At 55.6% G+C, this 56522-nt stretch carries 56 protein-coding genes, 1 tRNA gene and 1 pseudogene (2 of these 58 only partly in view); 28 read left to right on the top strand and 30 right to left on the bottom strand.

The features are described from left to right. From K1718_RS05140 to K1718_RS05120, 5 genes are all read left to right on the top strand, one after another. Window positions 1-364 carry the 3' end of a tetratricopeptide repeat protein gene (locus K1718_RS05140; RefSeq protein ID WP_209006831.1) on the top strand. 743 nt of this gene lie to the left of the window's left edge, so 364 of the gene's 1107 nt are visible here — the last part of the coding sequence; its start codon lies off the left edge, out of view; its stop codon occupies window positions 362-364. Between the two features lie 176 nt (window positions 365-540). Beyond that, entirely contained in the window at window positions 541-1104 is a 564-nt protein-coding gene (gene efp, locus K1718_RS05135) for an elongation factor P (protein WP_152499901.1), read from the top strand. Window positions 1105-1177: 73 nt separating this feature from the next. Further along, a complete protein-coding gene (locus K1718_RS05130) occupies window positions 1178-1984 on the top strand; it encodes an inositol monophosphatase family protein (protein WP_152499900.1) in 807 nt (268 codons plus the stop codon). A gap of 167 nt (window positions 1985-2151) precedes the next feature. Further along, window positions 2152-3141 (top strand): flagellar motor protein MotA, encoded by a 990-nt coding sequence (locus K1718_RS05125; protein ID WP_265682812.1) that lies wholly within the window; start codon window positions 2152-2154, stop codon window positions 3139-3141. Window positions 3142-3166: 25 nt separating this feature from the next. Continuing rightward, a complete protein-coding gene (locus K1718_RS05120; protein ID WP_265684667.1) occupies window positions 3167-4198 on the top strand; it encodes a peptidoglycan -binding protein in 1032 nt (343 codons plus the stop codon). Between the two features lie 18 nt (window positions 4199-4216). Here K1718_RS05120 and K1718_RS05115 read toward each other — a convergent pair whose 3' ends face one another. Together K1718_RS05115 and K1718_RS05110 are read right to left on the bottom strand one after the other, a co-directional pair. After that, a complete protein-coding gene (locus K1718_RS05115) occupies window positions 4217-5344 on the bottom strand; it encodes a DUF4240 domain-containing protein (RefSeq protein ID WP_265682810.1) in 1128 nt (375 codons plus the stop codon). Window positions 5345-5498: 154 nt separating this feature from the next. After that, entirely contained in the window at window positions 5499-5903 is a 405-nt protein-coding gene (locus tag K1718_RS05110) for a helix-turn-helix transcriptional regulator (protein WP_247649346.1), read from the bottom strand. A 13-nt stretch (window positions 5904-5916) separates the two neighbouring features. Between K1718_RS05110 and K1718_RS05105 the strand changes: the two genes are divergently transcribed. Genes K1718_RS05105 through K1718_RS05095 form a run of 3 tightly spaced genes read left to right on the top strand, consistent with a single transcriptional unit; the run spans window position 5917 to window position 7392 of the window. Continuing rightward, window positions 5917-6279 carry a nuclear transport factor 2 family protein gene (locus tag K1718_RS05105; RefSeq protein ID WP_152499895.1) on the top strand — a complete coding sequence of 121 codons (363 nt, stop codon included), beginning with the start codon at window positions 5917-5919 and terminating at the stop codon, window positions 6277-6279. 4 nt (window positions 6280-6283) lie between these two features. Next, a complete protein-coding gene (locus tag K1718_RS05100; protein ID WP_265682807.1) occupies window positions 6284-6643 on the top strand; it encodes a DUF1801 domain-containing protein in 360 nt (119 codons plus the stop codon). Between the two features lie 17 nt (window positions 6644-6660). Further along, window positions 6661-7392 (top strand): M50 family metallopeptidase, encoded by a 732-nt coding sequence (locus K1718_RS05095; RefSeq protein ID WP_265682806.1) that lies wholly within the window; start codon window positions 6661-6663, stop codon window positions 7390-7392. Between the two features lie 222 nt (window positions 7393-7614). Here K1718_RS05095 and K1718_RS05090 read toward each other — a convergent pair. Further along, a pseudogene (locus tag K1718_RS05090) lies at window positions 7615-8346 on the bottom strand (DUF1013 domain-containing protein); the annotation flags it as partial. Window positions 8347-8499: 153 nt separating this feature from the next. After that, window positions 8500-9504 carry an NAD(P)H-quinone oxidoreductase gene (locus K1718_RS05085; protein WP_152499893.1) on the bottom strand — a complete coding sequence of 335 codons (1005 nt, stop codon included), beginning with the start codon at window positions 9502-9504 and terminating at the stop codon, window positions 8500-8502. A gap of 149 nt (window positions 9505-9653) precedes the next feature. On the opposite strand from K1718_RS05085, the gene K1718_RS05080 reads away from it, so the two are divergent. Then, window positions 9654-9851, top strand: coding sequence for a DUF1192 domain-containing protein (locus K1718_RS05080; protein ID WP_265682803.1), 198 nt, complete (start codon window positions 9654-9656; stop codon window positions 9849-9851). A 417-nt stretch (window positions 9852-10268) separates the two neighbouring features. Then, entirely contained in the window at window positions 10269-10811 is a 543-nt protein-coding gene (gene rcdA / locus K1718_RS05075; RefSeq protein WP_152499891.1) for a protease adaptor protein RcdA, read from the top strand. Between the two features lie 141 nt (window positions 10812-10952). Here rcdA and K1718_RS05070 read toward each other — a convergent pair whose 3' ends face one another. Beyond that, entirely contained in the window at window positions 10953-11546 is a 594-nt protein-coding gene (locus K1718_RS05070; RefSeq protein WP_265682800.1) for a TetR/AcrR family transcriptional regulator, read from the bottom strand. Window positions 11547-11682: 136 nt separating this feature from the next. Here K1718_RS05070 and K1718_RS05065 point away from each other — a divergent pair, with 136 nt between their 5' ends. Then, window positions 11683-12597, top strand: coding sequence for a sterol desaturase family protein (locus K1718_RS05065; protein ID WP_265682798.1), 915 nt, complete (start codon window positions 11683-11685; stop codon window positions 12595-12597). A 194-nt stretch (window positions 12598-12791) separates the two neighbouring features. On the opposite strand, the gene rpmE is transcribed toward K1718_RS05065, so the two are convergent. Further along, the gene (gene rpmE, locus K1718_RS05060) at window positions 12792-13016 is read right to left on the bottom strand and encodes a 50S ribosomal protein L31 (RefSeq protein ID WP_152499888.1); all 225 of its coding nucleotides are present in this window, start codon (window positions 13014-13016) and stop codon (window positions 12792-12794) included. Between the two features lie 308 nt (window positions 13017-13324). On the opposite strand from rpmE, the gene K1718_RS05055 reads away from it, so the two are divergent. Continuing rightward, window positions 13325-15133, top strand: coding sequence for an ABC transporter transmembrane domain-containing protein (locus K1718_RS05055; RefSeq protein ID WP_265682797.1), 1809 nt, complete (start codon window positions 13325-13327; stop codon window positions 15131-15133). Window positions 15134-15161: 28 nt separating this feature from the next. Here the strand turns inward: K1718_RS05055 and K1718_RS05050 are convergent, their stop codons facing one another. Together K1718_RS05050 and K1718_RS05045 are read right to left on the bottom strand one after the other, a co-directional pair. Further along, window positions 15162-15953 carry an SDR family NAD(P)-dependent oxidoreductase gene (locus K1718_RS05050; protein ID WP_265682795.1) on the bottom strand — a complete coding sequence of 264 codons (792 nt, stop codon included), beginning with the start codon at window positions 15951-15953 and terminating at the stop codon, window positions 15162-15164. Between the two features lie 133 nt (window positions 15954-16086). Beyond that, the gene (locus K1718_RS05045) at window positions 16087-17994 is read right to left on the bottom strand and encodes a propionyl-CoA synthetase (RefSeq protein WP_265682794.1); all 1908 of its coding nucleotides are present in this window, start codon (window positions 17992-17994) and stop codon (window positions 16087-16089) included. Between the two features lie 183 nt (window positions 17995-18177). Between K1718_RS05045 and K1718_RS05040 the strand changes: the two genes are divergently transcribed. Both K1718_RS05040 and K1718_RS05035 read left to right on the top strand, forming a co-directional pair. Beyond that, window positions 18178-18942, top strand: coding sequence for a sulfite exporter TauE/SafE family protein (locus K1718_RS05040; RefSeq protein WP_152499884.1), 765 nt, complete (start codon window positions 18178-18180; stop codon window positions 18940-18942). Window positions 18943-19038: 96 nt separating this feature from the next. Then, on the top strand, window positions 19039-20673 hold the full coding sequence (locus K1718_RS05035) for an acyl-CoA synthetase (protein ID WP_265682792.1): 1635 nt from the start codon (window positions 19039-19041) through the stop codon (window positions 20671-20673). Window positions 20674-20790: 117 nt separating this feature from the next. Here the strand turns inward: K1718_RS05035 and K1718_RS05030 are convergent, their stop codons facing one another. Beyond that, window positions 20791-20970: a YdcH family protein gene (locus K1718_RS05030; RefSeq protein WP_152499882.1), complete on the bottom strand. Its 180-nt coding sequence runs from the start codon at window positions 20968-20970 to the stop codon at window positions 20791-20793. A 356-nt stretch (window positions 20971-21326) separates the two neighbouring features. Here K1718_RS05030 and K1718_RS05025 point away from each other — a divergent pair, with 356 nt between their 5' ends. The 3 genes from K1718_RS05025 (at window position 21327) to K1718_RS05015 (ending at window position 23310) form a co-directional block, all read left to right on the top strand. Next, entirely contained in the window at window positions 21327-21533 is a 207-nt protein-coding gene (locus K1718_RS05025; RefSeq protein ID WP_152499881.1) for a YdcH family protein, read from the top strand. 145 nt (window positions 21534-21678) lie between these two features. Next, the gene (gene purE / locus K1718_RS05020) at window positions 21679-22167 is read left to right on the top strand and encodes a 5-(carboxyamino)imidazole ribonucleotide mutase (RefSeq protein WP_152499880.1); all 489 of its coding nucleotides are present in this window, start codon (window positions 21679-21681) and stop codon (window positions 22165-22167) included. Window positions 22168-22215: 48 nt separating this feature from the next. Beyond that, window positions 22216-23310 (top strand): 5-(carboxyamino)imidazole ribonucleotide synthase, encoded by a 1095-nt coding sequence (locus tag K1718_RS05015; protein ID WP_265682790.1) that lies wholly within the window; start codon window positions 22216-22218, stop codon window positions 23308-23310. A gap of 5 nt (window positions 23311-23315) precedes the next feature. Here K1718_RS05015 and K1718_RS05010 read toward each other — a convergent pair whose 3' ends face one another. Beyond that, window positions 23316-24713, bottom strand: a complete 1398-nt coding sequence (locus tag K1718_RS05010; RefSeq protein ID WP_265682788.1) for an MATE family efflux transporter — start codon at window positions 24711-24713, stop codon at window positions 23316-23318. A gap of 389 nt (window positions 24714-25102) precedes the next feature. Between K1718_RS05010 and rpsU the strand changes: the two genes are divergently transcribed. Then, on the top strand, window positions 25103-25330 hold the full coding sequence (gene rpsU, locus K1718_RS05005; protein WP_008188883.1) for a 30S ribosomal protein S21: 228 nt from the start codon (window positions 25103-25105) through the stop codon (window positions 25328-25330). A 168-nt stretch (window positions 25331-25498) separates the two neighbouring features. Continuing rightward, window positions 25499-26350: a tetratricopeptide repeat protein gene (locus tag K1718_RS05000; protein ID WP_209006828.1), complete on the top strand. Its 852-nt coding sequence runs from the start codon at window positions 25499-25501 to the stop codon at window positions 26348-26350. A 16-nt stretch (window positions 26351-26366) separates the two neighbouring features. Here K1718_RS05000 and K1718_RS04995 read toward each other — a convergent pair whose 3' ends face one another. The 5 genes from K1718_RS04995 to K1718_RS04975 all read right to left on the bottom strand — a co-directional run bounded on the left by K1718_RS04995 (window position 26367) and on the right by K1718_RS04975 (window position 31775). Beyond that, entirely contained in the window at window positions 26367-27038 is a 672-nt protein-coding gene (locus K1718_RS04995; protein WP_265682777.1) for an RluA family pseudouridine synthase, read from the bottom strand. An 89-nt stretch (window positions 27039-27127) separates the two neighbouring features. Beyond that, window positions 27128-27409: an aa3-type cytochrome c oxidase subunit IV gene (locus tag K1718_RS04990; RefSeq protein ID WP_152499877.1), complete on the bottom strand. Its 282-nt coding sequence runs from the start codon at window positions 27407-27409 to the stop codon at window positions 27128-27130. Between the two features lie 149 nt (window positions 27410-27558). Beyond that, complete coding sequence (locus tag K1718_RS04985) at window positions 27559-28938, bottom strand: ABC1 kinase family protein (protein ID WP_265682775.1); 1380 nt, start codon at window positions 28936-28938, stop codon at window positions 27559-27561. 81 nt (window positions 28939-29019) lie between these two features. Further along, entirely contained in the window at window positions 29020-29937 is a 918-nt protein-coding gene (locus K1718_RS04980; protein ID WP_265682773.1) for a heme-dependent oxidative N-demethylase family protein, read from the bottom strand. Window positions 29938-29948: 11 nt separating this feature from the next. Further along, the gene (locus tag K1718_RS04975) at window positions 29949-31775 is read right to left on the bottom strand and encodes a M3 family oligoendopeptidase (RefSeq protein WP_265682770.1); all 1827 of its coding nucleotides are present in this window, start codon (window positions 31773-31775) and stop codon (window positions 29949-29951) included. Between the two features lie 188 nt (window positions 31776-31963). Between K1718_RS04975 and K1718_RS04970 the strand changes: the two genes are divergently transcribed. Beyond that, complete coding sequence (locus K1718_RS04970; protein WP_265682768.1) at window positions 31964-33511, top strand: sigma-54-dependent transcriptional regulator; 1548 nt, start codon at window positions 31964-31966, stop codon at window positions 33509-33511. A 291-nt stretch (window positions 33512-33802) separates the two neighbouring features. After that, entirely contained in the window at window positions 33803-35536 is a 1734-nt protein-coding gene (gene mepK, locus K1718_RS04965; protein WP_418068129.1) for a peptidoglycan L,D-endopeptidase MepK, read from the top strand. An 87-nt stretch (window positions 35537-35623) separates the two neighbouring features. On the opposite strand, the gene K1718_RS04960 is transcribed toward mepK, so the two are convergent. The 3 genes from K1718_RS04960 to K1718_RS04950 all read right to left on the bottom strand — a co-directional run bounded on the left by K1718_RS04960 (window position 35624) and on the right by K1718_RS04950 (window position 37204). Beyond that, window positions 35624-35896: a DUF2312 domain-containing protein gene (locus K1718_RS04960; protein ID WP_152499872.1), complete on the bottom strand. Its 273-nt coding sequence runs from the start codon at window positions 35894-35896 to the stop codon at window positions 35624-35626. A gap of 154 nt (window positions 35897-36050) precedes the next feature. After that, complete coding sequence (locus tag K1718_RS04955; RefSeq protein WP_265682764.1) at window positions 36051-36347, bottom strand: DUF1244 domain-containing protein; 297 nt, start codon at window positions 36345-36347, stop codon at window positions 36051-36053. A 47-nt stretch (window positions 36348-36394) separates the two neighbouring features. Further along, window positions 36395-37204: an N-formylglutamate amidohydrolase gene (locus tag K1718_RS04950; RefSeq protein ID WP_152499870.1), complete on the bottom strand. Its 810-nt coding sequence runs from the start codon at window positions 37202-37204 to the stop codon at window positions 36395-36397. A gap of 484 nt (window positions 37205-37688) precedes the next feature. Between K1718_RS04950 and K1718_RS04945 the strand changes: the two genes are divergently transcribed. Then, the gene (locus tag K1718_RS04945; RefSeq protein ID WP_209006970.1) at window positions 37689-38120 is read left to right on the top strand and encodes a DUF1036 domain-containing protein; all 432 of its coding nucleotides are present in this window, start codon (window positions 37689-37691) and stop codon (window positions 38118-38120) included. Further along, window positions 38117-39553, top strand: coding sequence for a pyruvate kinase (gene pyk / locus K1718_RS04940; protein ID WP_265682761.1), 1437 nt, complete (start codon window positions 38117-38119; stop codon window positions 39551-39553). The genes K1718_RS04945 and pyk overlap by 4 nt, the downstream gene beginning before the upstream one ends. A gap of 70 nt (window positions 39554-39623) precedes the next feature. Here the strand turns inward: pyk and K1718_RS04935 are convergent, their stop codons facing one another. The 5 genes from K1718_RS04935 to cpdR form a co-directional block, all read right to left on the bottom strand. Next, window positions 39624-40649 (bottom strand): alpha/beta fold hydrolase, encoded by a 1026-nt coding sequence (locus K1718_RS04935; RefSeq protein ID WP_265682760.1) that lies wholly within the window; start codon window positions 40647-40649, stop codon window positions 39624-39626. Between the two features lie 44 nt (window positions 40650-40693). Next, window positions 40694-41344, bottom strand: coding sequence for a tetratricopeptide repeat protein (locus tag K1718_RS04930; protein ID WP_209006826.1), 651 nt, complete (start codon window positions 41342-41344; stop codon window positions 40694-40696). A 172-nt stretch (window positions 41345-41516) separates the two neighbouring features. Continuing rightward, window positions 41517-41642: a type B 50S ribosomal protein L36 gene (ykgO, locus tag K1718_RS04925; protein WP_008551489.1), complete on the bottom strand. Its 126-nt coding sequence runs from the start codon at window positions 41640-41642 to the stop codon at window positions 41517-41519. A gap of 153 nt (window positions 41643-41795) precedes the next feature. Beyond that, a tRNA-Val gene (locus K1718_RS04920) sits at window positions 41796-41870 on the bottom strand. 138 nt (window positions 41871-42008) lie between these two features. Beyond that, window positions 42009-42368, bottom strand: coding sequence for a cell cycle two-component system response regulator CpdR (gene cpdR, locus K1718_RS04915; RefSeq protein ID WP_055677766.1), 360 nt, complete (start codon window positions 42366-42368; stop codon window positions 42009-42011). A gap of 198 nt (window positions 42369-42566) precedes the next feature. Here cpdR and K1718_RS04910 point away from each other — a divergent pair, with 198 nt between their 5' ends. Together K1718_RS04910 and hisN are read left to right on the top strand one after the other, a co-directional pair. After that, window positions 42567-43487 (top strand): N-formylglutamate amidohydrolase, encoded by a 921-nt coding sequence (locus K1718_RS04910; protein ID WP_371419569.1) that lies wholly within the window; start codon window positions 42567-42569, stop codon window positions 43485-43487. Window positions 43488-43751: 264 nt separating this feature from the next. Then, window positions 43752-44555, top strand: a complete 804-nt coding sequence (gene hisN, locus K1718_RS04905) for a histidinol-phosphatase (RefSeq protein WP_265682753.1) — start codon at window positions 43752-43754, stop codon at window positions 44553-44555. On the opposite strand, the gene K1718_RS04900 is transcribed toward hisN, so the two are convergent. Continuing rightward, window positions 44552-45625, bottom strand: a complete 1074-nt coding sequence (locus tag K1718_RS04900) for an alpha/beta fold hydrolase (RefSeq protein WP_265682751.1) — start codon at window positions 45623-45625, stop codon at window positions 44552-44554. The two genes, hisN and K1718_RS04900, sit on opposite strands and share 4 nt — an antisense overlap. A gap of 123 nt (window positions 45626-45748) precedes the next feature. Beyond that, window positions 45749-46180, bottom strand: coding sequence for a hypothetical protein (locus K1718_RS04895; protein WP_152499864.1), 432 nt, complete (start codon window positions 46178-46180; stop codon window positions 45749-45751). A gap of 276 nt (window positions 46181-46456) precedes the next feature. Between K1718_RS04895 and K1718_RS04890 the strand changes: the two genes are divergently transcribed. Beyond that, entirely contained in the window at window positions 46457-46903 is a 447-nt protein-coding gene (locus K1718_RS04890; protein ID WP_265682750.1) for an Hsp20 family protein, read from the top strand. A gap of 107 nt (window positions 46904-47010) precedes the next feature. Here K1718_RS04890 and K1718_RS04885 read toward each other — a convergent pair whose 3' ends face one another. The 5 genes from K1718_RS04885 to K1718_RS04865 all read right to left on the bottom strand — a co-directional run bounded on the left by K1718_RS04885 (window position 47011) and on the right by K1718_RS04865 (window position 50818). Beyond that, window positions 47011-48069 (bottom strand): threonine aldolase family protein, encoded by a 1059-nt coding sequence (locus K1718_RS04885; RefSeq protein WP_265682748.1) that lies wholly within the window; start codon window positions 48067-48069, stop codon window positions 47011-47013. A gap of 44 nt (window positions 48070-48113) precedes the next feature. After that, a complete protein-coding gene (locus K1718_RS04880; protein WP_152499861.1) occupies window positions 48114-48701 on the bottom strand; it encodes a DoxX family protein in 588 nt (195 codons plus the stop codon). Between the two features lie 38 nt (window positions 48702-48739). Continuing rightward, entirely contained in the window at window positions 48740-49522 is a 783-nt protein-coding gene (locus K1718_RS04875; protein WP_265682747.1) for an HvfC/BufC N-terminal domain-containing protein, read from the bottom strand. Between the two features lies 1 nt (window position 49523). Further along, on the bottom strand, window positions 49524-50420 hold the full coding sequence (bufB, locus tag K1718_RS04870) for an MNIO family bufferin maturase (RefSeq protein WP_265682745.1): 897 nt from the start codon (window positions 50418-50420) through the stop codon (window positions 49524-49526). A gap of 95 nt (window positions 50421-50515) precedes the next feature. After that, a complete protein-coding gene (locus tag K1718_RS04865) occupies window positions 50516-50818 on the bottom strand; it encodes a BufA1 family periplasmic bufferin-type metallophore (protein ID WP_265682744.1) in 303 nt (100 codons plus the stop codon). A 605-nt stretch (window positions 50819-51423) separates the two neighbouring features. Between K1718_RS04865 and gltB the strand changes: the two genes are divergently transcribed. Then, window positions 51424-56157 (top strand): glutamate synthase large subunit, encoded by a 4734-nt coding sequence (gene gltB / locus K1718_RS04860; RefSeq protein ID WP_152499857.1) that lies wholly within the window; start codon window positions 51424-51426, stop codon window positions 56155-56157. Window positions 56158-56244: 87 nt separating this feature from the next. After that, window positions 56245-56522: the 5' portion of a glutamate synthase subunit beta gene (locus K1718_RS04855; RefSeq protein ID WP_152499856.1), read on the top strand. It continues 1153 nt past the right edge of the window; only the first 278 of its 1431 coding nucleotides appear in the window; it begins with the start codon at window positions 56245-56247; the stop codon falls past the right edge of the window.

Below are 56522 nucleotides of genomic sequence, written 5' to 3'. Positions count from 1 at the left end.
AGCACGGCGTGGGCACACATCAGCGCAGGTCTATTACGGTATCCTGCGCTTTCAGGGAAAGGGCGTTGATCCGGACGAAGCAGAAGCTTCTGACTGGTTCGAACGCGCAGCCACGTCAGGCAACCCGGTCGCAATGAACAGGCTTGCACGCATCTACGCCTTCGGAAGAGGCCGGGAACAGGATTTCGCCGCGGCCGCTGGCTGGCACCTCATTGCCCGCACGCTTGGCGTTTCTGATCTCAATCTCGATCAGATCGTCGACAGTCTGGACGAAACAACCATGGAAAACGCTCGCAAGCTGGCAGAACAGTATTCAGCAACGTTGATGGCACCGTCCGAAGATCCGGCAGCCGAAACACCTTAACGCCTTTTGCCCTCGAAACTTCACGGTGCAAAGGCCCTCGCTGAACCAAAATTGCCTTTTTTCCTTGAAACCTGCGCACTTTTGTGGTGGACAGGCGCCAGCAATTTTCGGTGCCCCAGCGTCCGCTGTTCCATGCGCCGTTCCAGATCCAAACAAATCAACAAGTCGGTCGTTCCATGAAAATCAACGGAAACGAAATCAAGCCCGGTAACGTGCTGCAGCATCAAGATACGCTTTGGGCCGTTGTCAAGGTTCAGCACGTCAAGCCAGGCAAGGGCGGTGCTTTCGCCCAGGTCGAAATGAAAAACTTGCTCGATGGCCGGAAGCTGAACGAGCGTTTCCGCTCTGAAGACAAGGTCGAGCGCGTCCGTCTGGAACAAAAGGATTTCCAGTACCTTTATACCCAGGACGACATGCTGATCTTCATGGATACCGAAACCTACGAGCAGCTTGAACTGCAATCGGAATTCGTCGGAGATCGCGCAGCCTTCCTTCAGGACGGCATGATGGTCACCGTCGAACTGCATGAAGACCGTCCGATCGGTATCACTCTGCCGCAACATGTGACCCTGGAAATCAGCGAAGCCGATGCCGTCGTCAAGGGACAGACCCAGTCCTCGTCCTATAAACCGGCACTCATGGAAAACGGCGTCCGCGTCATGGTCCCGCCTTTCATTACGGCTGGTGAAAAAATCATCGTCGATACGGGCACGCTGGAATACGTCCGTCGCGCTGATTGAGCCACCTTATTTGGCAATTTCCTTTGGCGTGTCCGGACCCGTCCGGGCGGCGCCCAACAAAAAGTGATAATTCATGGCCCGCACAGCTCTCCTCAATGTCATGACCCAAGCCGCGATCAAGGCAGGGCGTTCCCTGGTCCGTGATTTCGGTGAAGTGGAAAACCTTCAGGTCTCCCGCAAAGGCCCGGGAGACTTTGTCTCTGCTGCAGATCGCCGTGCTGAGGAAATCGTTCGCGGAGAGCTGACAAAAGCCCGCCCGACTTTCGGCCTGGTGATGGAAGAAAGCGGCGAAGTTGACGGCTCGGACGGTCAGCATCGTTGGCACATTGACCCGCTCGACGGCACCACCAACTTTCTTCATGGCATTCCGATCTTCTCGACTTCTATTGCGCTTGAGCGCGCGGGAGAGATCGTCGCCGGGGTGATCTTCAACCCCGTCATGGACGAGCTTTACACAGCCGAACGCGGGCGGGGTGCCTTTCTGAACGATCGCCGACTGCGCGTTGCCGGTCGGACCGATCTGAATGACATGGTGTTCGGCACGGGATTGCCGTTCATCGGCATGGGCGACCACGGCCGCTCCCTGCGCGAACTCAGATATGTTATGCCGGAAGTGGCGGGCATCAGGCGTTTCGGTGCAGCATCGCTTGATCTGGCCTGGACTGCGTCCGGCCGCCTCGACGGTTACTGGGAGCGAAATCTCAATTCCTGGGACATTGCCGCGGGCATCCTCATGGTGCGCGAGGCCGGCGGTTTCGTCAGCGATCTGTCCGGCAAGCCGAAGATGCTGGAAAGCGGCGATATTGTTGTCGGCAACGAAGATGCCCACAAACAGCTGCTGCGTCTTTTGAAGAAGGCCGAAGCTCCTGCGCAGGACTGATCTTCCTGAAAACCAGCAACATGCTTCACCGGCGCACCTGTTTCAGAGCGCCGGTTTTTGAGCTTTCCAGACTTTATTAAGGTTTCAGTCACGATTCACGGTTCCCAAGCCCTTAAAAATCACGCTATCAATTAGTTACATCCAATTCAGGTATTTGATTGCGCAATATGGCCCGTGAATTTGATCCCTACAGCCTGTCCAGCCCAAGGGCCTATCTGACCTTCATGATCATCTTTCTGGTGATCGTTGCCTTCATCGCTTTCATCCTGTTTCCCCAGATATCAACCGCCTTCATGAGCAACCCCGGACTGAACGGGCTGATTGTTCTGGTTGGCGTCTTCGGCATCTTGCTCCTGTTCGGACGCGTCATTCGCCTTTTCCCGGAGATCTCGTGGGTCAACAGTTTTCGGATTGGCGATCCTGCCCTCGAGACACGCTCACCTGTGCTTCTGGCACCTATGGCAGCCCTTCTCGGCAACAAGGCCGGTGATATGGCGCTGACGCCGACAACGGCGCGGTCCATCCTGGACTCCATCGGCATGCGATTGGAAGAGTCGCGGGAAATGTCGCGCTACTTGACCGGGCTTCTGGTGTTTTTGGGTCTGCTTGGCACGTTCTGGGGCCTGCTCCAGACCGTGAGTTCGGTCGGCGCTACCATCCAATCGCTGGATGTCGGCTCAGGCGATGCCAATGTGATATTCGAAGACCTCAAGGCCGGGCTGGAAGCACCGCTCTCCGGCATGGGCACCGCGTTTTCATCATCCCTTTTCGGTTTGACCGGATCGCTGGTTCTCGGCTTTCTTGATCTTCAGGCCGGACAGGCACAGAACCGGTTCTACAACGAACTGGAAGACTGGCTCTCCACGGTCACCGATATCGACCCGGAAGAAGGGCTGTTCAACACAACCGATTCTCCAGGTGTTGAACAGATTCAGTCATCGATCACAGCACTCCAGAAAACTGTCGAGGATGGCGGCAGCAAGAATGCTGCGCAGGCGATGGCGAATTTAGCGGAAGGCATTCAGGGCCTTGTCAAACATGTGCGTTCCGAACAGCAGATGATGCGCGACTGGGCCGAGCAGCAGGGCGAACAGCAAAAGCGCATAGAGAGCCTCCTCTCGTCAATTGCCGCGGCCTTCGACCGCGCCAAGGAATAACGGGAGCACTTCGGAAATGGCCGGACTGGCAGGACTGAGAGCGCGCCGCCGGGCACAGTCTACGGACTACTGGCCGGGCTTCGTTGATGCCATGGCGACGCTTCTGCTTGTGATCATCTTCCTGTTGTCGATCTTCATGATCGCGCAGTTTTTCCTGTCGCAGCAACTGTCCGGACGGGACACTGTGCTGAACAGGCTCAATGCCCAAATCAGCGAATTGACCGAATTGTTGGCACTGGAACGCGCCAGCTCCGGTGAGCTTGAGGACACCATCCTCGGGCTGCAAGCCAGCCTTTCGGATGCTGAAGCTGAGCAGTCCCGACTGCTCGGCCTCCTGGAAAGCAGTTCGGGCGCAGCAGACGCTGCCGGTGGCCGCGCAACTCGTCTTGAAAACCTCCTCGACGATGAACGTCAGGTCAGTCAGGAAGCTTTGGCACAGGTCGAACTGCTGAACCAGCAAATTGCCGCCTTGCGCCGTCAGATTGCAGCTGCGAACGCAGCTCTTGAAGCCTCCGAGGCCAAGGAAGCCGACAGCCAGGCGAAGATCGCCAGCCTCGGCCGCCGGCTCAACGCGGCTCTTGTGCAACGCGTTCAGGAATTGTCGCGCTATCGCTCCGATTTCTTCGGTCGCCTGCGCGAGATCCTGTCGCAGCGCTCCGATATTTCGGTTGTCGGCGACCGTTTCGTGTTCCAGTCCGAAGTCTTGTTCGACAGTGGACAAGAAGACATCAACCCTGATGGTGAACAGGAGCTCGACAAGCTGGCAGAGGCGATCCAGGAACTGAGCGCGCAAATACCCGACGAAATCAATTGGGTTCTGCGTGTTGATGGCCACACCGATGCACGGCCACTTTCCGGAACCGGCAGGCTTCGCAATAACTGGGAACTCTCTGCTGCGCGTGCAATCTCCGTCGTGCGCTATCTCATCGAAAAGGGCGTTGATCCCAAACGGCTGGTCGCTGCCGGCTTCGGAGAATTCCAGCCATTGGAAGCGGGAGAGACACCAGACGCCCTTGCCAAGAACCGACGGATTGAGCTGAAGCTAACCGAACGCTAAGTGACCGGTTGCACCTGTTCATCGGATGCGAGCGAGTTCCGAGCTCACTCTCGGAAAGCGGTCGGCAAGTTCGGTATCATTGAATTCCACAAGATCCACATTGGGCACTTTGACTGCTTTGCGGGAAAGCGCTTTTCCCTGCCGCATCTCAAAGGCCTGCATTGGTGCCATCCGCAGATCCATCGCACTGCCGGCTTTTCCTTGAAAGCGGGAGACCGGAAAAGCATCGGGGTCGGTCAGGACGGCCTCGAATACATCACGGCCTTGCAGGAGCAACCAAGACCTGAAGCCTTCAAAGTCATCATCCGAGCAACCGTCATTCAAAAGGTAAGCAAGCGCCCAGACGTCTTCACGGTACGCCAGGGCACACTTTTCCTGTAGCAAAGTGTCGAAAGACTTGATCGACGTCGCCTTGAACCCGGCCAAGCGCTCTACGAGCTGTTCGACCTGTCCGCCCAGGCCGTCGGCGTCGGCAAGCCCGACGATTTCCCAGAAGACATCTTCATCGATTTTTCTTGGATCGACCTTGCCGCTTGGACCGCGGCGTTCTTCTGCCGCAACTTCGTCGCGCTCTGACGCAAGGCGTTCAAATTGGGCAGGACTTGCCCCTGCCCGCTCAAAACATTCCTTCGCCGTGTCCATCATGGCCAGAAGGTCGGCCTTGTATTCAGGAACTCGCCCTGTCCAACGGTCCCAGTCAACGCGTTGCTCAGCTTCACTTTCGTTCAGATGGGGCGCTTTCTTGAAGCCACGGTTTCGCGCAGCAATCAGCTCCCAATAGTGCTGCTTGATCAAAGCCAGATAGTGTCGCCAGATCCGAATTGCCCGCTGGCCCTGCCCGGCAGATATGAGCTTCTCCAGATCGGAACGCATATCCGCATGAGGCCAGCTGAATGCGATCTCAAATGTGTAACAGTAATGCGTTTCAATCTCTTCAAAGAGCTCACGTGCAAAAAATGCGTCGATCAAACGCCGCTCGGCGTCTTTGATATAAAGGTCAAAAAGAGACTTACCTTCTTGCCGCTGCAACTGTCCCTGATGGGTCAGTTCGACGACACGTTCCATAAGACGCTCGCAATCCCTCGACACGTTGTCGAAACGCGGACGAAACATCACGTCGCCTGCGATTACAATCTCGTTCGTCATTTGCGGGCCACTCTCGATCAACAGAAAGGCTGTTCTACTGGGCGGCAGATTGCATCCAGCTTTCTTAATTTGCCGTTGCGGTTCGTATCTGAGCCGGGGCAGTAGAGCGGATGACATCCATCTTCAGATGGATTGCTACCGACTTCCTTCCCGGCTAGCTTTTTTCAGGGGATCTCGCTGCAGCGATGACCGCTGCCCGTGAAGGCAGGTTTAAGTGCTTTAAAATGGCATGGACATGGTCTTTTACGGTGGCGGGGCTGATGGAGAGATTTCTCGCAATTTCTTTATTGGACTGACCACAAACCAATAGAGCGGCGACGTCACGCTGACGGGGTGTCAATGGAGCGAAGAGATCGCTCTCGGGCACCGAGTAACCGAGAGTGACAAGTGGCGCACCGATCTGGCGACTGGCCTCCAGGTCAATTTTAAGGTTGGTCCCTTCTCTGGCCAAGGGCGCAAGCGCTGCAATCACACTTGAGGGAACAGGACGCTGGGGATCCCGGTTCAAACTTTCAAGCGCCTCGGAAAGGGCGGCAAGCACATTCGGATCAACAGACATATGGGACACTTCCATGAATGACATGCCTCTAGAGATCACAAACTTTTTCCTGGCAATGCAAGCCGGTCCGTCCGGGCAGGCACAACTGGGAGAGCTTTTTGCCGATAATGCAGAATACTCCGAACCCTTTTCCGGCCAAGATGGACCTCATCGTGGACGCGAGGCGATCCTTGCCGCTTTTGCAGCAAGCAGGACCGACGACTTCGACGATGCCGTGATAAATTTGGGTGCGGTCGAAGTCTCCGGCTCAACCATTACAGTTAAATGGACCTGTTATTCCAAGGCCATTCCCGGAGGCAGCGGCAGCGGCACGAATGTCTTTGTTCTGCAGAACGGCAAGATCATCTCGCTGAAGACAACACTTGATTTGGGATGATGCCATGAAGAACCCGGATGTGGACGCATGGCTGAGAGCCTATGACAACCCGATGAAACCCGTTCTTGAGGCAACCCGTGAACTTATTCTGCGTGCGGATGCGCGGATTGGTGAAACCATAAAATGGCAAGCGCCGACATTTGAATACAAAGGCAACCTGGCAAGTTTCTTCCCGAAGGCGAAAAAACATGTGTCGCTTATGTTTCACAAAGGCGCCCTGATACCAGGTGCCTTTCCGAACCTGGAAGGCGATGGCAAAGAAGCCCGCTCCTTCAAGATCGCCAGTCTGGATGATCTTGCCCAGAAAGAAACAGAGCTACGGTCTATCGTGAAAGCCTGGTGCGATTTGCGGGATGAAGCATAGGCGGATTCTCAACCTGCTTGACTTTTGCTTATCGCCAAGGCCTTTCAGATGGCATGCAGATCCTGAAGAACCACTGGCAGCTGATATTGATCATGGTGGTGCTGTTCCTGCTGTGGAACACACCTCTCGTCATTCCGCTTAAAATCCTGATTGTGTTCCTGCACGAGCTGTCTCATGCCATTGCTGCCATCCTGACCGGAGGCACGGTGCTCGACCTCTCATTGTCGCCAAACCAGGGCGGGCATGTGATCTCGAGTGGCGGCAGCAGGCTCATAATCTTGTCTGCCGGATATCTTGGCTCGCTGATCCTGGGTGCCGGACTTTTGATGCTCGCGCTGCGCACCGATTTCGATCGTCAAATCCTGGCACTGTTCGGCGTCGTCATGCTTCTGGTCACATTGCTCTACATCCGTGACTGGTTCCCGTTGCTCTTTTGCACGGTCACGGGACTTGGAATGCTCGCAATCGCTCGATTTTTAAGCCTCGAAATCAACGACATGGTGCTTCGGGTCATCGGCTTGTCGAGCATCTTTTACGTCCCCTACGACATATTCGACGACACAATCCGAAGATCAGGATTGCGTTCAGATGCCTATATGCTGTCAGAGGAGTTCGGCCTGCCAACCGTGTTCTGGGGCGGTCTTTGGCTGGTTTTGAGCCTGGTTGTTATCTTCTATTGCATGCGATTTGCGATCGGCGAGAACAGCAACATCCAAATCGGCCGCGTCAAGCGCAACAAAGCCTCTTGAAACAGCACTCGTGGCTGGGGTAAGGGCAAAACCTACGGCAAGGTAGCGGCCTGATAACGGCGACAATGGTCGATTGCCAGGCAAAAAAAAACCGCCGGCTGCAAACAGCCGACGGTTCTGATCGAGCGAGCGAGGAACCGATTACTTGGTCTCTTCGCCTTCAGTTTCTTCGCCTTCAGCTACATCATCGTCAGTTTCAGCCGTCGCGTCTTCGCTTGCAGGCGCATCGCCCTCTTCGCCGACTTCACTCTCATCGCTCTTCAGTGAACCGAGATTCGCAAAGACGGCGTCCGCATCGATTTCTTCTTCTTCCTCACGTTTGACCGGTTGGCTCGGGTCAAAGGAGAATGCGGCAGCGATTGCGTCTTCATTGGTCGTTTCTTCGACCGGCATCAACCTTTCGACCGGCTCACCAGCCATCGGCTGCGGAGCATTCTTGGCTCCCTTCTCAACTTCCATATCCAGCTCCAGCTGGCTGCACAGGCCGAGTGTCACAGGATCAGACGGTGTCAGGTTGGCGGAATTCCAATGCGTCCGGTCGCGAATTGCGGCAATAGTCGGTTTGGTGGTGCCAACCAGGCGCATGATCTGCGCATCTTTCAGTTCCGGATGATTGCGCACAAGCCAGAGGATTGCATTCGGACGGTCCTGGCGCCGTGAAACAGGCGTATAACGTGGCCCTTTGCGCTTTGATTCCGGCACGACCACTTTCGACCCCTGAAGCTTCAGCTGGTAGTTCGGGTCGTTCTGGGCTTTTTCAACCTCTTCACGGCTCAACTGTCCGGTCAGGATCGGATCAAGGCCCTTGATGCCCTGGGCGGCTTCTCCGTCGGCAATCGCTTTCACTTCGAGCGGATGCAGTTTGCAGAAGGACGCAATCTGCGTGAAGCTCAACGCGGTGTTGTCCACGAGCCAGACGGCGGTTGCCTTTGGCATAAGCGGCGTGTTCGCCATCGGGTAAATTCCTCTCATCGGCTCCCTCGCCCGGCGGGGCGAAAAAGCAGTGTTCCATTTATCTTTAATGGGAAGTGGGCGGAATATAGTGAAAACGCGGGGGAAACGCAAATAGGAAGGCAATCTTTGCGTCTTCCCGATCCTGCGGGACTATCACACGTCCATCGTCAGAACGATTTTGCCAATGTGCCCAGAGCTTTCCATGCGCCGATGCGCATCGGCTGCCTGGTCAAGTGGAAACGTGGAATCCATAATCGGCTTGATATTTCCCGATTCGAGCATCGGCCAGACCCTCGTCTTGAGGTTCTCGGCAATCGCCGATTTAAAAGCATCGCTGCGAGGTCGCAAAGTTGATCCCGTGTGTGTCAACCGCTTGACCATCAGACGGGAGAAATTCACCTTCTCTGAAAGTCCATTCAATGTGGCGATCTGGCATATCCGTCCCTCGACTGCGGCGGCTTTCCAGTTTCTCTCAACATAGTCGCCGCCAACCATGTCGAGGATCACATTCACCCCCTCACCATTCGTGATCTCAAGGATCGCCTTTTCAAAGGCTTGCTCCCGATAGACGATTGCGTGGTCAGCGCCCAAAGCACGAACGGCTTCTGCCTTTTCTTCCGATCCGACAGTCGTGAAGACTTCGGCACCGAACGCCTTTGCCAATTGAATGGCGGTTGTTCCGATACCGGATGTTCCGCCATGGACAAGAAACCTTTCACCACTGGCCAATCCGCATCGATCGAACACGTTCGACCAAACAGTGAAGAAGGTTTCCGGAAGGGCCGCAGCTTCGATCATTGACAGTCCCCGGGGGACTGCAAGCGCGTGACCTGCAGGCACTTTGCAGTAGGCGGCATATCCACCTCCAGGCGCAAGCGCTGTTACCATATCGCCAATCTTGTGACCGTTAGCGCTTTCTCCGCACGCAACAATCTCTCCCGACACTTCAAGGCCAGGCAGATCCGAGGCCCCTTTAGGTGGTGGATAGGCCCCCACTCGCTGGAGGACATCGGGCCGATTCACGCCGGCAGCATGCACACGGATCAGAACTTCGCCGACACCCGGCTCCGGAACGGGACGCTCCTCAAGCTGCAATACGTCCGGACCGCCTGCTTCCGAAATTGCAACAACAGACATGCTAACCGGCAATTTTTGCATGAAGATCGTTCCTTCTGGTTCATTTTGGGACTGGTCCACTGCTCGATGGCCGGACTATGGTAACTTGGCAATCGGCCGATTTGAACGTATCCAACTTTTTTGAACCGGTCCTTGTCGTTCCTGCGTCTCACATTCCGGGGAAGGAAACAATGAGCCTATTTGACGAAGATGTCCCCAAAAAACCTGAGGCCGACCCCATCACCGTGGGCGAGGATATTTCACGTCATTCGGAAAACGATCTTAATGAGCGGATAGAGGCCTTACGGGAAGAAATTAACCGTACGCAGAAAGAACTCGAACAACGAGGTACTATTCGCGATGCGGCGAACTCGTTCTTTCAGAAATAGCCTTGGCATTTATTACAGTCTTTGAACTAAATCTGACAACTAGACGATTAACAAGGTAAATCAGCTAGGTAAAAATTTACTCGTTTACCTCTTATTAATCTTTCCAAAGTATAAATTTGTATATCCAGTCATCTGGATGTGAGTGGCTCCTGTCCACTCTGTTTGACGCCTCCCTGTTAAAGACTTCAGAGCCGCAACCGTGCGGCTCTTTTTTTTTAGGCCACGCTCATGGTATCCTCATACCGTTCTGGTTAAGGGCCACATTTGAGCGAGTTTGGCATGGGGATTGCTCAGTAGTTGGTACGAAGACCTGCATCGTTCCAAAAAGGGACACCTGCCCCGAAATGACATGTTTCGGGACAAGCAATGATAAAAATGCAAGTCGAACCGGAAGAGTAACTGAGGCGTAGCAATCCTATGACGGAAGACATCAAAACAGCCGAAGAAGCGATTGGCACCGTACACATCGCTCATCATCTTGCCAGTTCTGACAATTTCCAGACCCTGTTTCAGGAAGGCATGTCACTGGTTGAAGAGACCGCCATGTATTTGGATGGCTCCGGCCGCGAGGAAGCCAAGGAGTTGCCCCGTCCGGCATCATTGGCCTACGCAACGGAATCCATGCGCCTGACAACGCGTCTGATGCAGCTTGCATCCTGGCTTTTGCTCCAAAGAGCTGTGAACGAGGGCGAAATGTCTCGCGAACAGGCTGGCAGCGAAAAGAACAAGGTGCGGCTGGACAAGCTCAGCAGCGCAACCGGCGGACCGTCCTGGGACGAACTTCCCGAAACTTTGCGCGACCTGGTCGGTCGCTCGACACGCCTGCAGGAACGCGTTGTGCACCTGGACAAGATGCTCTACCGCGGCGGTGACGAACCGCAGACCGAGGAAGCCAACAACGACAACCCGGTCGCCTCGCAAATCAACCAGCTGCACGCGGCATTCGGAAATCTCGGCTAAGCGATCTTCGACCTATGAACACGAAGAGCCGCCAATTGGCGGCTTTTTTTGTCACCCGCTCGATCCATGGGGAGCGAAGCACACTCAGCAGCCGAAAGTTTGCTAGCGTCTTTTGCCAGAGACCTCAGCGCCGACCAGTAATCATGAGCGATCAATCAGACGTCCTATAACTTCCAGCAAGGCGGCCTTGATGTCGCTTTGCGACACATCGCTGGTTCCAACCGCACTTTGTCCCGCTCTTTCGATCAGATCGAGAACGAGGCCTGCTGTTGCGGTCCGTTTTGAATAATGGTCGGGTACATGTCCTTCAAGCGCATCGATCAATCGCTTTCTCGTGCCCGAAAACACTTTGCCGATATCCGGATTTCTGAAGATCTCCGCAACGATTTCCGCGCTCAGAGCTGCATTTGCCGGCGAGGAAGAGACTGCGAAATAGGCTTCCGCAAACTCGATCAAAGCAGCGCTATCGCTAACCGGGGCACTCTCCAGACGACTTAGCAGTGGTTCCATATCCGCAGCTTCTATCTCGGAGATGGCTGCAATGATTTCATGCTTTCCCTTGAAATGGTTGTAGAGGTTTCCAAGGCTTATCTCAGCCTGGCCAGCTATGTCGCGCATGCCCGTCTGATGGAACCCCTTGAGGATGAAAAGTGTCGCAGCTGCCTCGATGATCAGACGGCGTCGACGCGCTGTCTTTTCCTCGCGAGGGGACAGTTCCGGTTTCTTTTCCATCATCTGCACTACCGTGGACTGTTGATGTTTCTGCGTTGAAGCTACCTGCAGTTCTCATTTCAGGTTTTGAGCGCACTTGCAATTCAGGCAACATGATAATATTTAAACGAACGAACGTTCGTTTTTATAGAGGTTTGTGATGTTTGATAATATCGAGTTGCGATTGTCCGTTGTGGATCCGGTTTTCTCCGTCATCGAAATGATCGGTCTTGTCTTCCTCCTGATGCTGGTTTCCGAGGCAGCGTGGGATGTCTTTTCCGGATACAGAAAGTCCTTGAAAGAAACCGGCGCAAACATTTTCATTTCGATCGTCAACAGTGTTCTGGAGCGATTGGCGTTTGGCGCAATATTCGTTGTCGGCATCTTTGCGTCAGAGAAACTTGCCGTTTCGGAGGTGTCCCTGTCCTGGTGGTCCTGGCTTTTGGCAGTGCTACTGGCCGATCTGACATATTATTGGATGCACCGATTTGAACATCGCGTTCGCCTGCTGTGGACCTATCACAGCGTTCACCACTCTTCGCCTGAATTCAACTTCAGCACTGCGTTGCGTTTGGCCTGGGTCGAGGCCTTGTTCACCTGGATTTTCTTTGTTCCCATGGTAGTCATAGGATTTGATCCCGCGCAGGTGATTGGCGCTTTGGCTGTCGTGATTGCCTATCAATCCTGGATCCACACTGAAAAACTCGGAAAGGTTCGAATTCTCGACGCGGTGCTCAACACCCCCTCGAACCATCGCGTCCATCATGGCCGCAACCGGATCTATCTTGATAAGAACTTCGGCGGGATCCTGATCATCTGGGACAAGCTGTTCGGCACCTATGCACCAGAAACAGAAGAAGTCCTTTTCGGAATTACCAAACCTGTCGGCTCGTCAAATCCCTTTGTGATCAATTTCAGTGAAACTGCGCTTATGCTGAAGGAGGTTTTCCGACCAGGCCCGATGAAATTGCGGCTTGGAAGAATTTTCATGCCTCCTGGCTGGTCTGACAACGCCAAACCAAGGCGCAATAAAACCTCTGAAGATCAACAGGCAGCTCGTCGTAAACTCAATTGAGATCCGTGCGAATTGGGAGAACCAATTTGGCAGCGCGCGTGTTCCCGGTTCGACAGCACAATTAGCTGCAGACTTTCTTGCAGACAGAAACGGACCGCAAGACCAAACCGCCGGGCATCCGAAGAGATACCTTTTCAAGGCACAAAAAAACCCGGCAAGAGCCGGGTTTTTCTATCAAGGCTGTGGATCGGTGATTAGGAACCGAGGAAACCAGCAAACTTGTTTTTGAAGCGCGATACGCGTCCACCGCGGTCCATCAGCTGACGGTCACCACCGGTCCAAGCCGGGTGAGACGTCGGGTCGATGTCCAACTGCAGTGTATCGCCTTCCGATCCATAGGTGGAGCGGGTGGTGAATTCGGTACCATCGGTCATGACGACCTTGATGGTGTGGTAGTCGGGATGGATATCCGCTTTCATGGCCGGTCCTTTCAAACACCAGGATGGTCTTTCAGGGAAAGTCGTTATCTTGGCGTAAAACGTAGTAAAGGGCCGCCGATCCGGTTGCGGACGCCGCCCTCAGAAACATGAGGCGGGGATATACCCCAAGGTGGAGTGCAAAACAAGAGGCAAAATCGGGCAAATCCTCTCAATCTCAAACATCTGTTTCAAATAGCGATATCAAAATAAATTACCCAATCAGCGCAGTTTCCATAGAACTTGATCAATGCCATTGAGCCTTTTGCGGAACATGCTAAAGACGGCTTGAAAAGCATGAGGAGAGACTTGTGGCCGACGCCCCTGCATCACAAACGCAGCAAGACCGGAAATCTGTTCGCAGATCCCTGAAGCCTTTGACGCGATTGATCCCCTATCTTCGCAAACACAAGGGTATGGCCATCGGTGCGTTGGTTGCCCTGTTCTCTGCTGCCGTCATCACACTCATACTGCCCAACGCTGTTCGCCGCATGATCGATTTTGGTTTCGGAGCGGATGACCCGGCGTTGGTGAACTCCTATTTTGCGGTTCTGGTCGGTGTGGTCTGTGCCCTTGCGACTGCCAGCGCTGTGCGATACTTCCTGGTCATGTGGATCGGCGAACGTGTGGTCGCAGAACTCCGCTCGGACGTGTTCGCACACCTGACGCAACTCAGCCCTACCTTCTATGACACTGCAAAATCAGGCGAGATACTCTCGCGGCTGACTGCTGACACAACGCAAATAAAGTCTGCCTTCGGGGCAAGTGCATCGCAGGCGATGCGCAATTTCATTATGTTCGCCGGGGCTTCGGTCATGATGGTCGTCACCAGCCCGCGGCTGTCCGTCATCGTTCTGGCAGCCATTCCCGTAATCCTGGTCCCGATCCTGGGTTTCGGACGACAGGTTCGCAAACGGTCACGCTTTGCACAGGACACATTGGCTGATGCATCGGCCTATGCAGGCGAGATGCTTGGTTCCGTGAAAACCTTGCAGGCCTTCACTCATGAATCCAGAAGCGCGAACCGCTACGGCAGTGCCGTGGAAGCAGCTTTTCAGGCAGCGCGCAAAGCCATCATGGCGCGCGCCGCACTGACCGGTTTCGCAATCATGGTAATAGGTGCCAGCATCGTCGCCGTCTTGTGGATTGGTGCCAGCGACGTCTTTTCGGGGCGGATCACCGGCGGGGAGCTCAGCCAGTTCCTGCTCTATTCAATTCTTGCCGCCGGGTCACTCGCAACGCTTTCGGAAGTCTGGGGCGAGCTGTCGCAAGCTGCTGGCGCTGCAGAACGGCTGTCTGAACTCCTGGATATTGAATCGGAGATCAGTGCTCCGGCTAAACCGGCCATCCTCCCGGCCGAGCCACGCGGGTCCATTTCCTTCGATGATGTTTCCTTCGCCTATCGCAATGCGGAGCACATGCCGGTCGTGAAAGACCTGTCACTGAATATCGCTCCAGGTGAAACCGTTGCCGTTGTCGGCCCATCCGGTGCAGGCAAATCGACACTCTTTAATCTGCTGATGAGGTTCTACGATCCGGCAACGGGCATCATTCGGTTGAACGGTGTGGACCTGAAACAGCTCGATCCAAAGGGTCTGCGTAAACAGATTGCCCTTGTTCCGCAGGACACGGCGGTCTTCGGAGCAAGCATTGCAGAGAACATCGCCTATGGCCGTCCGGATGCCAGCAGAGAAGAAGTGATTGCTGCGGCGAAAGCTGCTTTGGCGGACCCGTTCATTGCAGCAATGAGCGACGGCTATGACACTCTGGTCGGCGAACGCGGCGTAACCCTCTCAGGAGGTCAGCGTCAGCGGATCGCAATTGCCCGAGCCGTCTTGAAAGATGCACCCGTTCTTTTGCTGGATGAAGCCACGAGCGCGCTAGATGCAGAAAGCGAGAGACTGGTTCAAAAAGCGCTAGACCAGTTGATGAAAGGCCGAACGACGCTCGTTATTGCGCACCGTCTCGCCACGGTTCTCAAGGCGGACCGCATTGTTGTCATGGACGAAGGGCGCATTGCAGAGACTGGTACGCACGCGGATCTGAGCGCGGCGGGCGGGCTATATGCCAAACTTGCACGCCTGCAATTCGATGCGGAAAGGCAGGCCGAGGCGGTCTAGAACACCTGCGATCGGGCTCAAGGTGCCCTTATTCCTCGTCCGGCACTTCCACCGTGTAGTTCAACGGCATGCGGCCACCATCGGCGATGATGGTCTGGCCGGTCACATAGCTTGCGTCTTCAGATGCCAGAAATGCGGCGACACCTGCAATTTCAGCCGGGTCGCCCACGCGCAGCATGGGCGTGCGCGACAACAGTCTTTGCTTGGCCTCCGGATCGTCATTCACGGAAGACAGCATGTCTGTCATGATTGATCCAGGTCCGATGGCGTTGACGCGAATACCATGTTTTGCCAGCGACAGAGCTGCTGTTTTTGTCAGCTGCGACACGCCCCCCTTTGAAACGCAATAGGCAAGCTGCGTGGGGATGGCCAACACCGCATTGATCGAGGACATGTTGATTATGCAGCCTGGTGCCCCGCCATTTTCCACCGTTTCGACCATATGCCGTGCAACGGCCTGCGAACACAGGAAGACACCTTTGAGATTAACCGACAGAACACGGTCGAATTCGTCTTCTTCGAAATCCAGAAAATCAGCACCGGAGACAATACCCGCGTTGTTGACCAGGATATCTATCTCACCATAGGCGTTCAGAGTTTCGGCAACCAGATTGCGAACATCCAGGCGTTCCGCCACATTTGCATGGATATAGGTGGCTTCGCCGAGCGTCTTGAGATCATCCGCTGCACTCTCGCCAGCATCGTCATCCACATCACAGATCACGACCTTTGCGCCGTCCATGACAAACCGCTTGGCTACGGCGAAGCCGATTCCTCGAGCTGCGCCGGTTACAATGGCAACCTTGTTTTCCAGAGACACGGAATCCTCACCGCTGTTGGTTTCGAACTGCGCTGTCTTGAGCGCGGGCCGCTACGCGGCGGCCCGACATTAGTTCGCAATTCACGCGGTGTCGATGGCGGTCACTTGCCTCCAGTAACGTCAGGCAAAGACGTCAGCTGGAAATCCCGTGTGTTTTCAAGGCGTCAGTGATTTCGTCCAAAATCGCAGGATCATCGATCGTGGCGGGCATCTTGTAACTCTCACCATCAGCGATCTGGCGCATGGTGCCTCGCAGGATCTTGCCGGAACGCGTTTTTGGCAGTCGTTCGACAGTGATCGCGATCTTGAAAGCCGCGACGGGCCCGATCTTTTCGCGAACGAGCCCGATCAATTCCTTTTCGATGACCGCATGGTCCCGATCAACACCGGCCTTGAGGACGACGAAACCGCAAGGCAGCTGCCCTTTGAGCTTGTCGGCAATGCCAATCACCGCACACTCGGCAACGTCTGCGTGGGTTGCCAGAACTTCTTCCATGCCGCCGGTGGAAAGCCGGTGACCGGCAACGTTGATGATGTCGTCGGTCCGCGCCATGATCGAAAGATAGCCGTCATCATCAATGACACCCGCGTCCGCAGTTTTGTAGTAGCCCGGAAACTCGGCAAGGTAAGCGTCGAAGAAACGCTGATCGGCATTCCACAGTGTCGGCAGGCACCCAGGCGGCATCGGCAGTTTTACGACAATGTTTCCCAGTGTGTTGGGCCCAAGCGGGTGGCCGGCATCATCCAGCACCTGCACGTCGTATCCCGGCATTGGAACGGTAGGAGAACCTGGCTTGACGGGTAGTTTTCCCAAACCCATCGGATTGCCGACGATGCACCATCCCGTTTCGGTTTGCCACCAATGATCGATCACTGGCACCTGAAGCTGATCGATGGCCCAATTGACCGTTTCCGGGTCCGCACGTTCACCAGCCAAAAACAGTGATCGAAACTGGGAGAGGTCGTATTTCTTGATCAGCTTGCCTTCCGGATCTTCCTTGCGGATCGCCCGGAACGCGGTCGGCGCCGTGAACAGTGACACCACATTATGATCCGAGATCACCCGCCAGAAAGTCCCGGCATCCGGTGTTCCCACCGGTTTGCCTTCGAACACGATGGTGGTGCAGCCGTGCAGCAGAGGCGCATAGCAGATGTAGGAATGACCAACCACCCAGCCGACGTCAGAGGCAGCCCAGAACACCTCACCCGGCTGAATGTCATAGAGATTGCTCATCGACCATTTCAACGCGACCATATGGCCGCCATTGTCGCGCACCACTCCTTTGGGCTGGCCAGTCGTGCCGGACGTATAAAGAATATAGAGCGGATCCGATGCTTTGACGGGAACCGGTGCAATCCTGCGGCCCTCGGCAACGGCCTGCGCCTGCAGCGCACCCAGGTCGAAGTCACGTCCGGAAACCATATCGGCGGGTTTCTCATCGCGTTGATAAATCAGACAGCACTCAGGCGAATGAGACGCCAACTCAATCGCGTTATCGATCAGCGGTTTATAGGCGATGACACGGCCCGGCTCGATGCCGCAAGAAGCCGCGATGATGGCTTTCGGTGTGGCATCATCGATACGTGTTGCCAACTCGTTGGCGGCAAAGCCCCCAAATACGACCGAATGGACGATGCCTAGCCGCGCACAGGCCAGCATGGCCATTACTGCTTGGGGTATCATCGGCATATAGATGATGGCCCGGTCACCCTTTTGCAGTCCGCGATCGGACAGCACGCAGGCCAGTGCTTCCACTTCCTCCAGAAGTTCAGCATAAGTGTAGGTCGCCGTCCTGCCGGTAATCGGGCTATCGTAGATCAGCGCCGGCTGGCCAGGGCGACCGCGTTCCACATGCCTGTCCAGGCAGTTGTAGCAGGTGTTGCATTCCCAGTCCGGGAACCAGCGACCGTATTGCCCCTGATCCGGATCAAAAACCGTATCGGATGTCGAATCCCAGTCGATTTCAGATGCCGCCGTTTTCCAAAATCCCAACGGATCGTTTTTCCAGCCTTGATAGACCTCGTGATACCGGCTTGCCATCGCTATGTCCTCCCAAACGCCGACCGGGTCAAAACCCCGCCTTTTGCCGGACAGAGTGCTGTAAGGGAAGGTCAAATTGCAAGCCTTCACGCGTAGGCAATTCGACGGTCGGGACTTTACGTAAACACTTTGGCATGCTTGTTTGCCGGTCCCTTCCCCTGTACCTCTCACGTTCTTTGGCCCATGACCCCGATCACAGACATCTGGTTTTACGCTGCGGCGATTCCGGCGATTTTTTTCGTTGGCCTGTCCAAAGGAGGTTTTGGTGGCACTTTCGCCATGCTTGGAGTTCCGATCATGTCGCTGGCCATCCCCCCGATCCAGGCAGCTGGCATCCTGTTACCGATCTTGATTGTAATGGATGTGATTGCGCTGCTTGCCTACCGGGGCCGGGCGGACTGGCGATCCCTGGCAATTCTGATGCCCGCGGCTGTCGCCGGCATCAGTATCGGATGGGCAACAGCGGCCTACGTCAATGATGCCTTTGTCATTTTCCTGATCGGGATCATGTCTCTGGCTTTCGTTGCCGACTATATCTTCAAGCAACGCAAAAACGATGCTGCCAAGAGCCACAGCGTTGCAAAGGGAACATTCTGGGGAACCGTTGCCGGCTTCACCAGCTTCATCAGCCATACGGGCGGGCCACCGTTTCAGATGTATATGCTGCCGCTGCGCCTCGCACCCGTCCTCTTTGCCGGAACAGGCGTCATTTTCTTCGCAACGGTCAATGCGATCAAGCTGGTTCCCTACTTTCTGCTTGGCCAATTCGATGCCACCAACCTGTCGACATCGGTCGCTCTATTTCCCGTGGCGCTGGTCGCAACTCTGGTCGGCGTCTGGCTGGTCAGGATCGTCAAGGCCGATACCTTCTATTCGGTTATCTACATTGTCATGGGCCTGATCGGGGTCAAACTCACCTATGACGGTCTGATCGCGTTACTTGCATGAACTCAGGTTCAGACGGTCGGTCCCTGCAATGATGAATTGCGCGGCCGGCTGTTTCCGGTTTTCATACCGCCAGATACCGATCAAGGGAGGATGATCATGGACACCGGCGTCAGTCCGTTTGCGCGGGGACTTGAGAAAAACGCGGCGAACTTCGCCGCTCTGTCACCGCTCAGTTTTCTGGCGCGCGCCGCTGATGTGTTTCCGGAAGTCACGGCGATCATACATGGCAGTCAGCGCACCGATTACCGGACGTTTTATCGCCGGTCCCGGCAACTTGCCTCAGCGCTCGCGGGTCTCGGTGTCGGCAAGGACGACACCGTCAGCGTGATGCTATCCAATGTCCCTCCGATGCTTGAGGCCCACTACGGTGTTCCAATGGCCAGGGCTGTTCTCCATTCCATGAATACGCGACTGGACGCAGCGATCATCGCTTTCCAGCTCGATCACGCCAACGCGAAAGTGCTCATCACCGATCGAGAATATGCATCGGTCGTCAAGGAAGCCCTCTCGATCGCGAGCGTCAACCCAATCGTTATCGACTATTCCGATCCGGAGTTTCCGCAGGAAGGCGAGCGCCTGGGATCGCTCGACTACGAGAACTTCATTCAAACGGGAGATCCCGAGTTCAACTGGTCGCTACCGGACGACGAATGGGACGCAATCACGCTCAACTATACTTCCGGCACGACCGGCAACCCGAAAGGTGTCGTCTATCACCATCGCGGCGCTTACCTTCTGGCCCAGGCCAACGTCATTACAGCCGCCATGGGAAAGCATCCGGTCTATCTTTGGACCTTGCCAATGTTTCACTGCAACGGCTGGTGCTTCCCCTGGTCGCTGTCAATTGTCGCCGGCACTCATGTGTGCCTGCGTTGGGTAAGACCGGACACGATGTGGGATCTGATAGCCGATGAGGGAGTGACCCATCTGTGCGGTGCTCCGATCATCATGTCCACGCTCCTGAATGCAGCCCCTGACCAAAAGCGCGAACTTGATCGGGAAGTCGAGTTTTTCACCGCGGCGGCCCCACCCCCCGAAAGCGTTCTGGCTGCCATGAAAACCGCAGGCTTCAATGTCACCCATCTTTACGGCCTGACAGAAGTGTATGGTCCGGCCGTCGTAAATGACTGGAAACGGGAATGGGACGCGCTTTCCATAGAAGAGCAGGCACAGAAAAAGGCGCGCCAGGGCGTGAGATATGTCGCGCTGGAGGATCTCACTGTGCTCGATCCGGAAACCCTAGATCCCGTTCCCTCAGACGGAGAAACGCTTGGGGAAGTCATGTTCCGCGGCAACGTGGTCATGAAAGGTTATCTGAAAAATCCCGAGGCGACCGACAAGGCCTTCAGGGGCGGCTGGTTCCATTCAGGCGACCTCGGCGTTCGGCATCCGGACGGCTACATTCAGCTCAAGGACCGTTCAAAGGACATCATCATTTCTGGAGGTGAAAACATCTCTTCGATAGAAGTGGAAGAGGTTCTTTACAAACATTCCGATGTTCAGGCCGCAGCCGTGGTTGCCAGACCGGACGAGAAGTGGGGCGAAACGCCCTGCGCCTTTGTGGAATTGAAACCCGGAGCGGATGTCCTTGAAACGGATCTGATCAGCTTTTGCAAAAACCATCTGGCAGGCTTCAAAGCACCGAAGACCGTGGTCTTTTGTGAACTGCCGAAAACGTCGACAGGCAAGATCCAGAAATTTGCGCTCAGAGAACAGGCCAAGGCCCTTTAGAAGTTGGATAGCAACTTCATTGGGCTGACCTGTGGCACCATCCACTAAGCTGAACCAAGATATAAAAAAAACGCCGCGCGAAGCACGGCGTTTCGATTTCTCTTTTCAAGGGGATCGCTAGTGCAGCGTGTCGTTACTGCGTAGTCGCTCGATCTCGTCCTTGATCTTGAGTTTCTGTCGCTTCATGTCAGCCAATTGCAGGGAGTCGGTACTCGGATGCATCAGAGCGTCTTCGATCTTGCGTTTCATTTCTGCGTGGCGGCGCTCAAGTTCTGCGAGATGTGACTGCATTGACATGGAATTTTTCTCCTGTCTGTTGGCTCAACCTTTTCATCGTGCCACACAATTTCCAGCCTTGTCGATTGCTGAATCTGCATATCTGAGGCGCTTCGCCGTCAAATAATGCATTCTTCCAACTAACCTTAGGAAATCCTGAAAAATCGGGTGCAAATAAGAGGCTCAAAACTCACAAAAAATTCTCATGCGTGCATCGCACGATGACATTTTCCACAGCATCAGGATTTCTACGTCTTTTTGTCCCATTTCGTGGGCAGCATGGCCCGGGAAGCGTGATTGTTGACTTGCCAAAGATGCTATCTTGCCCGACAGCTGCAAAATAGATTAGGACTCATGTCCGGCTTTAGGGGACATAGATGGCGCGAATAGATCAGGATGCTTTGCGGTTGGAGCTGGCGCAGCTTCGTCAGGAACACCGGGATCTTGACGTTGCCGTCGAAGCACTCGGAGCAACGTCGAACCATGACGCGCTTCAACTACAGCGACTGAAGAAAAAGAAGCTGATGATCAAGGATCGAATCTCGGCTCTGGAAGACCAGTTGTTTCCCGACATCATCGCCTGAAGAACCGAAAATCTCCACTTCGCTGGCCTGCCCAAAAACCCTTCGCTGCCGCAACGAAGGAATTCCATCGTTTGCGTCTTGCGATGTGCGGCGCGCTGCCTATACTCCGCGGCTCTTCTGAGCCCGCCGGATACTGGAGCATAAAATGGCACAAGCGGACGTCGCAATCATCATGGGCAGTCAATCTGACTGGCCGACAATGAAACACGCGGCGGACACGCTCGACCAACTGGGTGTCAGCTACGAGGCGCGTATTGTTTCCGCCCACCGCACGCCGGACCGCATGTACGACTTCGCCAAGGGTGCGAAAGACGAGGGCTTCAAGATTATCATTGCCGGAGCCGGGGGGGCAGCACATTTGCCCGGCATGACCGCATCCCTGACATCCCTTCCGGTTTTTGGTGTTCCAGTGGAAAGCAAGGCGCTCTCGGGCGAAGACAGCTTGCTTTCCATCGTTCAGATGCCGGCAGGAATCCCGGTTGGAACCCTGGCGATTGGCAAAGCGGGCGCTACCAACGCCGCCCTTCTGGCCGCCGCAGTCCTTGCGTTGCAAAGCAGCGCTATCGAAACCGCCTTGAATAAATTCAGAGCCGAACGCACCGCAGCAGTTGCCGAGACGCCATCGGACGACTAGGCCTTTCACGCAAGCCCGCTTGAAGTGTCCGCAGCAGGATTTCACGATATGACTGACAACACCCGTTTGAGCCCCGGCGACACGATCGGAATTCTCGGCGGCGGACAACTTGGCCGGATGCTGGCGCAGTCAGCTGCCAGCCTCGGATTGAAATCGCACATCTTTTGTCCCGATCCCAACAGTCCCGCTTTCGATGTCAGCTCCAACTTCACCGTTGCGCCCTATGAGGACGTCGACGCACTTGATCGATTCGCGGCCGCCGTTTCCGTTGTCACTTACGAGTTTGAGAACGTCCCGGGACCAACAGCCGCCCATCTTGACCGGAAGGTGGCGGTCCGCCCGGGCGCAAGAGCACTTTCTGTGTCTCAGGACCGACTGTCGGAAAAGCAGTTCCTCGCGGACACAGGTGTTGCGATTGCAGATTTCCGCGAGATCAATTCTCAAGAGGACGTCGAGCAGGCAGTTGCTGAGTTTGCCGGGAAAAGCGTTTTGAAGACGCGGCGCTTTGGCTATGACGGCAAGGGTCAGCTGATGATCCGCACTCCCAATGATGTCGCCAATGCTTATGAACGGCTTGGCAGTGTGCCAACCGTCCTCGAAGCCTTGATTGACTTTGAATGTGAAGTGTCCGTCATCGTGGCCAGAGATCTTGACGGCAATTGCGCCAGCTACGACATCGCCCGAAACCATCATGAAAATCACATTTTGAAGACATCCACTGTGCCGGCGGGCGTTGCGAAGGAAACGTTGGATGCGGCACGGAACATGGCCGAAAAAATCGTCACAGGCCTTAACTACGTCGGTGTGATGGGCGTGGAGATGTTTCTGGTGAAGAGCGGCGACAGCGAAGAACTGCTCGTCAACGAAATTGCACCGCGAGTTCACAATTCCGGTCACTGGACACAAGATGCGTGTCTCACCTCTCAATTCGACCAGCATATTCGTGCCGTCGCGGGTTGGCCGCTCGGCGCGGCAACGCGTCATTCTGACGTCGTCATGGAAAACCTTATTGGCCATGATGCTGATGACTGGAAGGCTGTTCTGGAAGAGCCTTCAGCCAAATTGCACCTCTATGGCAAGGCCGAAACCAGGGACGGGCGCAAGATGGGTCACGTCAACCGGATTTCGAGCAAAGCCACCTGACGGGGTCAGAAAGTCACAAGGCCGAGCCGTTCCCGCTTTGCAAAGCGCAGATTTGCGAGAATCGCGACTGAGGCCAGTCCGCCTGCCAACCCACACCAGACGCCAACACCACCCCAACCGGCGACAAAACCAAGGCCGAGGGACAGGCTGATACCAACGACCCAATAGCCGAAGAGTGCAAAAAACAGCGGGATTGTAGTATCGCCCAGTCCGCGCAAATTGTTGACGCCGATGATCTGTCCACCATCGGCCAACTGAAACAGCGCCGCCACCAGCAGGAACGAAACACCGTAGCGAAGGACCTCGTTGGCTTCCGGGTCGCTGAGATCCAGATAAAACCCGACCAGAATTTCGGGAATGGTCCAGAACGCGACAGCGAAGCAGCCCATGAAGGCGACTGTCGTACAAAGCGCTGTCCATCCGGCCCTGCCGACACCTGCATGATCGCCTCGACCGGCCGCAAGGCTGACGCGGGTCATGGCTGCGACCGACAGACCTACAGGAACCATGAAGGTTATTGAGGCAATTTGCAGCGCAATACCGTGTCCGGCCAGCGGAAGTGTACCCAGCCATCCGATCATGATCGACGATGCGGTAAACAGCGACCCTTCAGCGATGATCGTCAACGCGATTGGTGTACCCAGTCGAACGATCTGGAAAAAGACGGGCCAGTCCGAGCGCCAGATACGGCCCATGATGTTGTAGCGGCGCAATTTTGGATGCCAAACGGCATAGGCCAGCAGGAACAGGAAGGTTGTGGTCGCACTGAAGACGGAGGCAATGCCGGCGCCAACAAGCTCCAGTCGAGGAAAACCGAATTCACCGAAAATCAGAAGGTAATCGGCAATCGCATTGACGACGGCACCGGCAATTGTCGCCCAGAGCACAACCTGCGTGCGCTCCATGACGGTTAAAAACCCGCGCACGGCCATGATCAGCAAAGCAGGCAACATCGTCCATTGCAGATAGCGCATATAGTGCCCGGCCAGGTATGCCAGTTCCGGATCCTGCCCCAGAAGCAGCAGGATCGATTCCGTGAAAAACAGAATGCACCAGACCGGAATGCAAAAGAGCACCGAAATCCAGAAGCCCATGCGCACGGCCCGGCGCAGATCCCGCAATTTGCGCTGGCCGCGAGCGCGTGCAGCCAGTGGAATCACCGCCTGCAGCAGACCCATGCCGAAAAACCACAGCAACATGTAGAAATTGAAGGCAAGCACTGAGGCGGCAAGTTCTTGAGCGCCCAGTCTGCCAATCATCAACACATCCGTTGTGTTGATCGCCATCTGGGCAATCTGCGCTCCGGCCAATGGCAGGCCGAGCGCCAGCGTTGGCAGAATATCGCTGCGCCACAAAGACTGCTTTGTTGCCGAATCGGGGACCCCGGACGCTGGCCGCGCCATTGTTTCCTCCAAAAACAGGGCTGGATGGATGCTCTTCTGGAAAAGAGATCTTGAAAATGAGAGCCAATCAGCAGTAATCCTCAAATCAGAGACTGTCTACAATTCTTCGCAGCCTCTACCGGCGCAAAAGTCCGCCACGGAACCTGTTTCTTTTCGAATGACTGTGGACAGGCGCAGCGGGCTCTGGTATCAAGCGCACCAAAGTGAGCGACGCGTCAGCGGCGGTCAGGCTTCTTTGCACTTGTGAATGCTTAGTCCTGCAGGGCGTATATGAGCGTTACATGCGTGTGTTCAGCCCGAGCGCAAATCTTGTTGGCGAGACCTTGCTTAAATCATAGTCCATTCTTGCTGCGGAACGGCCGCGGCGCATCGAAAACGGGAAAAAACGCGTGCAGGTTCTGGTTCGCGACAACAATGTCGATCAAGCGCTGAAGGCGCTTAAGAAAAAGATGCAGCGCGAAGGCATCTTCCGTGAAATGAAACTTCGCGGTCATTTTGAAAAACCGTCTGAAAAGAAAGCGCGCGAAAAAGCTGAAGCTATCCGCCGCGCTCGCAAGCTGGCTCGTAAACGGGCACAGCGTGAAGGCTTGCTTCCGGGCAAGTCCGCTCGCCGCTAAACCGGCTTGAGCATATTTGGCAGCAGGCGCTGCCGATCTCAATAAACTGCCGTAAGGCCGGCCGATGTCACGGTCGGCTTTTTGGCGTTTATCGAGAGATTGCTCTGGACACCGGTCGCACGGAGATCGTTAGCCATACTCCCGCCCAATTGGAGGCAGAAGAACGGCATGGTTTATCGCTTGACTGTAAGAGATCATATGTGCCGCATGCGCAACTTTCTGCCACATGCCATTGTTCTGAGCCTGGCTACGTTTCTGGCCGCCTGCAACACGTCCAGTGTCTATAACAACGTTCCCGTGAACAAGTCTGCCGGATCGGCAACCAACATCGCGTCACTGACAGCGGTGATCGAGGCCAATCCGTCCGACGCCAGCGCATACAGCACGCGCGGCATCGCCTACGGCCAGGCTGGAAAGCTCGACAACGCTGTCGAAGACTTCAACCGGGCCCTGCAGCTTAATCCGCAGTCCTATCAGACATACGCGAACCGGGCACTTGTCTATCGTCGCATGGGCCGCAATCAGGAAGCTGTTTCCGATTATACGCGGGCCATCAATATCAAGCCGGACTACGATGTCGCTTATGTCGGTCGCGGCAACATCTATCGGCAGCAGGGTAATTTTTCCGCTGCCCTGTCAGATTTCAACTCCGTCATCACCCGCGACAGCAGCGATGCGCGTGCGTTTTATAACAGGGGTCTGATCTATCAGGCGCAGAACCAGCACCCTCAGGCCATCGAAGACTTCGCGACTGCAATCGGGCTGAACCCGAAGGCAAGTGCGCCTTATACCGCACGCGGCATTTCCTATATTGCCGTAAACGACCCGACCACGGCGTTTTCAGACCTTTCCATGGCCGTCAATCTTGACCGGGATTCTTCAATTGCCTGGGCCAATCGCGGCCTTGCGCAGGAAATGCTCGGCAAGCCAAAGGAAGCTCGGCGGAACTATACCCGCGCGATCACACTGGACAATTCGAACCAGGTTGCCCGCGAAGGCCTGGGCCGCGTCGGAAGCTGATTGTCGCAGCGTTTTCCTAAAATGGGCATTCGGCACGAAACGTGACCCGCTCGCCATTCGCCGGGTGATGCAAAGTCAGGCTTTCAGCGTGAAGCGCCAGACGGTCTGAGGCGTTCAAGGCTTCATCCGATGCATAGAACCTGTCTCCGATGATCGGGTGGCCGAGCGAGAGCATATGAACCCGCAACTGATGTGAGCGCCCCGTCAGGGGAAAGAGGCGCAGACGCGTTGTCTGCGCGTCGCGCTCAAGAACCTGCCATCGTGTCTGCGCCGGTTTTCCATGTTCGAAACTGACCATCTGTTTGGGTCTGTTGGGCCAGTCGCAAATTAGCGGCAGATCGACCTCTCCCGTGTCCTCAAGCACATGGCCCCACACCACCGCAACATAGGTCTTTTCGGTTTTCCGTCTCTCAAACTGCAAGCCGAGATGCCGATGGGACTTGCCATTCATGGCCAGAACCATCACCCCGGATGTATCCATGTCCAGCCTGTGCACGATACGGGACTGATCATGCGCCTCCCGCGCCCGCTTCTCGATGCAGTCCGAGTGCTCCGGCGCTTTTCCCGGAACACTGAGCAGACCGCTCGGCTTGTTCACGACAAGCAACTCCGCATCGACATGAAGCACCTCAAGATAAGGGCTCATCGGAGGCTTATAGTGAAACGCTGTCGGAGCAGGCAGATTCATGAGCTGTGCAATCAGGTCTCAACCAAAAACAAAAGGCGCGGCTGTGGCCGCGCCTTGAATACCGACACAGTGTCTGGGTCGACGATCCGTCAGACAGTCAGAATCGCGAGGATACCTGTCAGGACGAAAACCACGGTTGGTGGGATCCAACCTGAAGCACCCAGGGCCAGGCCAATTCCGGAGGAAACGATTGTCGCGATCAGCATCAACCAACCGAATACAACGGCAGTCGTGCCGCCAAAGCCGAAAAGGATCAGCAACAACACGACGTTCAGACATGCGATCGTGCCGACTTTCGAGAAGTTGATGAACCCCTCGTACGTCCGCTCGTGAGCATCGTAGTCCATTGCAGGTGCGTTTTCGTCAGACATGAAGTTCCCCAGAAAAAATCTTTAGTCGGCAGTCTACATACAATAAAGCCTGTGCACTCGGCAATGATCTGAATTGCATTATTCGCCTCTCAGACGCGACTCTTTGACCGGTTGGTCTTGCCGGAGCTTTCCATGCAAACACCGTCGGCTCAGGCAGCATGCGTTTCATTCGCAAGGCCTGCCGCACCCAGCACACGGTCCTGTCGAGCACGCACGGTTGCGGCCTCAAAACCATCGATCTGCTCATTGAACAACTCAAAGAAATTCAGTTCCGCTCGCAAATGCAGAAACACACCACCCAGTCCGATTGCGGCACGGTCCATGAAGACGAATTCCTGCGGTACGGTGACCGGTCCAAGTTCCTTGAGTGCGGAATGGACACGGAAAGCTTCCTTCCGGCCGTATTCCGCGGCAGAAACACCATCGGCAATCGAGCGCACGCGATCCGTCAAAAGCGGGCCGTAGATGAAACGAGCCCAAATGTTCAGAACTTCAATGACCTCCTTCTTGAGATTTGTGAAGCCCCACCGCTCGTACGCAGCGACCACGCGGTCATTGTTTTCCTCAAGCAGCCCACGGTAGAGCTCGACCACCCCTTCGACAAAGGCTTCCGGAAAGATACGGATGCAACCGTAGTCCAGGAGGTTGATGCCCGCAGGTGTGCTGTCCTGTTCAAAAACCGTGTAGTTACCCAGATGCGGATCGCCGTGAATGACACCAAAATGACTGAAGGGATGCCACCAAGCCTGGAACATTGTCCTGGCCAGATGATTGCGGTCTTCCAGGCTATGTTCCTTGAACTCAAGGAGCGGCTTGCCGGTCAACCAGCCCATCGTCAGCAGACGACTCGTCGACAGGTCGTCTACGACCTTCGGGACCCTGATATCTTCGCTTTCTGACAAAATGTCCTGGTACATCGCGATATGAGCAGCCTCGCGGCCATAGTCGAGTTCTTCTCGAACACGCGCGCTGATTTCCTTGGCGATTTCCCGCGTATCAATGGCCGGGCTCATGCGGCGATGCAACGAAAACAGCATCTGAAGTTGCTTGAGATCGGCTTCCACTGCCGAGGCCATATCCGGATACTGCAGTTTGCAGGCAAGTACGCGGCCGTCATGCGCGGTAGCACGATGAACCTGCCCAAGCGAAGCCGCGGCGGCAGGTTCACGGCCGAATTCGGCAAACCTGCTCTGCCAGTCCGCGCCAAGCTCGGCCCGCATCCGCCGTTTGACGAATGCCCAGCCCATCGGAGGCGCGCTTGCCTGGAGTTTGGCAAGTTCAGTTGTGTATTCCGGCGGCAATGCGTCGGGAATGGTGGACAACAGCTGCGCCACTTTCATCAACGGCCCTTTGAGGCCACCGAGCGCTTCAGCCAGCTCGGCCGCATTCTTGGCGTTGTCGAGCTCCATTCCGAACAATCGGGCACCCGCAACTTTGGCTGCAATCCCGCCCATATTCGTACCAACCTTGGCATAGCGCCCTACTCTGGCACTGAAGCGATTGCTTTCACGGTCTTTGGACGGCGGCATCTTGCAGGGCTCTCCCCGGTTGGCTCAACAAAGTGTATTCGGACTAAATATGTATCTCGCCGCCAATATCCAGCGGCAAGATCAGTCAGAATGCCGCAGACGTTCGGAGACATTGCGCAAGGCAGCGACAAGTGCATCTCGCGAAGTATGCAGTCCTTTGTAGCGCAATTGTTCGTTGCTCAATGCCAGTAGCTGCCTTGAGAGCCCACCGGCAACGTCTGAACAATTAGCATGGCTTTGGAGTGCAGCCATCGGGTCGTGATGGATCTTGATCGTAAAGAGGATATCGCCCGATCCAGGCAAGCGCCGAAGGGTCTGCCTTTCAACTCGCAGGAAAAGCGACGCCAGAACCCGCGCGGTATCTGCCACCTCAATATGATGCGCACCTGGATGATAGAGCTTCTCATCCGGATAGACTGACCAGTTGAACCTGCAAAGAAGTTGTCCCGGCTTAAGGTTGTCAAAAAGGCGCGCCACCATCTGGCCCATGCGCGCGCCGTTGAAATCGGGCACAGTCTCGTGGATATCAGCCATCGACAGTCCGAACTTTTGTCCCAGCGACCAGGAAGACGGGAAGCACAATGATGCCGCAACAAGGCGGTAGCCGTTCTCTCCCGGGCGCATGAGGACAAGATCCTCCTGAACCATCAAGGATGCTGTTTTCAATGCCGGAAGATCAGCGTGGTTTATCCGGCGTCCGGCGGCAGGAATCCTCACACCGCTTGAATGAACGTCATGTGTGCCGCTGTGAAAGCGCTTTAGATGGTCAAGTACGAGATCAAGCACCTCGGTCTGCGCAGCCTTCGTATCGGGCTCAGCCTGAAAAACATCATCGGGCCTTTCTGCGAACAATCTGTCCTTTTCGGCAAGGTGCGACGCCAGAAACGGATCGGTTTCGAGCCAATTCTTTTCTGAAACGGGCTTCAATCCAACCGTAAATGGCTGACTGGTCCCGTCATAAGGCCGGTGCTGAAAGTGGACAGATCGTTCTTCCGTCAATGCACTTTGCCTCAGGCCCTATCGAGGTCTTCCAGTTCATCGATGATCCGTTCTATGACGGACAGGCCTTTCTTCCAGAAGTCGGGATCAGCTGCGCTCAGTCCGAAAGGTTCCAACAATTCGGAATGATGCTTGGTGCCACCAGCTTTCAACAGATCAAAGTACTTTTCCTGGAAGCCCGTTTCCGCTTCTTCATAAACGGCATAGAGAGAGTTCACGAGGCAGTCGCCAAAGGCATAGGCGTAAACATAGAACGGCGAATGAATGAAATGAGGGATATAGGTCCAGTAGGTTTCATAGCCCTCGTTCAGTTTGATTGCCGGACCGAGGCTTTCCTCCTGCACGGAAAGCCACAACTCGCCGATCTTGTCTGAAGTCAGTTCGCCATTGCGCCGTTCGGAGTGCACCTTGCGCTCGAACGTGTAAAACGCGATCTGCCGCACCACGGTGTTGATCATGTCCTCCGCCTTGGACGCCAGCATCACTTTTCGCGTCTGCGGATCGGAAGCCTTTGCAAGCAAGGACTTGAACGTCAGCATTTCACCAAAGACACTTGCGGTTTCAGCAAGCGTCAATGGTGTCGGCGCCATGAGTGCACCGTTTGGCCCTGCCAGAACCTGGTGCACCCCGTGACCGAGTTCATGGGCAAGTGTCATGACATCGCGGATCTTGCCCTGATAGTTCAGCAGGACATAAGGATGCGCGCTTGGCACTGTCGGGTGTGCGAAAGCTCCCGGTGCTTTACCGGAGCGCGCAGGTGCATCAATCCAGTTCTTGTCGAAAAATCGACCGGCAATGTCTGCCATATCGGGCGAGAACGCGCTGTAAGCAGACAGTACGGTTTGTTTGGCCTCGTCCCAGGAAATCACACGTGTATCGGCGTCAGGCAGCGGCGCGTTGCGATCCCAGGTGTTCAACTGATCCATGCCGAGCCATTTGGCCTTCAGCTTGTAGTACCGATGCGACAGGCGCGGATAGGCATCGCGAACAGCAGCAACCATCGCCTCGACGACATCTCGCTCCACCCGGTTGGCCAGGTGCCGACTGTCGGCAATATCGGAAAAATTACGCCACCGATCTGAAATTTCCTTGTCCTTGGCCAAGGTGTTGGTGATCAAGGTGAAGGTTCCAAGATTTGCCTTGAAAGTGGCGGTCAGCGCTTCAGACGCTTTGCGACGCGTGTCCGCAGAGGGGTCCACCAGCATATTGAGTGTCGGCTCGATGGTGAGATCCTGATCGTCGACCTTGAACGTGAGAGACGCCATGGTCTCATCGAACAACCGGTTCCAGGCACTGCTCCCGGTGACAGATTTTTCGTGAAACAATTGCTCGACGCGATCTTCCAGCTGATACGGCTTGTCTTTGCGCAGATCCTCGATCCAGGGTCTGTAATGCGCAAGCTGTTGGTCCTGAAGAGCTGTTTCGACGACAGCGTCCTCAACCTGATTCAATTCAAGCGTGAAAAACAACAGATGCGAGCTGGCAGTCGTGATCTGTTCCTGCACATCACCATAGAATTTCTGTGAAACGGGATCGACGGTGTTACCGGCATAAACCAGGCCAGCGAACGAAATCAGCCTTCCCATCAAGTCTTGAAGATCTTCATAAGCTCGAATGGCAGTGACCAGCGCAGGCACATTGTTCTTGGCCATTTCCGCGAGCCGGCCTTTATAGGAAGCCTCAAAGGTTTTTGCGCGATCCAGGCTCTCTTTCAAATCCGCCGAGACTTCAGGTGCATCCACCGCTTGATAAAGATCGCTCAGGTTCCACTCCGGAAGGGGGCCAAGGTCAGCCGCTGCTGAAGACTGAGAGGCAAAAACGGGTGTCGGGAAAGGCATGAGTGTCTCCGGGAACGGTCGGCCAAAGATGCAGGCAATGAAAATGCCCTCCTGACTAATTAGGCGCGCCAGGCCCAACCCTGCAATCGGAAAAGGAAAACTTTTTCACCTTCACTTGGACGATTTGTTTACCCAATTGCGACCAGAATGGCTCGAAACGAGACAATTCAGGGCGATCAGAGCACGCAATGCAAGCAATCAGCGGCAAAATTCTTATCGTTGACGACGATCCCATTCAGCGCAGACTGCTACAGGAAGCCGTCAAGAAATTCGGTTACCGCTCGAAAACAGCGGAAAACGGTGCTGAGGCGGTTCGCATCATGACCGGTCCGGAAGCCGGTGAGATCGATTTGATCATTCTGGACATGGTCATGCCCGAACTGGATGGCCTGGGTGTGCTCGAACGCCTGCGAGGAGACAAGATCGCAACGCCGGTCATTGTCCAGACAGCACATGGCGGCATCGATACGGTTGTATCGGTCATGAATGCTGGTGCTCAGGATTTTGCTGTTAAGCCGGTTGCGCCGGAACGCCTGAATGTTTCCATTCGCAATCTCCTCAAGACATCTGCACTTGAGGGCGAGATCACCCGTTTCAGAAAGCAGGCCTCCGGAACGCTGACTTTCGCAGACATCGTCACACGATCAGCCGCGATGGAACGTGTCATCAATCTGGGCAAACGCGCTGCTGCTTCGAATATTCCCATTCTGATTGAGGGAGAAAGCGGCGTCGGCAAGGAGATGATTGCCAGCGCGATTCAAGGTTCCAGCGACCGCAAGTCAAAACCGCTGGTGACCGTCAACTGCGGCGCTATTCCGGACAATCTGGTGGAGTCCATTTTGTTCGGACATGAAAAAGGAGCCTTTACGGGTGCCGTCGACAAACATGTCGGCAAATTCCAGGAAGCGCATGGCGGCACGCTTTTCCTCGATGAGGTTGGTGAACTGCCGCAGGATGTGCAGGTGAAACTGCTTCGCGCAATCCAGGAAGGTGAAGTTGACCCCATTGGCGCCCGCAGACCCGTCAAAGTGGATTTCAGGCTGATATCAGCAACCAACCGACGCCTGGTCGACCAGGTCAAGGAAGGCGCTTTTCGGGAAGATCTTTACTACCGTTTGAATGTCTTTCCGATCTGGATACCCCCGCTGCGCGACAGACGTGAAGACATTCCAGCCCTGACACGGCATTTTCTCGCTCGATTTGCAGCTGAAGAAGGCAAACCTCAGGTCGCGGGCGTGACACCTGAAACTCTGGAGCTTCTTCAGGCCTATCACTGGCCGGGTAATATCCGGCAGCTGGAAAATGCTGTCTTCCGCGCCGTCGTCCTGTGCGACGGTGCCCAGCTCACCATAAATGACTTTCCGCAGGTCGCCTCTGCTGCAGACCAGCCATTGGCGCCGTCAGGAACCTTGATGGCACCTGCGCTCTCCGACATTCCGCCTGCAATATCCACCGCGCCGGTGAGTGCAGCTGCGGCAAACAGTTCAGCGCCTCCGCCCGCACAACCATCAGCATTCGAACAGGCTGCGCCGTTCGGCTTCATGCGCAACCTGGACAAGGAAGGTCATGTGCGAAAACTCACGGACATAGAGGAAGAGCTGATTCGCGCAGCCATCAATCACTATTCCGGACGCATGACGGAAGTCGCCAAAAGACTCGGAATTGGGCGCTCCACGCTTTATCGCAAGCTCAAGGAATACGGATTGGAAGAGGGCGGCAAAGATGCCGCAGCCTGACTTGAGGCAACTCAAGGACAACTGAATAGATTTGGACGATTTTTTGACGCATTCTCCGGTTATCCAGCGCGACCGGAGGATTTTACCCTCTTCACACTTGCATCGTTGCATTTCTGCCACGATTATCAAACAAGCGGATTTAGGGTAAAAACTTCTTAACCTGCAGCAGCTAATAATCCCTCCTGCTGGGGAGCACGGGATGGGCGCAAGCCCTCGAAAACGGCGAGATAGAGATTGCGTAAACGGTTAGTTGGTTTCAACGCCGCCGTATGGCTGAGACGTGCCGCGAAGATTGCAGGCGCGCTTGCTATTGCGTCTGCCTGCCTGGTGCCTGCTGCACAGGCCGAAACCCGCACACTTAAACTCTACAACACGCACACCAAAGAACGCGTTTCCATCACATTCAAGAAAAACGGCCGCTACCTTCCTGCTGGATTGCGTGAGGCAAACCGTTTCTTGCGCGATTGGCGGCGCAATGAAATCATCAAGATGGATCCGGAACTCCTCGACCTGGTCTGGGAAGTCTATCGGAAGGTCGGCGCGCGGGACCACATTTATGTCGTCTCGAGTTACCGTTCACCGGCGACCAACAACATGCTCCGCAAGCGTTCGTCGGGTGTAGCAAGAAACAGCCAGCACACGCTCGGCAAAGCGATGGATTTTTATATTCCAGGCGTCAATCTTGCCAAGCTGAGAGCAGCCGGTCTGCGCAAGGAAATCGGTGGCGTCGGGTATTATCCACGCTCCGGATCACCGTTTGTTCATATGGACACCGGCCGGGTTCGGCATTGGCCGAAGATGAGCCGGTCGCAACTGGCCAAAGTTTTCCCAAGCGGCAAGACGCTGCATATTCCCTCAGACGGCAAACCGCTGAAGGGTTACAAGATCGCACTTGCGGAAGCCAAATCCGGCAAGAAGAGACCGTCTCGGCCAACCATTGTCGCGTCCAACAACCGCTCCTCCTCCGGTCAGAGCCGGTCTAGCACAAGAGACCAGAACCTGACGAAACCTGGCGCTCCGATCCCGGCAGCCGGCCAGGAGCGCAACACGTCCGGGGGCGGCAATCTGTTCGCAAGTCTGTTCGGTGGCGACAATGACAACAGCAACAGGTCCGCACGTCCGGGAGCTGTTGGCAACCAGCGCAGCACACCGACACAGGCAACCGTTTCACCCGTGGTGAAAAACCCGCCGGTGCCGGCCAGAAAAGTGCTGGAAGAACAACAACCTGAACCGACTGCGCCAGTGCTCGTTGCAAGCGCCGCACCGACGTTCAAGCCCGGTATCGACGAACCTATACCACCGGCCGCAATTGGCACTGCAGCTCCCACTGCAAATACTTTGGACGCGCAACGCATTGCGATCGAAAATGGCCAGCCATTGCCGACCAACGCGGCAATCGACAGCCGTTTCCAGGTCGCGCGCGCGCCGTCTCAAAAACCTGATCAGGGCCTCAGTGAGGCCGCGCAGGTTGCCGCGGCAACTCTGGGAACAACCGGCTCAATTCCGGTTCCTGCCGCTGCTCCTGTAACCGACCCTGTTGCGGCTATCGCGGCCGCCACCGGAACCAGAGTTCCTTCGCCTTCGCCTGCACCACGACCTGAAACAACACTGGCTTATGCTTCGGCAACTGCGACACCGCCTGCATTGAGCCGATCCTTGAGACCATCTATCACCGGTCAACGCCAGGCTGAAGCGCGCCCTCAATCGTCCAATCCAGACCGGCCGGCGCCGGCACAGCCCTCGTTGTCAGGACGCATTCCACGCGATCAGATCGTGGATCCTCTGGCCGGGTTCGCCAGCCTGCCCGACAAATCGGGGTCTACACTTTTGTCAGGTGCAGGAACCACCCGTCACCAGGCCTTTGCGTCACTAAGCCATCCCAACCAGCGCGCCTTGAAAAACGTCATGATGCCGGGCAACCGTTTCGTCTCTTCGAGCTTTGATCGTGCGCCTTATGGTGGGCTTAGAACTGACCGCTTCGATGGTCCGGCAGTGGTTGTGCTTCCCGTGCGCTTTGCACGTTAGAACTTCAGACAGTTCTCAACCAATAAAAAAAGAGCGGCCCAAAGGCCGCTCATTTTCGTCGTGGCGGGCTATGCACCTGCCGTCAAATCAACCTTCAGATTCGGGCCCTGCCGGCCCGGCCATGCCAAGCGCATGCATATAGAGGTCCAGCACCGCTTCCTCTTCTTCACGCTCATGAGGTTGCTTCTTGCGAAGTGAGACAACCTTGCGCAGAATTTTCACATCGTATCCGTTACCCTTGGCTTCGGCGTAGACGTCCTTGATGTCATCAGAGATGACCTTTTTCTCTTCTTCCAACCGCTCGATACGCTCGACAAATGCGCGCAGCTGATCCGCTGCTACTCCACCCGGATCGGACATGAACTTGGTTCTCCTTCTTGATTTTTCTTCACAGTCTGTGTGTTCCCGGAAAGACGAAATTATATTGCCTGCCGGAGTTCATGAAAATTTCGTGTGCCCTGCCAGACTCGGTGATGTCCGTCAAGCGGTGAATGGCGGGCAATGACACCATCGATCAGTGCTGAGGTTTGCTTTTTTCAAAAGCCGCCTTCTGTTCAGCGCTTGCCTCGGTCTGATACTTGGACTTCCATTCGTCATAGGGCATGCCGTAAACAATCTCGCGCGCATCCGCCTTCTCCATCGGCAGTCCCTTCTCTGCCGCCGCATCCTGATACCAGTTGGAAAGGCAGTTCCGGCAAAAACCCGAAAGGTTCATCATATCGATATTCTGAACATCGGTTCTGCCGCGCAGATGATCGACGAGACGCCGGAACACAGCGGCTTCAAGCTCGAGTTTTGTCTGTTCGTCCATAATGCAAACCTCCCTTGATGTTCAAGTTCAAGCCAAATCCGCCACGCTTAGTCCGTGTCGCTGCGCGATTTGAAATGTTGAATCTTCCGGCAATCCGGCATTTGCGCGATTGCGCGCAACGTTGGCTCCAAACGACCGGCCCACTCCTTGGCGCCATTGTCGTCGGCGATCAAATCCTGCCGCAGTTCAAGCAACACATGGGCAAGACCGTTTCGCGTTGCGTGCCGATACATTGTGTCGTTTTTGAGAGCCCCGTCATAGGGTTCATTGTCGCCGACGACGAGGTCATCTTGAGCACGCAATCCGGCAAGCATGGGCTTGACCGCACGCGGATCACAGTCCCACAGAACCGTTGCATGCCACGGTCGCGGCACGCCGCGCCAGACGGGCGTGAAACTGTGGATCGACACCACCACCGGCGGAGGTGACACGGCTTTCATGGCATCGAGCGTGTCATCTATGAGGCTGTGATAGGGCTCATGGAATGCCTGGATGCGAAATGATCTTTCAGCCGCGTCAACGTCAGCGTTTCCCGGCACGACCGCGCCGTCTGATAGTCTCATGATCAGTGTCGGATCGTCTTCACCGCGATTTGGATCAATGAAGAGGCGTGAAAATGTCGTCAGGCAGGCAGGTGCTGCCAGACGTTTGGCAAGTTCCAGGGTAACGGCGCGTGCTCCGATGTCGTAGCCGATATGCCGCCGAAACTGTTCAGCGGGAACTCCAAGGTCGCCATAGCCCGGGGGCACTGTATTGCGCGCATGGTCACACAAGAGCAAAAGGCCGGAACTGAGGTCCCCAGGAATGTATTCTGTTGGCTGAAAAGCTTCGCCAGCCTCGGCTGCTGTTTCTATCATTTCTCGCGTCGTGGAAAATCTGAAGGCGTCTGCAGGCGCAGGCGGACAGGTTTAAGGCAATCTCGTTCCGGAACCAAGCCTGAATAATAATCTGTCCTCCGTCCGAATCGACAGAACCGTCACCCCTAGATCCAGCAAATGGATGTGTGACGGAAAACAGCTTTGTTTTCAGGAGCTTTCCTGAGGAAAGACCTGCTTTGTATACGGTTTATTGATGGCTAACCTCTATCAGGGTCGCAACGGCCATGTTCCCGCCCCATTTTTGACTTCATAGGTGGGGTAATCGTCCTTTCGGGCAATTTTCATGGGACGGTTGCGGGATTAAGTCTGGGCGAAAGCCATCCGTATCCTGTTAACGACGTTGACAAGACCCCCTTGTCCACGCAAAAAGCGAATGTCTGTAAAGCAGCAAAGTGAACGACTGCATATGTTTAAGGTTGGGGAACGGTACCAGGGTGGGTCTCGGGCACGTATTGGTGTGCCCATGAAAGCTGCCTTGACCGGGCTTTTGACCGTGCTGCTTTTTTCCGCATCTAGTGACGACGCCAGGGCCGATTTGCGCCTTTGCAACAAGACGGACAGTCAGGTTGGTGTAGCCATTGGCTACAAAGACAAGACCGACTGGGTTACCGAAGGCTGGTGGAACCTCGCATCCAATTCTTGCGAGACCCTGGTCCCCGGCTCGCTGGTGTCACGATACTATTACATCTACGCAGTTGACTACGACCAATTTGGCGAATGGGGCGGCCGGGCATTCATGTGCACCCGGGAGAAAGAATTCACCATTCGCGGGATTGAAGACTGTGTGGCTCGCGGATTTGAGCGGACAGGCTTTTTTGAAATCGACACGGGCGAACAGAGCAGCTGGACGGTCCAGCTGACCGAACCCGTGCAACAAGGAACAGGTGGGCGATGAGGCGAAACCGACGAGTCAAAATCTTAGCAACTCTCGGACCCTCTTCCTCAGAACAAGACATAATTGAAGAACTGTATCGCTCAGGTGCGGATGTGTTCCGCATCAACATGAGCCATACAGATCATGACCGTCTGAAAATGCTCGTTGAGCGTATCCGTTCTGTCGAAGAGAAAATCGGGAGGCCGATCGGAATTCTGGCTGACCTTCAGGGACCAAAGCTGCGTGTGGGAACATTCACCGGCGGCCCCGTCATGCTGGAGAACGGCGCAACGTTTACGCTGGACGCCGACCAATCCGGCGGCGACATCAACCGGGTCCATCTTCCGCATCCGGAAATTCTGGAGGCTCTCGAGCCGGGTCACCGCCTGCTGCTCGATGACGGCAAGATCCAGCTGAAAGTCGTTGAAGCCAAGGCCACCAAAGCCGTTACCGAAGTGATCGTTGGCGGCAAGCTTTCTGACCGCAAGGGCATCAGCGTTCCCGACACTGAAATCAAAACAAGTGCGATGACCGAGAAGGACCACAAGGACCTGATCGCTGCACTGGAACAAAATGTCGACTGGGTAGCGCTTTCATTTGTGCAGCGCCCTGACGACCTGGCCGAAGTCCGCAAGATCACACGTGGACGCGCTGGCGTTCTGGCCAAAATCGAAAAGCCGCAGGCTATCGGCCGTCTGGATGAAATCATTGAACTGTCCGATGCGATCATGGTCGCCCGCGGTGATCTTGGTGTCGAAATGCCGCTGGAACAGGTTCCGGGGCTGCAGAAGCAAATCACGCGTGCCTGCCGCCGTGCAGGTAAGCCGGTCGTGATCGCAACCCAGATGCTGGAATCCATGATTTCGGCGCCGGTGCCGACCCGCGCGGAAGTCTCTGACGTTGCCACTGCCGTTTTCGAAGGTGCGGATGCTGTCATGCTGTCAGCGGAATCGGCCGCCGGCGATTTCCCTGTTGAAGCGGTTTCCACCATGGACAAAATCGCCCAGCAGGTCGAACAGGACAACAATTACCGCAACATCATCTATGCACAACGCGCCGAGCCCGAGGCAACGGGTGCCGATGCGATCTCCGCGGCTGCGCGGCAGATTGCCGAGACACTCAATCTCGCGGCTGTTGTTTGTTACACGACATCCGGTGCAACCGGACTGCGTGCCTCTCGTGAGCGGCCCGCCTGCCCTGTAATCGTTCTGTCCCCGGTGCTGGCGACAGCGCGGCGACTGGCATTGGGATGGGGTCTCCACTGCGTTGTTAGTGAAGATGCGGCCAATGAAGAGGATATGATCGACCGTGCCTGTCGAATTTCCTACTCGGAACAGTTCGCAAAGCCAGGTCAGCGGATCATCGTGACAGCCGGCGTCCCGTTTGGGACACCAGGGTCCACGAACCTGTTGCGCATTGCTTTTGTCGGCAATGACGGTCAGGGCGGCATTTGACTGTCTAATCGGTTAAAAACCGAGACCAAGGCGTAACGGAACTGAGAAGGCGGCTACGTGCCGCCTTTTTTCATGCCGGTTCGCGCAATTGTGGTTTTCGCGCTGTGCCCTCGCCTTGGCCGGGCACGGCCATCACGCGTTCGATCAGAGTTTCCAGCGTTTCGATGACCTTTTCATTGTGCAAATGATGCGGCATGTGGCCGGCCTTTTCCAAGACAATCAGCTCAGCGTTCGGGAGGTCCCGTCGCAGACCTTCACTATGGATCGACGGCCAGACAATCGTGTCATCCGCACCAGTTACGACTACAGCTGGCTGCCTGATCTTGTGATAGGACTTGGCATGCTGCGTAACCTGCGGCTTCAACGTCGCGATATCGGTAGAATTCGCCCGGAAAGTCTGCGGCCTGTACAGGAGCGGTAGATTTATCCGTTCAGCGTAACGTTCCGGCGCTTGCCCAGGAGCGAAAACACGAAGTATGGCCGCCGGGGCAAGGCGTTCTGCAAGTGGAAGTGTCAAAGTTCTGGTGAAGAGTTCGCCAACAATCGGAAGGGCAGCCACCGAATAGTGCCAGTCCACGCCGCCTGGCCAGGGATGGCTGACGGGCGCGATAAATGCCAGTCCCGCGACACGCTCCGGATGTGTCAGCGCTAGCACCACGGTCACGGCAGCGCCAAAAGAATGCCCAACAACAATGGACTTTTTTATGTCGAGATGTTCAAGCAAACCGGCAATAGCTCCAGCTTGCCCCTCAAGTGAACTGTGCCGCTTAAAATCGCGCTCCGAGAACCCAAGCCCCGGTCGGTCGACAAAAAGCGTTGTGTACTTTCCGTCAAAGGCATCCTTGAAGGTGATCATCGGATCATAAGCGTTGCCGCTCGCTCCGTGAATGAACACAAGGACCGGTGCTTCGCTGTCCTGATTGTCCGCAGTAAACAGATGATAGTGGAGTTTCACGCCGTCGATTTCGGCAAAGCTGCCATCCGGCTGATGCGCCGACGAAATCTGACTGACACGCCAAGCTGTATAGGCTGCGGACAGGACAAGAATGATCGAGATCAGCAACAAGAAATACATGGTGAAACGAACAACAAACATTTCGACATACCGTCTTTTTGAATGGGAACGGTACGTGTGTCAGGTCAGGCTGGTTCACCCTCAGCGTCTTTTTCCAGGTCTTCGACCGCCTTGGTGGCATTCTCCAGACCCGGATTGACCTCTAGCGCACGCTTGAAGGTTTCAAGGGCGCTATCTTCAAAACCGAGGCGCCTTTGAATGATCGCCAATCCCGACAAGGCTCCCCAATGACGTGGTTCAAGCGCAAGCGTGCGCTCGATGTCGACCAGCGACTTGCCGAAGTCTTCCCGCATGTAATGCACGGTTGCCCGGCGGTTCCAACCTTCCGCAAAAGAAGGTTTCAAAACCACCACAACGTCCAACAGATCAAGTGCCAGTCCGTGGTCATCTGCCTGGATGGCCTTGCCTGCACGCGACATCAGCACGTCCACGGTGTCACTGCCAGAATCCATCCATATGCGCTGGATTTCGCGTGTGATGCGGCCCGCAGCATTCGCGTCTTCTGTATCAGCAAGCTCTGCATAAAGTTCGTCCAGCCTGGACTGTTCTTCTTCTGGATCCGCTTCCTCAACAACAACCTGCCCGCCGTCTTGCGGCAAGTCTTCAGGCATAGGGTTGAAGTCCTCAGCTGACGGAGGGTCCATGTCCGGTCCAAGATCCGGCACAGGTTGAGCACCGGCAATACCGGAGCTGACAACAAAAGCGATGGCAAACACAAAAATCCGCATCCAACGATTATGGGTCGTTAGATGCGGCGGTCAATCCGGGAAATTTACACATCTTGGTGCGTACGTCAGAAAATTCGCTGAACCGTCCTGAAAGCAGCCTGCTAAGCGCTTCTGGAAAAACGGCAAACAACGATCTCGACGCGCAATCGCACCGGCAAGATCAGCCCTGGCGTGCTTTGAAACGCGGGTTTTTCTTGTTGATGATGTAGACGCGGCCTTTGCGGCGAACCATGCGGTTGTCGCGGTGACGGCCCATCAGCGCTTTAAGCGAGTTCTTGATCTTCATGTCACTGTCCCCCTCTAAAGGGTCCTGCTTCTTTAAACCAAATGAGCGCCTGCGGCGCTCACATTCGATTGGGCTGTTCCTAAAGCAGCTGCAGCAAGTGCGCCTGTCTTCTGATCAACCCGCGCGTCTTGAAACCATCAATCAGCGCAACAATGGTGGGCGTGACAGGGATTGAACCTGTGACCCCTTCGATGTCAACGAAGTGCTCTCCCGCTGAGCTACACGCCCGAATATCTCGGTAGTCCGGCGCCCCAACGCCGTGGTGGAGTGCGATATAGCGGGGAACGCAGATCTGTGCAACCCCCCTTTTTCACCGAACCGGCAAATTATCACCAGTCCGGCAGCAGCCAATTCAGGCCCTAGCTATCAGGCCGCCAACATGCGCTCGACTTCCTGTACAAGATCCTTCAAATGGAAGGGCTTAGACAGGACTTTCGCATCTTTGGGCGCATCCGATTCAGGGTTCAGGGCCACCGCTGCAAAGCCGGTGATAAACATCACCTTCAGGTCCGGATCCAACTCCGTTGCGCGCCTTGCAAGCTCAATCCCGTCCATCTCCGGCATCACGATATCGGTCAACAGCAGAGAAAAGGGTTCCTCGCGCAAACGTTCGTAAGCGCTTTTGCCGTTATCGAAGGACACAACATCATGGCCGGCATTTTCCAGCGCTTTCGCCAAAAAGCGGCGCATGTCATTATCATCTTCGGCTAGCAGGATACGCGACATCGTTTATGACCATTTGCCTTCATTTTTGATACCCGGAGCGAAATCGAGAGCTCCTTCTGCCGGTTATAGCCCGAATTCCACAGAATGATAGCCAGAATTGGTTCTCCTAAGCTTTTGATATCAACACTGTGGACTGCGTGTTGATTCCTTGGCACCATGGGCCGACTTGTCATAGGGGCAATAATCGGAACCTGGCATTTGACGAATAAGAAACCGCCCTCCTCGCAAACGTCTCTTGAAGCCGACTTCAACGGCTATCCAGCGTTTGATGTACTTTGCCCTGCTGATCAGCGCCTGCCGTATGTTTTCAATTCACCGCATTCCGGCCGGCAGTATTCTCAAAGTTTCCTTGCGTCGTCACGTCTGGATGAAAAATCCATCAGGCGATCTGAAGATGCCTATGTGGACGATCTTTTCGCACACGTTGTACCCATGGGCGCACCGCTTCTGAGAGCTCATTTTCCTAGGGCATATCTGGATGTGAACAGAGAGCCATACGAGCTCGATCCAAAGATGTTTGACGGTCGATTGCCGTCCTATGCAAATGTCCGCTCCATTCGGGTGGCAGGAGGCCTTGGGACAGTTGCCCGGATCGTGAGTGAGAATCACGAGATTTATCGGCACAAGTTGCCTGTTGAAGAAGCCCTCAGACGGGTCGAGGAAATTTATAAGCCCTATCACTCGACGTTGCGACGGCTGCTCGCGCAGACTCATGTCACCTTCGGCTACGCAGTGTTGATCGACTGCCATTCAATGCCTTCAAGCATCAAATGCCAGACGACCGACAGTCGGCCCGATTTCATTCTTGGCGATCGCTATGGAACCAGCTGCAGTAGCGATTTGACGGAATATGCCTGCACGATCCTGCGAAACCTTGGCTACAGTGTCAGCCGGAACAAACCTTATGCCGGCGGTTTCATCACGGAACACTATGGCAGACCGGCAAGCGGGCTGCATGCGCTTCAGATAGAAATTAACCGTGGTCTCTATCTGAACGAGGCCACGCAGGAGCCTTCAGCCGGGTTCGGCCAGCTGTTCGACAACTTGAGGGCCTTCGCCCTAGAGCTGACAGCCATGCCGGATGCTGCCTTGCCCGCAGATTCGATCGCTGCCGAATAGCCCTGGACAAAAAAAGAGGCCGCACTCAAATGAGGCGGCCCGAGTCTAGGGAGGAAACGCCCAAGGAGGGCGATGCAATACAATGTATCGCACCGCAATAAAATCGCATTGCACCGCACAAAGGTCAAGCCCAATGCGGTTCGGAATCTGATCAAACAATATGCAACTAAACCGGTTTTGCTGAGGCAATTTTCAGCAGAAACGGTTATACAGGCGGCAAATTAGCACTTTTCAACCGATTTACCCCTCATCCGGGAGCCATGAATGTCAGACGGGTTCAAAGCCAGTACCAACACGTTTGCGCCATTTCTTGACAAGCTTGCGGACGCGGCAAGCAGTGCGATCATGCCGCATTTCCGGCAAGGGTTTGCTGTCGATAACAAATGGGACACAGGATTTGACCCGGTCACCATCGCCGACAAGAACGGCGAAACGGCAATGCGTGCCCTGATCAACGACGCATATCCCGATCACGGCATCCTGGGCGAGGAGCACGGACCTGAAAATCTCGATGCTGAAAATGTCTGGGTACTCGATCCGATCGACGGCACGAGGGCCTTCATCACCGGACTGCCGACTTGGGGTACCCTGATTGGTCTGAAGACAGCTGGCCGGCCCAGTCTCGGCATGATGGTCCAGCCTTATATCGGTGAACGTTTCGGGGGAGATGGCAGCATTGCCTGGTATCAGGGCCCGCTTGGTCAGATGTCTATCAGGACCCGAGCTTGCGACAGCCTGGAGGCGGCAACCCTTTTCACGACAACCCCTGCGCTCTTTACGGAGATCGAGCGACCCTTATTCGACCGCATTGAGGCGTCTGCGCAGCTCTCTCGCTATGGAACCGATTGCTACGCCTATTGCATGGTGGCTGCCGGTCACGGCGACGCAGTCATTGAAACGGGCCTTCAGGCCTATGACATAGTCGCATTGGTGCCGATCATCGAGGGTGCTGGTGGCGTTGTGACGACTTGGACCGGAGGTGCACCTGCCGATGGCGGCCAGATTGTCGCCTCCGGGGATCCACGCCTTCATGACATATTGCTGCGAGAGTTGGCAAAGGCCGCCTAAAGCCCGGACTTTTGAAGCTCCAGTTCCACTTCCAAACCCGGGACGAATGCATCGAACGCGGCCCAGAACTGGTCACGATAGACGTCCTGCTCCATCATCAGCTCATGTGCAGCACCTGCGACTTCGACATAGGCTGTCGCTTTCGCGCGTGAAACGAAGTCTTCGATTTGAGGTGTTGATACGATCCTGTCGGCCCCTGCGGCCAGGATCAGGCATGGCAGCTTTATGCCGGGACCTGCATCACGTTTGCGCAACGCCAGCATGGTGCGCGCCGCGGCCGCCAACCAGCCCATGGTCGGTGCACCGACGCCAAGTTCCGGTGCCACCTCAAGCACCTTGTTGAACCTCTCAAATCGCACTTTGTCGGAGGTTTGTCTGTTGGTTTCGTAGGGAACCAGGATCTTGCCGTTGCCGCCTGGAACAAAGAGACGTCCAAGCCCGACCATTGAAAAAATCCGTGCCATCGGAAACCCGACGTTTTCAATCAATCCAGAAGTTTTGGGCGACAGCGCTTTCAGGGGCGGTTTACCAAGCAGACCAAAGGTCAGTTTTCTGACAAGCCAACGGCGCGCGGCAGCAAGATCAGGCGCCCAGGCGCCGGATGGGATCCCAAGCAGGGGCGCTGTAATCACTGCCCGGTCAAGCATGGTTCGAAGCCGCTCTGAATCAGACAGAACAACCAACCCTCCCGTCGAATGCGCCAATGCGAAATGCGGTCCCGGATAAGTTGCCAACGAAACGTCTTTCAGAACCGTGCGAAGATCGAGCCGATATTTCTTGAAATTCGAGACGTGTCCCCGCCTCGGATTGCGGGTCACGCGCTGCGAACCGCCTTGACCGCGCCAATCAAATGAAACGACGTTGAAACCTCGGTCCCGTAGATCCTCGATAACTTCAAAATACTTTTCGATAAATTCCGCCCGCCCCTGCAACAGCGTAACAGTACCTTTGCGCGCCGATCCTCTTGCAGGCCAGTGGGCATACCGGATTTTGATACCGTCCGCTGTGTCGACAAATCCTGATTGTGTTCCCTCAGGGACTGGATTGTCAGGATGATTGAAAAGGCTCATGCGGCCCCTTTTGAAAAGCTAAGGCAACGAATGACTGTGATAGCGGTCTTCGCCGTGGCTCACAACATACTTCAGGCCGGCCCCGTGGGACCGGCCCTGAAAGCCAAAGATATTCACGGAACATTACCAGCGATGTTGCCAACCCCAGTGCGCACGGTGGCCTCCAACCGGGCGGCTCCGGACGATCTGCGCTGATCTTGAATCAACAACCAGACGGAACTTTTGACCACCCCAGGCACGGGCTTTGACAATATACATCGGGCCGCGGCGATCCAGGATCCGGATTTTGTGAAAGCCGCGATGACGCAAGCTGCGGCGAATCTGTCGAGGACCCATCTCGTGGTACCCCCAACCACGGCGGTCGTCCCAGCCACGCTGGCCGCGATGTTTCTTGTGCTTGCGGTGATCAACTTTCACAATCAGCTCGGATTGTGGTTGATGGATCTTTATGCCGCTGGCCAGAGGAGCCGCATTGGCAGAGGAAACAAGACCGGCGGATACAAGCAGAACGGCACCGGCGATCGGGGCAGAAAATTTCGAAAGAGTGGCAAGCATTTTTCATCTCTCCTGACTGAGCCGCCAGCGCCGTGCTGACGTTGAGCACAAGATGCACCCTGCCACTTGAACCCAATCGGAAGGCTCCGTTCATCCGCCATTCATCTGCAAAACGGGCCGCCGGCAAGCCTCTTGAAATGAAAAACCGGAATTCCCAGATTCCCTATTGCAGGCGCCACTAACGGGTCTGCAGCGCAATCCTGTCCCGCCAAGATGGGGGAAGATGGAAAGCACTATGAAGTGAAGTAACCGTTGCTCAAAGAGAGGACACTACACATGCGTCACTTGGATTTTTCTCCGCTATATCGGTCCACCGTCGGGTTCGACCGTTTGTTCTCAATGCTGGATTCTGCCGGCAGCGAAACCCCCAGCTATCCGCCCTATAACATTGAACGCACTGGCGAAAACACCTACCGCATCACCATGGCGGTCGCCGGATTTACCGAAGACGAACTCTCGGTTGAAGCCAAAGAGCACGTTCTGACAATCAAGGGTGAAAAGGCCGACGAAGACACTGACCGCGAAATTCTTTATCGCGGCATTGCATCTCGCACATTCGAGCGCCGTTTCCAGATCGCCGAACATGTCCGTGTCGATGGCGCAAGCCTCGAAAACGGGCTGCTGCATGTCGATCTCGTTCGTGAGATCCCTGAGGCAATGAAACCGCGCAAGATCGATATCACGAGCGGTTCTACCAAGCAGATCGAAACAACCGCTCACTAATCTGCTGAAATCGCTTGCGAAAGCCTGCTGCGAGGCGCCTGGAAACCCGGGCGCCTCTTTTGCTAGCGTCGCTTGACCACCAATGTTCTGAAAACCTCAACGACCGCTCAAACGGTGCCTGCAAGGACACTCAAGAACGCGTCTACATCAGCCTCAACGGTGGCAAAACTCGTCACCATGCGCAGACAAACTTCATCCTCGGAAGGATTGCCATCGCCTGGCAGATCATCGGCCGGCCATTCATAGAGTTTCGCACCAGCGGCCTCCAGCGCCTCAAACTGCCTGCGTTTGAGAATCGGAAAGACCTCGTTTGCTTCCACCGGACAAGCTGTGCGGCCGCCGATGTCCCGAATGCCTTCAGCGAGGCGCAACGCCATTGCATTGGCATGCGCGGCTGTCGCCATCCAGTTGCCGTTTTCGAAGTAACCCTCAAATTGCGCAGCCACGAACCTGTTCTTGGAAAAAAGGTGCCCGCCGCGTTTTCGGAAATACTCAAATCCCTTTGCCGCTTCCACATCGAAGAAGACGACGGCCTCCGCACACCAGCAACCGTTTTTCGTGGCCCCGAAGGAAAGTACGTCGACGCCTGCCTTCCATGTCATGTCAGCCGGTGAGCACCCGAGCGATACAAGCGCATTGGCAAACCGTGCGCCGTCCATATGCAACGGCACACCGCGTGAGCGGGCGACACTCTGGATCGCCGCAATCTCATCAAGCGTATAGACGGTTCCCCATTCGGTGGCCTGCGTCAATGAAACCGCCGCAACCTGGCCGTGGTGTACAACGCCGTCGGGATATGCCGCCATTGCATTTTCCAACGCATCGGGCGTCATTTTACCGAATGCGCCTGGAACGCCGACCAACTTGTTGCCGCCGGTCATGAATTCGGGACAGTTGCACTCGTCTACCTGGATATGCGCTGTTTGGTGGCAAAATATGACGCCGCCAGGTTTCGCATATGCGGCCAATGACAACGAGTTTGCAGCGCTCCCGGTAGCGACCTGATAGACGGCCACCTCCCGTTCGAAAATTTCACTGAATGTGTCGGAAACGCTTTCGGTGAGAGGATCGGTGGCATAGGCCGACGCGAACCCACTATTATGGCGGGTCAGTGCCGACATCACCGCCGGAGCTGCACCCGCCCAATTGTCGCTTGCAAAGTTCATGTGCCGGTTTAATCAGGTCGACTTCCAACCGGCAACATGAATTATCAGTCGTAGTACATTTCCCGCTTGCGGTAGTAGGAACCGAGCAGCCAGTCGAGCGAGATCACTCCAGGACCCTTGAGGGTCGGAACGAGCAGCAGGAAGATCCACAACAGCCGGTCGTCAGAGATGATCGAATAGGGTTCGCCATCAAAGAGCGCGCCGATTGTCTTGGCGTCTGCGCCGTGCCCAGTGATGTCCACGTAGGTCATGACGATGATGAAAACGATCATGCCAAGGCTTGCAAAGCGCGTGAACAAACCGACGACGACGAGCAAGGGCAGAATGAATTCGCCCCAGGTACCCAAAAGGACGATGAGCCCATACGGAAAGAAGGCAATCTGGCTGGTGTCGTAGCTGACCTGTTCCATCAACTGCGGCAGCATTTGCGCGTACGCGCCTGCAGTCGGTGTGAAAATATTGGCAACACTTCCACCGATCTTGGTCAGTGCTGAGTTCCAAAAGAACTGGAGCAGAACGGCAGCAAAAATGAACCTGGAGGCAAGTCCCAGAAACCAGCCGTTCGTCAGGCGCTCAATCGCGCCGAACACCATTGTGTACAATCGTACGAAGAAACCAATCAACGCACCCATAAATTCCCCCTTCCTGTATCGAACCTCGCCCCTGTTCCTCAGGCTACGTCGAGATCCGCAAATGCTCCAGTTGAAAGACAGTCCGAAAGACAATCAGACAGTGAAAAGTTTTCTGCGGCTGTTTGAGCGGCTTCAGCGCCCTCAGCCAACGTCGCTCCTTCGAAGAGCGAACCAACGAAAATATCTGCTCCAGGACGGAGCAGTAACATATCAACGCTCAATTCAGGTCGGGTGATCAGCACGGACTGAGCCAGTTTCAGGTCAATCTGAATTTCGGCATTCGGATCGAAGCGATTCGCGCGCGCCAGATCCCAGACAGGCCAACGTGAAGTAACGACATGTGCTGCCGGATGCTTTCTAAACCGGACGGCACCAACCGACTGAGCGTCCACAGAGCTCAATCTGGCTGGGTCAAGCGGAACCTGGTCAGCGGCATGATAGGCTTGCAACCAGGCCCATTCCAGGCGGGCTACGTTGGCAAGATAAGGGTAGGTTGCCAGAGGCGGAAAGCTTTCGACGAAGTCCGCGAATTCGGACCCATAGTGCAGCAACACCGGCGATTTGGGAGGGTGTGTAGTGACGAACGCACGCGCAAGTGCGTTAAAATAGTCTTCGCCGAGCAGGTTCTCAATTGCCGGAAAGGTTTCCCCGAGCGCGTCGCACAAACTGACAACCACATTGTTTCGATAAACGCTGAAGCGCTTGGGAGCTGTCTCGCCGTCGGGCCCGACAAGACCCACGGGCGTGCCACTCCCGGGATCGAATAGAGCTTCGCAGAAAGTCGTTTCATCGACTTTGTCGCTGATCGCCATCGCGCACATATCAGCCTGCACGCCGAATGCTGGCTTGGCTGTTGTTAGCAAGGATCCGGTCAGCTGCCTGCGCCTCGCACATCAAAACCGGCCAGACGGGAACATCATTGTCCCATTCGATCAGGGTTGGTATGGCTCCGGTGCGGGCAATCAGGTGCTCATAAAGTGTCCAGACAGCCTCATCGACTTCCCTGTCATGGGCATCGATCAACAACGGACGTCCTGCATCATCCTTATCGGGTGCATGACCACCGAGATGGATTTCGCCCACGGCGTCGATGGGAAATGCGTCAAGGTAGTCCAGCGCAGATCTCTCATGATTGGTGCAGGAGACATGGACATTGTTCACGTCAAGCAGGAGACCGCATCCGGTTCGGCGCGTAATTTCTTTTAGGAATTCCAGTTCGCTCATGGTGCTTTGCGCGAAGGCAACGTAGGTGGACGGGTTTTCCAGGAGCATGCGGCGCCCGACAGTTTCCTGAACCTCGTCGATATGGTCGCACACCCGATCAAGTGTTTCCTGATCATAGGGAACCGGCAACAGATCGTTCAGATAAGTGGTTTCGTGGGTCGACCAGGCCAAGTGTTCGGAAAAAAGACCTGGCTCGTAGCGTTTGTTCAAGATGGCCAGACGCTGAAGGTGATCACGATCGAGCGGCCCTTCGCCACCAATCGAAAGTCCGACCCCGTGAAGGGACAGAGGGTATTTCTCCCGAATTGCCTCCAGCTGGCGATGCGGCATGCCTCCATCGCCCATATAATTTTCCGCATGGACTTCAAAGAAACCGATATCTGCGGACGTCTCGAGTATCTCGGCAATATGTTCAGCCTTCAGGCCAGCTCCGGCTCTTGCCGGGACTGAAGCATCGATCCGTGTCAGGTTCTGGCTTGGGCTGTCTGGAAACATGATGAGCTCCATAGGGAGACTTGGTTGTCAGGCAGACGGACGGTGACCCGTCTGCCTGAAATTTCTGCCGAATATCGGCGCTGTCAGCCTGACAATCAGGCTTCAGGAAGGTCGCGGTTAAGCTCAGTCAGAGAGCCTTTTCGGTCGCCCGGCAGTTCCATGCTGACGCATGTGCCTTTTGGAACCAGCGTCCAGGCATTGCCTTGATAATCGACCGTTGAAGTGCCTGCGCAGGTCGTACCGGCACCGGCTTTACAGTCGTTCTGGCCTTTCAGGGAAACGCCATAGCATTTTTCTTTGGCCTGCGCATGAGCCGGGGTGGTCGTGGTGGACAGACCTGCAACAGCTGTTGCGACGGCACCTGCGACGATTGCAGCGGACATAGCCTTATGCTTCATTTCAAACTCCTCTGGTCGAACCTTATATCCAGTATTGGCCAACGCTTAGCGGCGAGCAGCGCGGCTCAACCTGTACATGAGCATATTGCTGATAAATAGGAAATCAAACGGCTGTGACTATTTTGCGAGCACATGCCCACAAAGATTACCAGACGCAAGAATCTTACACAAAACACCTCGCATTTGAGCTATCCGGACACATGGAACTTTTTGCGCGAAACAATTATAATGCGCGCAACAAGAAACACTCTTGCTCCTGACTGAGAAATCTGTCATGTTCGCGCCGCCTGAAATAGGACAGGGATACTGTCCCAATTGTTGCGGTAAATCCGGACCTGCGGTAATGAACGGGCTGGAGCAATGATCAGGATGACCATTCGTGGAATCCAAATGGATCTGCGAAAAGCGGAATGAAAATTTCCGGCAGCGGTAACGCCGCTGCGTCAATGCGGCGGTTTGTGTTAAGAAGCCGGCGCGGTAAATACAACGACAGAGCCGGGGCAGCTAAGCCAGGGTTCGCCGAGCCGCATTCTTGATGGAATGCGACCCGAACGAAACCGGACGCTTCAGCCACGGCGGCACTGGGGTAAACAGTGAGGGCGCACATGACGATTAAAGAGCTGACGACCAGCACAGCCATGCAAGCCGGGCGCGCGGACGAAAAAACCGCTGCGACCGCAACACTTGCCGAACGACTGGGCACGGCCGCCGACAAAGGGCTCTACAATCCGTCGCGCGAACACGATGCCTGTGGCGTGGGTTTCGTTTCCCACCTGAAGGGTGTGAAATCGCACAAGATCGTTTCCGATGGATTGCAGGTTCTTGAGAACCTGACCCACCGCGGTGCGGTTGGTGCAGATCCGCTCATGGGCGATGGCGCTGGCATGCTTGTGCAGATCCCGCACGCCTTTTTTGCAGAAGAGATGGCAAAGGCAGGCACGCCTTTGCCGGCCGAAGGCGAATACGGTGTGGGCTTCGTGTTCTTGCCGCAGGACGACGCCCTTCGCGCCAAATGCGAAGAAATTGTGGATCGTGCCATTGCCGAGGAAGGCCAGGACATGATCGGCTGGCGCGATGTGCCGGTTGACAATTCCTCGCTCTCAAAGGCTCCGGATATCGCCGCAACAGAACCAGTATCCCGGCAGCTTTTCATTCGCAAAGCGGCAAGCGACGATCAGAACGCCTTCGAACGTCGTCTTTATGTATTGCGCAAGGTGATTTCCAACACCGTACGCGCTGAGACCGATGCTGTCTCCAAGGGCTTCTATATCGTTTCCCTGTCGAGCCGCACGATCGTTTATAAAGGCATGTTCCTCGCCTACCAGCTCGGTGCCTATTATTCAGACCTGAAGGACGCGAGATTCACCTCCGCTCTCGCTCTAGTCCACCAGCGCTTCTCCACGAACACATTCCCGTCCTGGGATCTCTCCCATCCCTATCGGATGGTAGCCCATAACGGCGAAATCAACACGCTTCGAGGAAACGTCAACTGGATGGCCGCGCGCCAGGCATCAGTCTCCTCAACACTGCTCGGCGATGATATCTCCAAGCTCTGGCCGATCTCCTATGAAGGCCAGTCGGATACCGCCTGTTTCGATAACGCCCTGGAATTTCTCGTCATGGGCGGCTACTCGCTTGCACATGCGGCGATGATGCTGATCCCGGAAGCCTGGGCGGGCAACCCGTTGATGGACGACAACCGGCGGGCTTTTTACGAGTATCACGCAGCCATGATGGAGCCGTGGGACGGTCCGGCTGCTGTTGCCTTTACCGACGGTCGTCAGATCGGTGCGACACTGGACCGGAACGGCCTTCGCCCGGCCCGTTACATCGTCACCGACGATGACTTCGTCATCATGTCCTCTGAAGTTGGCGTGCTGCCTGTCGATGAAGAGCGTATCGTTCAGAAATGGCGTTTGCAGCCAGGCAAGATGCTGCTCATCGATCTTGAGGAAGGCCGCATCGTCTCCGACGACGAAATCAAGCGCCAACTGTCGACTGCCAATCCCTACAAGGACTGGCTGCATCGCACTCAAATCGTTCTGGAAGATCTGCCGGGCGTTCGCCAAAGAGCTCCGGTTGCCGGGGAAAGTCTGCTCGATCGTCAACAGGCCTTCGGCTATACGCAGGAAGATATCAAACTTCTGATGACGCCGATGGCGACCGTTGGCCAGGAAGCCATTGGTTCGATGGGCACGGACACGCCGATTTCGGCGCTCTCCGACAAGTCAAAGCTGCTGTATACCTATTTCAAGCAGAATTTTGCGCAGGTCACCAACCCACCGATCGACCCGATCCGTGAAGAACTGGTGATGAGCCTGGTGTCCTTCATCGGTCCGCGCCCGAACATCTTCGATCTCGAAGGCCAGTCGACATCAAAGCGTCTGGAAGTCCGTCAGCCGATCCTGACGAACGAGGATCTGGAAAAGATCCGTGCGATTGGCGACATCGCCGACAACCAGTTCTCCGCGAAGACGCTCGACACGACCTATAGTGCCGAGAAAGGCGCTGACGGCATGGAAGGCGCGCTCGATGAGCTTTGCCAACGCGCTGAAAAAGCGGTTCGAGACGGCTACAACATCATTATTCTGTCCGACCGACTGATCAGCCGGTCCAGGATTGCCATCCCGGCGCTCCTGGCAACGGCTGCTGTTCACCACCATCTGATCCGCAAAGGTCTGCGCACATCAGTTGGTCTGGTGGTGGAGACCGGTGAAGCGCGTGAGATTCATCACTTCTGCGTTCTGGCCGGCTTTGGGGCTGAAGCCATCAATCCTTACCTGGCCTTTGAAACTCTTCTTTCCATGCACATGGAAATGGACTTCCCTGAAGAAGTCGACCAGTTCGAGGTTGTTGAGCGCTACATCAAATCGATCGACAAGGGTATCTTGAAGGTCATGTCAAAGATGGGCATCTCGACCTATCAATCCTATTGCGGCGCGCAGATATTTGATGCTGTCGGCTTGTCCTCGGACTTCATCAAGAAATACTTCTTCGGCACCGCGACCATGATCGAGGGCATCGGCCTTGATGAAGTCGCGGAAGAAACGGTACTGCGTCACGCTGAAGCTTTCGGCGATGTTGCCATCTTGAGACGGTCGCTGGACGTGGGCGGTGAATATGCTTACCGCACACGCGGCGAAAGCCACATGTGGACGCCGGACTCCATCGCCACGTTGCAGCATGCAGTACGCTCAAACTTGCCGGACATGTACCGTTCTTTCGCAAAGCAGGTGAACGAGGAAAGCGGTCGCTATGCCATCCGGGGCCTTTTCCGCATCAAAGGCGCTTCGGAAATCGGTCAGCAGCCGATTGAGATCGAACAGGTCGAGCCGGCAGAAGCGATAGTCAAACGCTTTGTGACGGGCGCGATGTCCTTCGGTTCGATCTCCCGCGAAGCACATTCGACCCTCGCAGTCGCCATGAACCGGATTGGCGGCAAATCGAACACGGGCGAAGGTGGTGAGGAACCCGAGCGTTTCAATCCGCTGCCGGACGGTTCAAGCAATCCGCAGCGGTCCGCGATCAAACAGGTGGCATCGGGACGCTTCGGCGTCACCACAGAGTATCTCGTCAATTCCGACATGATCCAGATTAAGGTCGCTCAGGGTGCAAAGCCTGGCGAAGGTGGCCAGCTGCCGGGTCACAAGGTAGACGCGGTCATCGCGAAAGTGCGCCATTCCACACCTGGCGTTGGATTGATTTCACCGCCACCGCACCACGACATCTATTCGATCGAGGATCTGGCGCAGCTCATCTATGACCTGAAGAACGTCAATTCCGCAGCTGATATCTCCGTCAAGCTGGTATCGGAAGTGGGTGTCGGCACGGTTGCGGCAGGTGTTGCCAAGGCCCGCGCGGACCACATCACGATTTCCGGTTACGACGGCGGCACGGGTGCATCCCCGCTGACTTCCATCAAGCATGCCGGTTCTCCATGGGAAATCGGTCTTGCAGAGACACAGCAAACGCTGGTGTTGAACGGCCTGCGCTCGCGCATCGCGCTGCAGGTGGATGGCGGACTGCGCACCGGACGGGACGTTATTATCGGGGCATTGCTCGGAGCCGACGAATTCGGTTTCTCAACTGCACCTCTGATTGCGGCTGGTTGCCTGATGATGCGCAAGTGTCACCTCAACACCTGTCCGGTCGGGATCGCAACCCAGGATCCTGTGCTGCGCAAGCGCTTCAAGGGCACGCCTGAACATGTCATCAATTACTTCTTCTATGTTGCAGAAGAAGTCCGTGAATTGATGGCAAGCCTTGGCATTGCCAAACTGGACGATCTGATCGGTCGGTCCGACTTCCTCGACAAGGACGCAGCTCTCGAACACTGGAAGGCCAAGGGGCTCGATTTCTCGCGAATCTTCTTCCAGCCTGAAGCCGCTCCTGAAGAAACACGCTGGACCGAGCGCCAGGTGCACCCGATCGACGACATTCTCGACCGCCGCCTGATTGCGGCGGCAGCTCCCGCGCTGGAAAGCAAGGAGCCGACCGTCATCGATGAAACGATCTGCTCCGTCGACCGTTCTGTCGGTGCGATGCTGTCCGGCGAGATAGCCAAACGCTATGGCAACAAGGGTCTGAAAAAGCCTGACACCTTGAAGATCAACCTCAAAGGGACTGCCGGTCAGGCCTTTGGTGCGTTTGTCGCACGCGGTGTAACGATTGATCTTGTCGGCGATGCCAATGACTATGTGGGCAAGGGGCTTGCCGGAGGAAGGTTGATCGTCCGGCCACCGGAAAACACCCGTATTGTGGCCGAAAACTCGATCATCGTCGGGAACACGGTGCTTTACGGCGCAACGGAAGGTGAGTGCTATTTCCGTGGTGTTGCTGGTGAGCGGTTTGCCGTTCGCAATTCCGGCGCCATCGCCGTCGTTGAAGGCGTTGGCGACCACGGTTGTGAATACATGACCGGCGGTGTGGTTGTCGTTATCGGTCAGACTGGCCGTAACTTCGCGGCAGGAATGTCCGGTGGCATCGCTTACGTTCTGGATGAAGACGGTTCCTTCGGTACCCGCTGCAATCTGGCCATGGTTGATCTGGAGCCGGTGACAGAAGAGGACGACCTTCTCGAGAAGCTCCATCACCATGGCGGCGACATCGAGCATAAGGGGCGTGTTGACCTGTCCTGCGACATGACGCGCCATGATGACGAGCGACTGCGGCAAATGCTGACCAAGCATGTGGAGTATACCGGCTCGACCAAGGCGCAAACCATCCTGGACGACTGGGCCACCTACCGGCCGAAATTCGTCAAGGTCATGCCCGTTGAATACCGCCGCGCTCTCCGGGAGATGGAGGAGCAACGGCTTGGAATGGTCGCGGCTGAATAATCAGGCACTTGAACAAACAGGCTCTTGGCCAACTGAAGCGGTCAATCGAGCCGCCATGTGGAAGAGAAACGTTTTGAGGAGGTCGCCTTGGGTAAGGTAACCGGTTTTCTGGAAATCGATCGGCAGGAACAGAAGTATCAACCTGCTTCAGATCGTATCCGCCATTTCAAAGAGTTCACGATTCCGCTGAACGATCAGGAAGTCGCAAATCAGGCAGCACGCTGCATGGATTGCGGTATCCCGTTCTGTCACGGTCCGACCGGTTGCCCGGTCAACAACCAGATTCCGGACTGGAACGATCTGGTGTTTCAGGGCGACTGGGACATCGCGCTTCGGAACCTGCATTCGACAAACAACTTCCCGGA

Origin of the sequence: Roseibium porphyridii (assembly GCF_026191725.2) — a bacterium.
GTDB lineage: Bacteria > Pseudomonadota > Alphaproteobacteria > Rhizobiales > Stappiaceae > Roseibium > Roseibium porphyridii.
Note: the sequence above shows the minus strand (reverse complement) of the source record. Positions and strands in the feature narration are given on the sequence as shown.

Bases quoted from the DNA above. Each gene is read 5' to 3' on its own strand.
- efp (WP_152499901.1), top strand. From the start codon at position 541: ATGAAAATCAACGGAAACGAAATCAAGCCCGGTAACGTGCTGCAGCAT.
- K1718_RS05130 (WP_152499900.1), top strand. From the start codon at position 1,178: ATGGCCCGCACAGCTCTCCTCAATGTCATGACCCAAGCCGCGATCAAG.
- K1718_RS05125 (WP_265682812.1), top strand. From the start codon at position 2,152: ATGGCCCGTGAATTTGATCCCTACAGCCTGTCCAGCCCAAGGGCCTAT.
- K1718_RS05115 (WP_265682810.1), bottom strand. From the start codon at position 5,344: ATGACGAACGAGATTGTAATCGCAGGCGACGTGATGTTTCGTCCGCGT.
- K1718_RS05110 (WP_247649346.1), bottom strand. From the start codon at position 5,903: ATGTCTGTTGATCCGAATGTGCTTGCCGCCCTTTCCGAGGCGCTTGAA.
- K1718_RS05105 (WP_152499895.1), top strand. From the start codon at position 5,917: ATGAATGACATGCCTCTAGAGATCACAAACTTTTTCCTGGCAATGCAA.
- K1718_RS05100 (WP_265682807.1), top strand. From the start codon at position 6,284: ATGAAGAACCCGGATGTGGACGCATGGCTGAGAGCCTATGACAACCCG.
- K1718_RS05085 (WP_152499893.1), bottom strand. From the start codon at position 9,504: ATGCAAAAATTGCCGGTTAGCATGTCTGTTGTTGCAATTTCGGAAGCA.
- K1718_RS05080 (WP_265682803.1), top strand. From the start codon at position 9,654: ATGAGCCTATTTGACGAAGATGTCCCCAAAAAACCTGAGGCCGACCCC.
- rcdA (WP_152499891.1), top strand. From the start codon at position 10,269: ATGACGGAAGACATCAAAACAGCCGAAGAAGCGATTGGCACCGTACAC.
- K1718_RS05070 (WP_265682800.1), bottom strand. From the start codon at position 11,546: ATGATGGAAAAGAAACCGGAACTGTCCCCTCGCGAGGAAAAGACAGCG.
- K1718_RS05065 (WP_265682798.1), top strand. From the start codon at position 11,683: ATGTTTGATAATATCGAGTTGCGATTGTCCGTTGTGGATCCGGTTTTC.
- rpmE (WP_152499888.1), bottom strand. From the start codon at position 13,016: ATGAAAGCGGATATCCATCCCGACTACCACACCATCAAGGTCGTCATG.
- K1718_RS05045 (WP_265682794.1), bottom strand. From the start codon at position 17,994: ATGGCAAGCCGGTATCACGAGGTCTATCAAGGCTGGAAAAACGATCCG.
- K1718_RS05040 (WP_152499884.1), top strand. From the start codon at position 18,178: ATGACCCCGATCACAGACATCTGGTTTTACGCTGCGGCGATTCCGGCG.
- K1718_RS05035 (WP_265682792.1), top strand. From the start codon at position 19,039: ATGGACACCGGCGTCAGTCCGTTTGCGCGGGGACTTGAGAAAAACGCG.
- K1718_RS05030 (WP_152499882.1), bottom strand. From the start codon at position 20,970: ATGTCAATGCAGTCACATCTCGCAGAACTTGAGCGCCGCCACGCAGAA.
- K1718_RS05025 (WP_152499881.1), top strand. From the start codon at position 21,327: ATGGCGCGAATAGATCAGGATGCTTTGCGGTTGGAGCTGGCGCAGCTT.
- purE (WP_152499880.1), top strand. From the start codon at position 21,679: ATGGCACAAGCGGACGTCGCAATCATCATGGGCAGTCAATCTGACTGG.
- K1718_RS05015 (WP_265682790.1), top strand. From the start codon at position 22,216: ATGACTGACAACACCCGTTTGAGCCCCGGCGACACGATCGGAATTCTC.
- K1718_RS05010 (WP_265682788.1), bottom strand. From the start codon at position 24,713: ATGGCGCGGCCAGCGTCCGGGGTCCCCGATTCGGCAACAAAGCAGTCT.
- K1718_RS05000 (WP_209006828.1), top strand. From the start codon at position 25,499: ATGGTTTATCGCTTGACTGTAAGAGATCATATGTGCCGCATGCGCAAC.
- K1718_RS04995 (WP_265682777.1), bottom strand. From the start codon at position 27,038: ATGAATCTGCCTGCTCCGACAGCGTTTCACTATAAGCCTCCGATGAGC.
- K1718_RS04990 (WP_152499877.1), bottom strand. From the start codon at position 27,409: ATGTCTGACGAAAACGCACCTGCAATGGACTACGATGCTCACGAGCGG.
- K1718_RS04985 (WP_265682775.1), bottom strand. From the start codon at position 28,938: ATGCCGCCGTCCAAAGACCGTGAAAGCAATCGCTTCAGTGCCAGAGTA.
- K1718_RS04975 (WP_265682770.1), bottom strand. From the start codon at position 31,775: ATGCCTTTCCCGACACCCGTTTTTGCCTCTCAGTCTTCAGCAGCGGCT.
- K1718_RS04970 (WP_265682768.1), top strand. From the start codon at position 31,964: ATGCAAGCAATCAGCGGCAAAATTCTTATCGTTGACGACGATCCCATT.
- K1718_RS04960 (WP_152499872.1), bottom strand. From the start codon at position 35,896: ATGTCCGATCCGGGTGGAGTAGCAGCGGATCAGCTGCGCGCATTTGTC.
- K1718_RS04955 (WP_265682764.1), bottom strand. From the start codon at position 36,347: ATGGACGAACAGACAAAACTCGAGCTTGAAGCCGCTGTGTTCCGGCGT.
- K1718_RS04950 (WP_152499870.1), bottom strand. From the start codon at position 37,204: ATGATAGAAACAGCAGCCGAGGCTGGCGAAGCTTTTCAGCCAACAGAA.
- K1718_RS04945 (WP_209006970.1), top strand. From the start codon at position 37,689: ATGAAAGCTGCCTTGACCGGGCTTTTGACCGTGCTGCTTTTTTCCGCA.
- pyk (WP_265682761.1), top strand. From the start codon at position 38,117: ATGAGGCGAAACCGACGAGTCAAAATCTTAGCAACTCTCGGACCCTCT.
- K1718_RS04935 (WP_265682760.1), bottom strand. From the start codon at position 40,649: ATGTTTGTTGTTCGTTTCACCATGTATTTCTTGTTGCTGATCTCGATC.
- ykgO (WP_008551489.1), bottom strand. From the start codon at position 41,642: ATGAAGATCAAGAACTCGCTTAAAGCGCTGATGGGCCGTCACCGCGAC.
- cpdR (WP_055677766.1), bottom strand. From the start codon at position 42,368: ATGTCGCGTATCCTGCTAGCCGAAGATGATAATGACATGCGCCGCTTT.
- hisN (WP_265682753.1), top strand. From the start codon at position 43,752: ATGTCAGACGGGTTCAAAGCCAGTACCAACACGTTTGCGCCATTTCTT.
- K1718_RS04900 (WP_265682751.1), bottom strand. From the start codon at position 45,625: ATGAGCCTTTTCAATCATCCTGACAATCCAGTCCCTGAGGGAACACAA.
- K1718_RS04895 (WP_152499864.1), bottom strand. From the start codon at position 46,180: ATGCTTGCCACTCTTTCGAAATTTTCTGCCCCGATCGCCGGTGCCGTT.
- K1718_RS04890 (WP_265682750.1), top strand. From the start codon at position 46,457: ATGCGTCACTTGGATTTTTCTCCGCTATATCGGTCCACCGTCGGGTTC.
- K1718_RS04885 (WP_265682748.1), bottom strand. From the start codon at position 48,069: ATGAACTTTGCAAGCGACAATTGGGCGGGTGCAGCTCCGGCGGTGATG.
- K1718_RS04880 (WP_152499861.1), bottom strand. From the start codon at position 48,701: ATGGGTGCGTTGATTGGTTTCTTCGTACGATTGTACACAATGGTGTTC.
- K1718_RS04875 (WP_265682747.1), bottom strand. From the start codon at position 49,522: ATGTGCGCGATGGCGATCAGCGACAAAGTCGATGAAACGACTTTCTGC.
- bufB (WP_265682745.1), bottom strand. From the start codon at position 50,420: ATGTTTCCAGACAGCCCAAGCCAGAACCTGACACGGATCGATGCTTCA.
- K1718_RS04865 (WP_265682744.1), bottom strand. From the start codon at position 50,818: ATGAAGCATAAGGCTATGTCCGCTGCAATCGTCGCAGGTGCCGTCGCA.
- gltB (WP_152499857.1), top strand. From the start codon at position 51,424: ATGACGATTAAAGAGCTGACGACCAGCACAGCCATGCAAGCCGGGCGC.